We start from the raw sequence: 57348 nt of genomic DNA, 5'->3' as shown, positions 1-57348 counted from the left end.
GCCTCCCGCAGACCGTCGGCGCCGGTCACCGCGAGGTCTCGCAGCAGGCCGGCGGTGGCGTGCAGCCGGGCCCGGGCCCGGGCGGGCACCGAGCGGTCCCACGCGGCGGCCGCGCGGTCCCAGACGCCGTCCGCCGCCCCGGCCGGCTCGGCCGCGGAGCCGGTGGTGCCGCTGAGTACGCGGGCTTCGGTGCGTGCCAGGGCGGCTCCGGTGTCCGGTCCGTATGCGCTGGTGAGGGCCTGGCGGGCATGCCGCAGGGTCTCCAAGGCCTCGCCGTGACGGCCGGACCGGTCCAGAGCGGTCGCCAGCAGCACCCACCCGTCCTCCCGCCCCGGGTGCGCGGCGACGTGGGCCCGCAGATCGACGACGGCGTTCCGGGCCGCGCCGGTGGCCAGGAGGGCGTCGGCGCGGCGCTCGACCGCGTCGAGGCGGAGCGCCTCCAGCCGGGCCTGTTCGGCGGCGGCCCACGCGGCGGCGGGGAAGTCGGCCAGGACCGGCCCGCGCCATTGGGCGAGCGCCTGGTCCCACAGGGCGACCGCCGCGTGCGGCGGCGCCCCGGCGGCCCGCGCGGCCGCGTCCTCGAACCTCCAGGCGTCCACCGCCTCGCGTCCGGCGCGCAGAACGTATCCGGGGCCGTCGGTGACCAGCAGCCGCGACGGCTGCCGGGAAGGGCGCCCGGGTTCCAGCACCCGGCGCAGCGCAGCGACGAAGGTGCGGAGCGCGCCGATCGCGCCGGCCGGGGGTCCGTCCTCCCACAGGTCGGCCACGAGCCGACCGACCGGGACCACCCGGTTGCGGGCGATCAGCAGCCGTCCGAGCACCTCCCGGTGGCGGGGCGCGCCGAGCGGCAGGGACGTGCCGCCGGAGTCCCAGGCGGCGACCGGTCCCAGCAGTCCGAACTCCACACCCACGGCACGGTCCCTTCGAGGGCGGCGCCGTCCCCGGGGGTGCCGCGTGTCCACTCATCGATCGCTGATCCGGAGCCCGCAGCCTGGGCGACGTCCCCGGACGACCCGGGCCGCCGGGCCCGGAACGTCCACTCTGCCACGAGCCACAGGAGTCGCTGTGACACACCCGGGCATCCCCGGATTCACCGAGCACCGCGTGCCGGTCGACGACGGCCTCACGCTGAACGCCGCCGTCGGCGGCAGCGGTGCTCCGGTCGTACTGCTGCACGGTTTTCCGCAGACCCACCTGATGTGGCGGCATGTCGCCGCCGATCTCGCCGCCGACCACACCGTCATCTGCCCGGACCTGCGCGGTTACGGCGCCAGCGACAAGCCCGCCGAAAGCGGCCCTGACGTCTACTCCAAGCGCACCATGGCCCGGGACGTGGTGCGTCTCGCCGCCGAGCTGGGTCACGACCGCTTCACTCTGGCCGGCCACGACCGCGGCGCCCTCGTTGCCTTCCGCGCCGCGATGGACCACCCGGGCACCGTGTCCCGGGCGCTCTTCCTCGACGTTCTGCCGACCCTCGACATGTGGCACGCCCTGCACGGCGTGTCCGGCGCGATCGGCTTCCACCTGTACCTGATGGCCCAGGCGCCGGGCCTGCCGGAACAGATGATCCAGGCGTCCGCCGACGCCTTCTTCGGCTACTTCCTCGACGCCTGGACCAACGCCCCGGACGCGATCCCCGCCGACGTCCGCGACCACTACCTCGCGGCGTCCGCGGCGTCCGTGCCCTCCATCGTCGCCGACTACCGCGCCTCGGCCGGCGTGGACGTGGACCACGACACCGCCGACCGGGAGGCGGCCAACCGGCTGGCCATGCCGGTCACCGTCCTGCAGCAGGACTGGGGTGCGGCACTCGGCTACCACGCCCAGGGGCTGTGGAGCGCCTGGGCCGGGGACCTGCGGCACCGCACGGTCTCCTGCGGCCACTTCATGGCCGAGGAGGACCCCGTGTCGGTCGCCGACGAGATCCGGGCCCTGGACGACCGCTGACGACCGCCGCCCCGTTCCCTCCCCCGGCCGGGACGGCGGGATCGGACCGGGCCGGGTGAGCGGCGCCGCGTACCACCGCCGGTCGGGGCGGGGCCGGCGCGCCGGTCACCTGACGACGGGGCCCCCGGTCCCCGCCGTCCGCCTGCCGGGACGTGGTGACGATCGCGTCGAAGAGCACCGCCTCGATCGGGAACCGTCCGGAGCGGAAGGGGTCCAAGGGATCCACTTGCTGACCGAGCGGACCGGCCCGGCCCTCCCCATCGGCGTTTCCTCCGCGAGCACCCGTGGCTAGGGACCGCCCAGGGGCAGCAGTTCGGGCCGTCCGGCCGGGCCGAACCGGCCGGCGACCAGATCGTCCATGGGCAGGCTGGTCAGCCGGGTGCGCTCGTCGGCACCGATGTCGTCCCAGCGCTGGTACATCCCGTCCGGGAAGGTGATCCAACGCCAACGGTCCTCGGTGTTCAGAATGTCCCCGGCCGGCACCTCGCGGATGAAAGCCCGGTGGTAGGGATGGATGTTGTTGGTGAACGGTGTGGGGAGCCCGGAGAAGACGAACGTACGCAGTTCCTCGTAGTGCGGCGGAATGATCGTTTTCTGCTCGTTCTCGAGCAGATCCCGGTTTCCTTCGGCGACCAGGCCTGTGGTGATTTTCCTCCAGGCCGCTCCGTAGGAGCGGGTGGGGAACCCGGGGACGAATGTCGGCAGGCCCGCCACGTAGGTGGTGTACTCGTTGAACCGGTCGTGCAGATGACCAAGCTTGACGGCCTCGCTCGGGTGGTCCAAGAAGGCCTCGTGCAGCCATGCGAGGTCGAAGAAGATGTCCCGGCCGATCCGCACCATGATGGACTGCTCGATGAAAGCGGGGTCGCTGTCCAGCCCGCCGACGACCGCGCCCCCGGCCATGCGCCCGAGACCGGCCCAGAGGAATTCCGTCGGTGCGGTCAGGGACAGGTCGCGGTAGTAGCCGTACAAGTCGACGACCCGCGCTCGATTCGCGGTCCACCCCGCCTCCGGCAGCCACTCGACGTGCTCGGCGTCGCGGGCCTTGGCGAGTGCGCGGTTGCTGTAGAACGAGTGCCTGTCCGAGTAGTGCATCCGCAGCTCGTCGAGGCTCGGCAGGGGCTCGGTGTCGAGCCGGTTCATCGTCTGCGGACCGACCTTGCCGTCGCTGGGCGAGATACCGCGGGACTGCTTGTACGCGCTGACGGCCGCGGCCGTCTCGTCGCCGAAGTCGCCGTCCGCACCGAACATCGGCAGATCGAACTCCAGGTCCAGCAGCGCCCATTGAACGCGCCGCACCGGCACCCCCTCCTCCCCCGGTCCCATGACGTGTGCGCCGGCTGCGCACGCCTCCAACACGGAGTCGCCGGAGAATCGCGGACTGCTCAGGCTCATCGCATCGAACCTCCGACGAGACCGGCCCTGGCGGCCCTGTACCTGCTGTTGATCAGCGGCAACGGCATTCGGACTCTCCTCACGGTCGTGTTCCGGTTTCATGGTTGGCGACCACCGGAACGTGCGCACCCACCATGGGCCGGACGAGTGCCGACGTCATGCAGGACCCGGTTGCCGCACCGACCGGGCCGGCGCCGTACGAGCGGCGGAGACGGCGTCCGCGTACGGGTACCCAGTGGCGCAATTCGATCAGCCGCCCGGATGACAGTCGAAGCAGGCCTTCGACCCCGACAGGCTCACGTTCGAGCAGGGGGTGAGCGGCCTTCCGCCGTATGTACCGCACAAGGGCACATCGGGCACGCGGGTCACGAGGGGCCGCGTCGAGACCATCACCGGCCGTGTGGCGGAGGTTGTCGCGTCCACCTCCGGACCGTACGCCCGGGGCCGTTCCGAGGACGGGCAGCGCGACCGGTCGTGGTGACGGCCGCGGCGGCCCGTCAGGCGCGGTTCCCCGTCGGCTTCGGCCCGGAGGGAAGGGCTCCCTCACGACGGCGGAGCAGCAGCGGGGTCACCAGCAGGAGCACGCCGGCCAGGCCGATGGCCGTACGCGGGCCGAGCAGGCTGCCCAGCACGCCCCACAGGGCCGTCAGGAGCGCGGTCGTGGCCTTGACCGTCACCGCCCAGGCGGTCAGTGTGCGGGAGACCCGGTCGGTCACGGTGCGCTGGAGGCGGTAGGTGGCGTGGACGGGGTTGAAGACCCCGCAGCAGAAGATGAGCCCGAACTCGACCCCGATCACCAGCAGCAGCCCGCCGGTGCCCGGCCCCGGGAAGGCCAGACCGATGGGCCAGATCGCGCGCAGCGATCCGGCCACGACCAGGACCCGGTGCTGCCCGAACCGGGTGACGAGCGGCCGGGCCAGCCACGATCCGAGCAGCCCGCCGATCGAGGGCGCGGCGAAGGCCAGGCCGTACTGCCACGGTGCGAACCCGAGCCGCCCGAGCATCAGGACGGCCAGCAGCGGTTGGGCGGCCATCACCAGGCCGTTGAACAGGGCGGTGTTGAGGAACAGCGGACGCAGGGCCGCATCGGAGAGGATGTACCGCCAACCGTCGAGCAGGTCCCCGGCACGCGTGCGCGCGGCCTCCCGACGCTCGAGCCGTGGCTCGTGCCCGCCCGCCGCGCGGATGCCCAGAGCCGAGAGCAGGTGACTGACCGCGTCGGCCACCACCGTCGCCACCGGACCGAGCAGCCCGATCACCGCGCCGCCCAGCGGCGGTCCGACGATCGTGATCGTCCAGGCCGTGGACTCGAACCGGGCGTTGGCGACGAGCAGGTCCTCGGCCGGCAGCAGGTTCTTCAGGTACGCGCCGGAGGCGGCGCGGAAGGTGATGTCGGACGCCGCGACGACAACCGAGACCAGAAGGAGCTGAAGGAAGGTGAGCGCGCCGAGCGCGAACGCGGCGGGGACCGTCAGCAGCGCCGCGAACCGCATCAGGTCCATCGCGATCAGCACCTGCCGCTTGCGGCGGAACTCCACCCACGGGCCGAGCGGCACAGCCGCAGCCGCGCCCACCGCAGCCCCCGCCGAGGACAGCGCGGCAACCTCGGCCGGTCCGGCGTGCAGCACCTGGACGGCGATCAGCGGGAACGCTCCGAAGGCGAGCCAGGTGCCGAGCGCGCTGGTCCCGTACGCTGCCCAGAACCACCCGAACTGCCGCCCCGGCCGGTGCCCGTTCTTCATGCACGACACCCCTCGCCCTTCACCCGCACAACCGATCCGCGATCGGAAGTATCCAAGCGAGCGCCACGGCCCGGGATCAAACAACCGTAGGACCACGAGCCACAATCATCGGTTGTGACACTAGGGTGTCGGCGTGGACCTCGACGCCGTACGGACCTTCGTCGCCGCCGCAGACGCGGGACAGTTCCAGGAGGCTGCCGCCGAGCTGGCGATCACCCAGCAGGCCGTCTCCAAGCGCATCGCCACGCTGGAACGCGACCTCGGTGTACGGCTGTTCACCCGCACCGCCCGCGGCGCCCGGCTCAGCATCGACGGACAGGCGTTCCTGCCCCACGCACGCGAACTGCTGCGCGTCGCCGAGCGCGCGGAAGCATCCGTGCGCCCCGGCCGCCGTCCGCTGCGCGTCGACGTGATCGCCTCGCGTGTCGCGCCGTCGGGCCTGATGCGCGCCTTCCACCGCGCCCACCCCGAGATCGACCTCGACGTGGTGATGCTGTTCGACGTCGAGACGGCCGTCGCCGCCCTCCGGTCCGGAACGATCGACGCGTCCTTCCGCGCCGTCGCCATGCCCGGCCGGCCCCTTCCCGAAGACATCGAGTCGGTCCGGGTGCTCGACGAGCCGCTCCAGCTCCTCACCGGCCCCGCCCATGCACTGGCGGGCGCCCGCTCGGTGACCGTCGCACAGCTCACCGGGCACCGGATCTGGATGCCCGGCATCGTCCCCGGAACGGAGTGGGCCGCCTACTACGACGACCTCGTCGCCGAGTTCGGCCTCACCATCGAAGCCACCGGCCCCAACTTCGGCTCCGACGCGCTCCTCGACACCGTCGCCGACACCCCCGCCCTGGCCACCCTCATGAGCGAGCAGACCCGCCTCGTCTGGCCCACCGGCCACGATCTGCGCCGCATCCCGGTCACCGACCCGACCCCCGTCTACCCGCACTCGCTCCTGTGGCACCGCGACAACCCGCACCCGGCACTGGCCGTGCTCCGCGCCCACCTCGCCGCCGCCTCGGCAGGCCACGACACCGCCGGGACCTGGGCACCCGGCTGGGTGACATCGCGCTGAACGCCGTCGCCCCAGCAGCGGGACATGGGACGCCGCTGCTCCCCCAGGCCGTGGAAGCCCGTCGTGAGCCGCTCCTCCACCGGTCGGCCGAGGCAGTCCGTACGCCCCTCGTCCTCGAGTTCGGACGGGCCCTGCGGGGTGACGCAGAACTCGTTGCCCTCGGGATCCGCCGTCGCCAGGAACCCGCCGTCGGCGTACTGCTCCACCCTGCGTCCGTCAGGCGCCTCGGCCTGCTGCCGCCCGGCGGCGGAAACGTACGGGCTCGCGCCCCCTTCGGGTCCCGGACAGCACCGGCGCGCCTTCGTACAGGTGGTAAACGGTTGTCCTGCGAGGGCCCGGTTCCACGATCATGGACCGGACACGTACCCACCACGGATGAGGAAGCCCTGCCCCCATGCCTGTGCCTGCCGACCCGACGATTCTTCATCCGATGCCCGAGCAGCCCCGGGTGGTACTGCTCAAACCGCTGGTGAAGTCCCCGCTGATCGAGGTCGGGGAGTACTCCTACTACGACGATCCGGACGATCCGACAGCCTTCGAGACGCGCAACGTGCTCTACCACTACGGGCCGGAGAAGCTGGTCATCGGCAAGTTCTGCGCCCTGGGCACGGGCGTGCGGTTCATCATGAACGGCGCCAACCACCGCATGGACGGCCCCTCGACCTTCCCCTTCCCCACCATGGGAGGCTCGTGGTCCGAGCACTTCGACCTCCTCACCGGCCTGCCCGGCCGAGGAGACACCGTCGTCGGGAACGACGTCTGGTTCGGCCACGGCACAACGGTGATGCCCGGCGTGCGGATCGGGCACGGCGCGATCATCGCCACAGGCGCCGTGGTCACCAGCGACGTGCCCGACTACGGCATCGTCGGCGGCAACCCGGCCCGTCTCCTCCGCACCCGTCACAACGACCACGACATCGCCAAACTGCTGGCGGTGGCCTGGTGGGACTGGCCCGCGGAACACATCACCCACCACGTGCGGACGATCATGTCAGGCAGCATCGCCGACCTGGAAGCCGCCGCCCCGAAGGCTCCGCACCCGTGACACCCGCGCCGGCCCTCGCGCGCTCACGAGCACGGGGCAGCCCTCGGCGGGCTCCTGGTTCGAGGGGTGCAAACGGGACGCGCGACGTGAGGCGGGCGCGGCGGTCGGGGTGAGCGGCCGTTTGGGCACTCCGCTCAGGGGGAGGTGGCGGCCTTGACCCCGAACCCGATCAGGACGACAGCTGTGACGCGGTCCGTGGTGCGTCGCACGGCAGGCTTCTCGAAGAAGCGCGGGCCTTGGCCGGCACCAGCACGTAGCCGCCGAGCCGGACGAGCGTCAGGGCCGTGTGGATGAGGACCAGCAGGGTCGTCCCCGGATGCGGCGAGAAGCCGGACTGCGCGAGCGTGGGCAGGAGGCCGGTGCAGAAGACCGCGGTCCTCGGGTCGAGGACGTTGCCGACCGGTCCGGTGCCCCACGGGTCGCCGGACGGGGTCGCGGAGCCGGCCGGCGGCGCCACCGGACGACCGCTCCGACTCTGCGGCAGGGCCCGGGAAGCCGAGGCAGACGGCCCCGACCGTGTAGGCCATGGCAGACGCCGCCAGGACGGCCGTCGGACCGGCCACCGTGAGCACACCCATCGCCGTGAGGAGCTGGACGAACACGGGTTCAGTCCCGTACCCGGGATCACCTCGCGGTTTTCGAGGGACAGCCTCGTGGAACGATCGAGCCGTGCCCCGTGTCCCCGGCGAAGGTGGCAGCGATGCATCACCGTGCTTACCGCTTCCGCCGGTCGGCCACCCCGCAACGGGCGGCATCTCGGCGGCCGTCGGAAACGACGCTGTTCAGCGGCGTCTACGGACTGGTCCTGGCCAGTGCGCTGGCGGCCGCGCTCGATTCTCCCGGTGAGGCGGACGACCCCGGCTCCGATGCGCTGTGGGTCCTGCTCACCGCCCTCGCCTCAGCGGCCGCCCACGGCTATGCCCATGTCGTCGCGCACAGGATGTCGGCGGACGGCAACGGTGCCCGGGGCGGGCTGCGCGCCATGCTCGCCGAGTGGCCCGTCGTCGTGGCGGCTGTCCCCACCGTCGTGCTGCTGCTGACCGCGGTGCCCTCCTGGTGGACGGAGACCCAGGCGGTGAACACCGCCCTGGTGGTCAATACCCTGCTGCTCGCCGGCTGGGGCGCGTGGACGGCCCGCCGCGCGGGCCGTGGATGGACGGCTTCGTTCCGGGCCGGGCTCGCCGACATGCTGATCGGCCTGGTGATCATCGCGGCGAACGCCCTGATCAAGTAGTGGTCACGGCTGTCGGCGCCCAGCTCCGTCGGCGCCGCCGTGTTCGCGCTCCGGCTCCCCGATGAGCCGTGTTTCCAGGCGGTAGTCGACGGTGACATCAGCATAGTCCTGGCCCGGCACGACCCTCTCGGGAAGGTGGTCACGATCACTGTGGCTCGTCGACTCCCGCTCCCCGGTGCCCGGGAAGCGGACGGCTGTCCGGGGTTCCTCCGCGAAGCGGAGGCGCTCGCTGTGGACCGTCGACCGGAACGAGATGTCCCGCACCGCATTCCCCACCGCCGTTCAGGGCGGCTCTTCCCGTTCGTCGGCGGTGCGGCGGCGGCCGGGCCGCGTGGGCAGCTTCCCGTCCTCGGCGCGCACTCGGCGCTTGCGGGTGCCGCTCCCACTCCGGGCGGTCCGGTCCCGGTGCCCGTCCCCCGGCCCGCGCGCACTCCGTGCGTCCGACCCGGTTCGGCGTACGGTGCCGCCCGTCGTGTCCGAGGCGGCACGGCCGCCGCCCTTCCGGGCGGCTTCGTCCGTCGCCGGCCTCCTCGCCTGCCGTGCCGACAGCCGCCCGGCCCGCTTCACCACCGACGTCCTCCACCGCGCGTCCGACGTCCCGGCCCACGTCCTGAACGGCCGTGCCGGCTCCTCGGCCGACGTCCTCCGCCACCGAGCCGACACCATGGCCCACGTCCCGGACGGCAGCCCCGGCGCCCCGGCCGACGTCCTGAACGGCCCGTCCGGCACCCGTACCCACCTCGCCCACGGCTTGACGGGCTCCCCCACCGACGTCCTGTACGGCGGATCCGACCCCCCGCGCCAGGTCACGCAGGATTTCCGGATGGCGATCGAGCGTGGTGAGCACCCGATTGATGATCATGGCGACATTGTCGAGACGCACCCTGAGCTGGGCCTGTGCCTCCACACCCGAAATACCCAGGTGCACGCGGCCAAGGGTGACGTCGGCACCCACACTCAGCCTCAGCAGATCCAGTACCTCGGTCTGCAGGGAGACGTGCGCTCGCAGGTCCTCGACGTCCAGGTCGATCTCGTCGACCTTCAGCACGGGAACGTCCAGGAAGACATCGGGGTCCGCGTCGGCGGCCACGGTGCCTCCACGGGTGGCGGCCACGTCCTCCGCCTCGTAGGAGCCCGGCTCCTCGTCGTACGGCTCCGGCTGGGTGTACTCCTCGAGGTCCTCGGCGTTGTCGTCCATCACCGCACCTTCCCGGTTCGCCGTTCCTTTCGTTCCATCTTGCTGCGCCATGAGGATCAACGCGCGGTCAGCGCCGCCCGGCGGACCAGGACCGCGGGGCGGACAGAGCAGTGGGGACGCGCGGCCATCCGCCGCCGGCCCAGGTGACCGATGCCGGTACGGTCTCGCGGTCGACACCGGGCGTCTCCCCGGGCCCGCCGGGTCCCACCCGGGAGCCTTGGGTCCACGGGGTTCCGGCATGCCCTGCCGGTGCGGCGGTGTCCGTCCAAGAGGCCCCGCTCGTCCCCGTGGTGGTTGCCCGGGGCCTCGCCGTGGTGCGGTTCGGCATGGTGAGCACGGCGAGGCGGCCGACGACCAGGGCGCTGCCGGCCCACCCCGGCAGGGGCAGGCGTTCGCCGACGACGCGCTCGATCAGGGCCGAGACGAGCGGGGCCGAGCCGATCGGCACCACGGTGCCGGCGGCGACCCCGGCCAGGTGCGTGGAGGAGTAGAGGCCAGAGGGCAGGCCCCGACGGACAGCAGGCCGATCAGCACCACACCCTTGTGCGCGCGACCGCGGGGCTTCCCGACGGATACGCGGAGCGGCGACCAGAGCCCGGATCAGTCCGCCCAGGCCCATGGCGACGGCCCCGATCGCGAGCGGTCCCACCGCGGGGGCGAAGGTCGCGGCGGTGCCCGTGGTGTCCCACAGCACCGACGCCACCAGCACGCACACCACCCCCGCACCCGTCGTGCCGTCGTGTGTCCGGCGCCGGGTCACAACCGGTCCAGCAGGTCGACCGCCATCGTCCGGGCGTGCTCCAGGCGCGTACCCGCGCCCTCCGGGCCGGCGCGGGCCATCGCACCCTCCAGCAGGAACGCCAGGTGCTCTGCCGCCGCGCGCGCTTCCTCGGGTCGCCCGGGCAGCAGTTCCTCCAGATGGCCGGCGAGCAGGGACTCGACCTCCTCCTTGTTCCGGCGCACCACGGCCCGGCCCTCGTCCCCGACGGGCAGCTCGGCGGCCGCGTTGAGCAGACCGCAGCCCCTGAAACCGTGCTCGTGGGCATAGGAGGCGTACGCGTCGAAGACGGCCAGCACTCCCCCGCGACCGTCCCGGCCCTGCTCCAGCCGGCGCCGGTACAGGACCAGCCACTCCTCGTGCACTCCGCACACTGCCGCTCGCGATCCGGTCCTTGGGATCACAGCACATCGAGCCGCCGACGTCCTGAACACCGAGCGCACCCAGGACTTCCGGCGTCGATCTCCTCGCCCCGTCCCCGCCACGCGAACCGGTGCCCTGGTCGGGTGCGCCCGCGTACCGCCGAAGGGACAGCTGCTCGGCCGCTCGGTCCAGGACCTCACCACCGTCGTCCCCGACCTGCGCGAGCGCGGTGCCGGCTTCACCTCGCCGCACGAGGCGCCGCTACGACGTCCTTTGCCGGACGTCGTAGCGGCCCCATCGGGCGGCCGGCAGCGGACCGGTGCTACTTCCGTTCAGGACTGCGGTCGCTTCCCGTGGTTCGCCGCGTGGTTGCGGCGCGCCTTCTTCTTGCGGCGCCTCTTCGAGGACATGCGCGTCTCCCTGGTGACATACAGCCGTGAGACCACGTCTCACCCGGCGGTTCCTGGACCGGCCGACGGCGACGGCCCGTTCGGCCAGTGTTCCTCGGGGCGCGGGGCGCCGCCACTCGCACGCCGGCCGACCAGGGCCGGGTCCGGCGCGATCACACGTGCACAGGGCCACCCTCGTCGACATGGTTGTCGCCCCGCGCGCCCCGCGCGACGATGTCCCCCAGCGCATCGCCCTGCGGGAGGCCATGGTGACCGATCCCTGGGTGGCCCTGGAGCCAGGAGCCGACCCTGCCGAGCGCGTACGCGTGCTGCACCGGGCGCACGAGGCCTTCACCGAGGCCGGTACGGTGCCGCGCCCGGTGCGCGGTGTGGTCGCCGAGTCGTGGCGGCGCTCGGCACGCGCCGGGGTGCACCCGGACGGCACCGCCGACATCGAACTGGCGGGCAGTGATCTCGGGGCCTGCCGGGCCGAGCACCCGCTGGCGCGTGTGATGCCGCTGTTCCGGGAGTTGCTGGGCACGTTCGCCTCCGACGGCCGGCACCTGCTGGCGGTGTGCGACGCGCGCGGCAGGCTGCTGTGGGTCGAGGGGCACGCGTCGACGCTGCGACAGGCACGGCGGATGAACTTCGTGCCCGGCGCGCGGTGGTCGGAGAACGCGGTCGGGACGAACGCGCCGGGCACGGCGGTCGCCGTGGGCCGTCCGGTCCAGGTGTTCGCGGCCGAGCACTTCGTACGTCGCGTGCAACCGTGGACGTGCGCGGCGGCCCCGGTCCACGACCCCCGCACGGGGCAGCTGCTCGGTGCCGTGGACATCACCGGCGGGGACGGCCTCGCGCATCCGCACAGCCTGGGGTTCGTGCAGGCCGTGGCACGTGCGGCGGAGTCCCAGCTGGCGCTGCTCACCCCCGGACGCCGGGCTGTCGGCGGGCCCGAACTGGCGGCGCTGGGCCGCGACCGGGCGGTGCTGACGACGGGGGGCCGCAGGATCCGGCTCAGCCGCCGGCACAGCGAGATCCTCGTCCTTCTGACCGGCCACCCCGACGGCCTGACCGGTGACGAACTGCTGTGCGCCCTGTACGAGGACGAGTCGGTGACACCGGTGACACTGCGCGCGGAGCTCGCCCGGCTGCGCCAGGTGCTCGGGCCGGGGCTGCTCACGTCGCGGCCCTACCGGCTCACGGTGTCCTTGGAGTCGGACGTCGCCGTCGTCGAACGCCGGATGGCGGCCGGCGCGGTCACCACCGCTCTGGCCGCCTATCCGGGCCCGCTGCTGCCCGCTTCCCGGGCCCCGGCGGTCGTACGGCTCAGGCGCCGCCTGGCCGACGGCCTGCGCGCCGCGCTGATCGCCCGCTCGGACCCCGACCTGCTGGCCGACTGGGTCCACGCGCCGTGGGGCGAGGAGGATGTGGAGGTGTGGCGGGCGCTGGCCGCGGCCCGGCCGACGGCCATGAACCGGGTCCGTCTGGCCGCGCTCGAATCGGAGCTGAGTGCCCCGGGCGGCTGGGCCCGCTTCGAGGACCGGTGACGCCGCCGCTCTCCCGCAACGTGGTTGCAACGTCCGCCTCCTTACGCTCCGGCGCAGAGCTGCCCAACGGCGGGCAGCGCTGCTGAAGGAGGCCGGTTCCACATGACCCGTTACGCGGCGCCCGGGAGCGAGGGCGCGATCGTCTCCTACCAGCCCCGCTACGACCACTTCATCGGCGGGGAGTACGTGCCTCCGGTCAAGGGGCAGTACTTCGAGAACCCGAGTCCGGTGAACGGGCAGCCGTTCACCGAGGTGGCACGCGGTACGGCGGAGGACGTCGAGGCGGCGCTCGACGCGGCGCACGCGGCCGCGCCCGGCTGGGGACGCAGGCCGGCGACCGAGCGGTCCGACATCCTGCTGAAGATCGCCGACCGCATGGAGGCCGATCTGGAATCACTCGCGGTGGCGGAGAGCTGGGAGAACGGCAAGCCCGTACGGGAGACCCTGGCGGCCGACATCCCGCTGGCCATCGACCACTTCCGCTACTTCGCCGGTGCCGTGCGCGCCCAGGAGGGCTCGCTCAGCGAGGTCGACGACGACACGGTCGCCTACCACTTCCACGAGCCGCTGGGCGTCGTCGCCCAGATCATCCCGTGGAACTTCCCCATTCTGATGGCGACGTGGAAGCTCGCGCCCGCCCTTGCCGCGGGCAACACGATCGTTCTCAAGCCCGCCGAGCAGACACCGGTCTCCATCCACTACTGGCTGAGCCTCGTCTCCGACCTGCTGCCGCCGGGCGTGCTGAACATCGTCAACGGCTTCGGCCCGGAGGCCGGAAAGCCGCTCGCGTCGAGTCCGCGGGTGGCGAAGGTGGCTTTCACCGGCGAGACGTCCACGGGGCGGCTGATCATGCAGTACGCGGCCGAGAACCTGAAACCGGTCACGCTGGAGCTGGGCGGCAAGTCTCCGAACATCTTCTTCGACGACGTGTGGGAGAAGGACGACGAGCTGCGCGACAAGGCCCTCGAAGGGTTCACGATGTTCGCGCTGAACCAGGGCGAGGTCTGCACGTGCCCCTCCCGGGGGCTGATCCAGCGCGGCAACTACCCCGACTTCCTGGCCGCGGCCGTCGCCCGCACCGAGCTGATCAGGCCCGGGCACCCGCTCGACACCGACACGATGATCGGCGCGCAGGCCTCCAGCGAGCAGCTGACCAAGATCCTGTCCTACATCGACATCGGCCGGCAGGAGGGCGCCAAGGTCCTCACGGGCGGCGAACGCGCCGAGTACGACGGTGACTTGAAGGGCGGCTACTACGTGCAGCCGACCATCTTCGAGGGCGACAACCGGATGCGTGTCTTCCAGGAGGAGATCTTCGGTCCCGTCGTCTCGGTGGCCTCGTTCGACGGCTTCGACGACGCGATCAGGATCGCCAACGACACGTCGTACGGCCTCGGCGCGGGTGTGTGGACCCGCGACATCAACACGGCCTACCGCGCCGGGCGCGCGATCCAGGCGGGCCGTGTCTGGACGAACTGCTACCACGCCTACCCCGCGCACGCGGCGTTCGGCGGCTACAAGCAGTCCGGGATCGGCCGGGAGACGCACAAGATGATGCTGGACCACTACCAGCAGACGAAGAACATTCTTTGTTCTTACAGCCCTCGGAAGCTCGGCTTCTTCTAGAGCCTGAAGTCGGGTTGCCCGGAGGCAATCTTGCGCTCCGGGCAACCAAGCTTGCAGGCACCAAATGCAATCAACTGAACTTGTCGAGATCGAAGAGCTTCAGGCCGCACAGCTCACGTCGCACGGCATCCCAGCTCTTTCACCGTCCCTGCGATGCGGAGTCGCCCGTGCTCGCGCCGTCGCGGCCGGACCACCGACGCCGTCGGCCGTCGCACCTCGTCCACCTGACGTGCCCGTGGCGGGAGCAGCGCCCGCCTGGCGGACGTCGGTCGGCGCCCTGGTCGGTCCGGGCGCCGGTCTGGCACTGGAATCGCTCCTGCGCGGCGACGCCGAGGGTGCTGACCACACGTCCGGACCGCCCGTTCAGGTCACCGGGCCCGGGGTGGGCGGTGCCGGATCGTAGTCGGCCTTTTCGGTGAGGTCGCGCAGGCGCGTTGCGGCGGTGAGCATGTCCCGGTGGCTGGTGTAGAGGGCGTTGACGCCGAAGCGGAGCAGGTCGGGCGCGCGCATGTCCGCGATGACCCCGACCTCCGCGAGGGCGACGGCCAGACCGCGGGCGTGGGCGTGGCGGAGGGTGACCTGACTGCCGCGGCGGCCGGGTTCGGCCGGGGTGACGGGGGTGAAGCCCAGAGGGGTCAGGAGTTCGTCCGCGCAGCGCAGGAAGAAGCCTGTCAGCGACAGGCTCTTGGTACGGAGCCGGGCCAGGTCGACGCCGTCGAAGGCGGTGAGGGCCGCTTCCAGGGCGAGCAGGGAGAGGATCGGCGGGGTGCCGATGCGGGCGCGGGCGATGCCGGGGGCAGGCGTGTAGGAGTCGGCCAGGGCGAAAGGATCGGCGTGGCCGGTCCAGCCCGGCAACGGGGTTTCCAGCGTGGCGTGGTGGCGTCGGGCGACGTAGAGGAAGGCGGGAGCGCCGGGGCCGCCGGAGAGGAACTTGTAGCCGCAGCCGACCGCCAGGTCCACGCCCAGACCGTCGACGTCCAGGGGCAGGGCGCCGGCGGCGTGGCACAGATCCCACAGCGCCAGGGCCCCGGCGTCGTGCGCGGCCCGGGTCAGCGTCCGCATGTCGTACAGCTCGCCGGTGCGGTAGTCGACGGGCGAGTAGCTGACGACGGCGACCCGTTCGCCCTCGGCGGCGAGGAGGTCCGGAAGGTCCCCCGGGCGCACGTGCCGTACCTCAAGGTCGCGGCGGCGGGCGACCGCGTCGGCGAGGTAGCGGTCGGTCGGGAAGTGCCCGGGGTCGGTGACCAGCAGCGGGCGGTCCGGGCGGAGGGCGGCGGCGGCGTCGAGGGCGGTGAAGAGCTGCACGCTGGTGGAGTCGCCCGCGATCGTCTGCCCCGGCGCCGCCCCGATGAGCCTCCCGACGGCATCGCCGACGCGCAGCGGCGCCTCCCACCAGCCGGCCGCGTTCCAGGAGCCGATGAGTCCGGTCGCCCACTGGCGCCGTACGACGTCGTCCAGGGCCGCCGGCACGGCGGCGGGCAGTGGGCCCAGGGAGTTGCCGTCGAGGTACACGACGTCCGGCGGGAGCAGGAAGCGTGCCCGGAGGTCGGCCAGGGTGTCGTCGGCGTCCAGCCGTGCGGCCTGCTCGTGCAGGGTGTCGGTTGCGGAGAGTGCGGTGGTCATCGGTGTGTGGCCTCCTCGTCCGCGCGGCCGGCGTCCGCCGGGAAGTGGGCGGCCGCCATGTCCCGGAGGGTGTCGGCGACCGCGCGGGCGCCGGGTGCCCCGGGTTCGATGAGGGTGTAGTGGCCGGTGCCGGGCAGGACGACCGTCCTGAGGTCCTGGTGCACGGCCGCGTAATCGCTGAACTGCGTGAGGGGGACCTCCTCGTCCGCGGCGCCGTGCAGGAGCACGGTGGCCACGCCCGTGACCCCTGTGCCGCGCAGCAGGGTGAGGGGGTCGACCTCGGGCAGGCGGGCCGTGAAGTGCTCCTCGCCGCCGAGGAGTTGCAAGGCGGCGTCATCGCTGAGGCGGTCGCGGCGGGTGGCGGTGAGGTCGGTGATCGGGGCGAGGGCGAGCACACTCGTCGGCAGGGTGCGGGTGTACCAGCGGGAGGCGGGCGGCAGCAGGCCCCGGGCGGCGCACCACAGGGCCAGGTGGCCGCCGGAGCAGTGGCCTGCCAGGACGTAGGGGCGGCCTGCGGGCAGCGTGTCGACGATGCGGGCGATGTCGTCGAAGGTCTCGGGGTAGCCGCCCGCACCGCCGGACCGTCTGAAGCCCGGGAGCAGCACATTGAACCCCTGCGTGGACAGCCAGTCGGCGAAGGGGGTCAGGTGCATCCGGTCGTAGCGCCAGTAGCCGCCGTGCAGGAGGATCACCAGCGGGGCGTCCGGGTCCTCGGACGGCCAGGCGTCGTAGGACTGGTGGGGGTGGTCGCCGTAGCGGCCGTGCACCGGGGCCAGGACCGGCTTCAGGCTCAGGACCCGTCGCTCCTCCTCGGCCGCGAAGGCGGAGATCGGCCTAGACGTCACCGCGCACCTCCCACAGTTCGGGGAAGACCGGCCGGGCCGCGCGCTGTTCGAGCCAGGCGAGCCCGGCGGATCCGGCGCTGCCCGGTTTGGCTCCCATGGCGCGGCGGACCACCAGGACGTGGTCGAACCGCCAGCGGGTGACGAGTTCGGCGATGTCCGTGAGCAGTTCGCCCAGGGCGAGGTGGGGGTGGTGCTGCGGACCGGCGTAGACGTGCCTCCACGCCTCCACCACGCCGGGGTCTCCGTCGTAGGGGCGGATCACGTCCCGTTCGCGGACATGGGCCGGGACCGGCAGGCCCTGGCGGTGGAGGTAGGCCAGCACGTCGTCGTACAGGGACGGTTCGCGGTAGGTCTCGGCGAGCGCCTCGTGGACGGCCGGGTCGCCGCGGTGGGCGCGCAGCAGTCCGGCGGACTTGTCGCCGAGGAGGAACTCCATATGCCGGTACATCGCCGACTGGAAACCCGAGGCCCGGCCGAACGCGGCCCTGAAGCCGTTGAACTGGGCAGGCGTCAGGGCGGCGATGGGCTCCCAGGCGCCGCTCAGAGCGGTCAGCGCGCGGCGGCTGCGCACCAGCGCGTCCATGGCGGCGGGCAGGTCGTCCTTGGCGAAGGCGACCTTGGCGGTGCGCCACTCGTGCACGATCAGGGTGAACCACAGCTCCATCACCTGGGTGGTGACGAGGAAGCCCATCTCGTCCGGGGCCTCGGTGAGCGGGTGCTGCAGCGTGTTGAGGACCGAGGCGTGCACATACGTGTCGTAGGGGCTGGCGCCCTCGAAGGGGCAGGTCAGGGTGTCGTCGGTGGCCGGTGCGTCGAGGGTGGTCGTGCGGTCGTTCATCACATCTCCCAGGAGTGCGTAGGGGTCACACACCGAGGTGGGCGCCGCCGGAGGCGTCGATCCACTGACCGGTCACCCAGCGGGCGTCGTCGCTCGCGACGAAGGAGACGACGTCCGCGATGTCCACCGGGTCGCCGAGCCGGCCGAACGTGGAGGCCTCGGAGTAGCGGCGGCGGATCTCCGGGACGGCGAGGGTGGGGTTGATCTCCGTCTCGGTGTAACCGGGTGCGACGGCGTTGACGGTGATGCCCCGCGGGCCGAGCTCCTGGGCCAGGGAGAGGGTGAGGTAGTCGAGGGCGGCCTTGGTCATGGTGTAGGAGACGATCGCCGGGAAGGCGACGCGGGTCGCGACGGAGGAGATGTTGACGATCCTGCCGCCGTCCCGCAGGCGGTCCAATCCGCGCTGGATGATGAAGAACGGCGCCTTGGCGTTGATGGCGAAGACGCGGTCGTAGTCGGCCTCCGTCACCTGGGCGATGGGGCGGGGTACGGTGATGCCCGCGTTGTTGACGAGGATGTCCAGGTCCGCCGGGGCGTCCTGCTGCGCCAGGGCGTCGTCGAAGGCGGACCACAGGGTGTCGGCGTCGCCGGGGACGCCGAGTTCGGCGTGGACGGGGAAGGCGCGGCCGCCGTCGGCCTGGATCTCCTTGACGGTCCGCTCGGCTGCCGTCGGGTCGTGGCCGTAGTGGACCGCGACGAGGGCGCCTTCGCGGGCGAGGCGGTGACTGATGGCTCTGCCGATGCCCCGGCTGCCTCCGGTGACCAGGGCGGTCTTCCCCGTGTGGCGGGCGGTGGCGGTCATCGTGGGTCTCCTTCGCTGAGGGGAGGCGCTGACGGATCAGGCGTCGAAGTCGAACGTGCTCGGGATGGCCGATCAGGCGTCGAAGTCGAGGGTGATCTCGGGAGTGCGGGGCCTGGCGCGGCAGACGAGCGTGTAGCCGGCGGCACGGTCGCGTACGTCCAGGGCGTGCTGGCCGTCCGCCGTCACCTGTCCGGACACGACCTTCGCGCGGCAGCTGCCGCAGACGCCCTCCCGGCAGGCGTAGGGCACGTCGGGGTGGCTGCGCAGCAGTGCGTCGAGCAGGACCGGGTCGTCCGGCAGGACGGCGGCGGCACGGCGGCGCCCGTCGAGCAGGGCCGTGACCCGGTACTCCCCCGCCCTCGGCGCCTGCCCGAGCGGCTCCGGCTCTGGTGGCTGCCTGTCCTCGGCGGTGAACAGCTCCCAGCGGACGAGCGAGGGATCCGCGCCGAGGCCTGCCAGCACGTGCCGGGCGGTGGTGACGAGGCCGGGCGGTCCGCACAGGGCGAACGTGGTGTCCGGGCCCGGCCGGGCGTCCACGGCGGCCAGCAGCCGGCGCACTCCGGACGCGTCCAGCCGCCGTGCGAGCGGACCGCCCCCGCTCCCCCGGTCCTCCCGCGTCAGCACGTACAGGACGGTGAAACGGTCGACGAACTCGTCCTTGACCTGCGCCAGTTCATCGGCCAGCACGGCGTCGGCGGAGGTGCGCACCGAGTGGACCAGACTGACGCGGCAGGTCGGGTCCCGGCGCAGCGCGTGGGCGGCCATCGGGGCCAGGGGGGTGATGCCGGTGCCGCCCGCGAGGAGCACATGATGGGCGCCCGGCAGCCGCGGCAGGGCGAAGGCGCCGGTGGGCGCGGAGAGTTCCAGACGCGCGCCGGGTACGAGCCGGGTGGTGGCGTACTCGCCGAAGCCGCCCGGGCCGGAGCGTTTTATCACCAGGCGGAGCGCCGAGGGGGCGTGCGGTGGTGGGCAGAGCGAGTAACTGCGGCGCAGTTCGGTGCCGGCGGCCTGCCGGTGCCGGACGACGACGTGCCGGCCGGGGTGGTGGGCGAAGACATCGCGCAGGTTGGTGGGCACGTGCAGGGTGACGGCGACCGTGTCGGCGCTCAGGTGACGGACCTCGCGGACGTCCAGCGGGTGCCAGCCGGAGCGGCGGGGCGGGCCGGCCGGTGCCTCGTCGAGGAGGGCGGGCGGGGCGGTGTTCACGGTGTGCCTCACAACGCGGTCAGGTGGGGGAAGGGCTCGCGGCACGCGGTGCACCACAGCACCGACTGACAGCGGGCCGGGCCGAAGGCGCTGTGCGGCCGGGTGGCCCTTGATCCGCAGTGCGGGCAGGGCACGGCGCCCAGCGCGACGGGGACCGGGCTGTCGGGTGCCGGGGTCACGGGTGGCGCGATGCCGTGCGCGGCGAGCGCGCGCCGCCCCTCGGGGGTGATGCGGTCCGTCGTCCAGGGGGGCGTCAGGACGTGCCGGACGCGGCCGTCCGGGTGGCCGCAGGAGGTCAGGACCTCCCGCACGGCGGCGGTGATCTCGGGCAGCGCGGGGCAGCCGAGGTAGGTGGGCGTGATCTCCACCTCCAGCACGCCGTCGGCGCCGGGGGCGACACGGCCCACCACGCCGAGGTCGCCGAGGCCGATCACCGGCAGTTCCGGGTCCGGGAGCGCGGCCACCCGCTCGCGCACCTCCTGGGCGGAGCGGCGGGCTGTGACCGCAGCGGGCGTGGGTGCGTTCACCAGGTACCGCCGGGGAACTGCCTGCGCACGGACTGCAGTTCGGCGATCAGTGGCCCGAACTCCTCGGTGTGCAGGCCCGCGCGGCCGCCGGTGGCCGACCAGGTGGGAGCGGGCACGGCGAGGCCCGCCTCGGTGACGACGCCGGTGACCCGCCCGAGCCATGTGTCACGCAGGGGTGCCGGGGAGGGCACGGTGCCGGACGCGGCCAGGCGGCGCAGGAGGTCGTCCTCCTCGAAGAGTTCGCCGGTGTAGGGCCACACCCGCTCCAGGGCGTGTCGCATGCGGCGCGCGCTCTCGGCGGTGCCGCGTCCCAGGGTCTCCGTCCAGCGGTCGGCGTGCAGCCGGTGGAAGGCGACCTCCTTGGCGGCCCGGGCCCCGAACGCGGCGAGCTCGGGGTCGACGCAGTGCGCGAGGTTCTCGTAGTGGAGGACGGCGTAGTGGGTGTAGGCGAGTTGCCGGGCCACCGTCACGGCGAAGTCGCCGTTGGGCAGCTCGGTCAGCAGGGCGTTGGTGAACTCGCGCTCCGAGCGGGTGTAGGCGAAGTCGTCCTCGGTGCGGCCGGTTCCGTCGAGGCGGCCGGCGCGGGTGAGCAGCGCGCGGGCGTGGCCGATCAGGTCGAGGGCGATGTTGGACAGGGCCAGGTCCTCGTCGATGGTCGGCGCACGGGTGATCCACTGGCACAGCCGCTGTCCGAGGATGAGCGCGTCGTCGCCGAGGCGCGTCGCGTACCGGGCCAGATCGGGGTGGGCGGCGGACGGCGGCACGTCCGGCAGGGTGCCGGGGCGCACTGCCACAACGTCACTCGTCGTGCTCACCTTCGGGGCCCTTCTCGGTCAGCGGTGCGTAGTGCTCGGGGTAGCGGTACGGCTTGTGGCGGGCGCCCGCGAAGTACGGGTCGCGTTCGTCCGGGGAGGCCGTGTGCACGGCGTCGGAGCGGACCACCCACAGCGACAGGGGTTCGCCCCGGCGCGTGTACAGGTCGCGGGCGGCGGCCAGTGCCGCGTCCGGGCCGGCGGCACGCACCGACCCCACGTGCTGGTGCGCCAGGCCCCTGCGGGCGCGCAGGAACACCTCCCAGGACGCCGGCGCGCCCTGTCGTGCCGCGCTCATGCGGCCGCTCCCCGCGGCTCGTCCGTCCTCGCGGCGTACGCGACGGCGGCCTCCCTGACCCAGGCGCCGTCCTCGTGCGCGGCCAGGCGGCTCGCGATGCGCTGCCGCGCCCAGTGGGTGTCGTCGCCCAGGGCCGTGCGGTAGGTGTCCCAGTCGACGGGCGTGAAGTCGTAGTGCCCGCGCTCCTCGTTCCAGCGGATCGCCGGGTCGGGCAGCGTCAGGCCGAGGCGCTCGGCCTGCGGGACGCAGGTGTCGACGAAACGCTGGCGCAGCTCGTCGTTGGGGTGGCGCTTGATACCCCAGGCCATCGCGCGGCGGGAGACCGCGGCCCCCAGCGCAGCGGTCCGCGCGTCGGCGCCGCCCGCCTCCGTGTCGGGCGGTCCGAACATCAGCGCCACCGCCGGCAGCCACCAGCGGTTCACCGCGTCCTGCGCCATCTCCTTCTGCTCCGGGGTCCCCTCGCACAGGGTGCGCATCAGGTCGTAGCCCTGACGCACGTGGAAGGCCTCCTCCTGGCAGACGCGGCGCATCGCCCGGGCATAGGGCCCGTAGGACGTACGGCACAGGGGTGCCTGGTTGATGACGGCGGCGCCGTCCGTCAACCAGGCGATGGCGCCGGTGTCCGCCCAGGTCAGCGCGGGATGGTTGAAGGTGGCCGAGGCGCGCTGCCGGCCGTGGTGCAGGGCGTCCAGCAGGTCGGCGCGGTCCACGCCGAGTGTCTCGGCCGCGGAGTACAGGTACAGGCCGTGGCCCGCCTCGTCCTGCACCTTGGCGAGCAGGACCGATTTGCGATGCAGGGACGGGGCTCGGGTGAGCCAGGCGCCCTCGGGCTGCATGCCGATGATCTCGGAGTGGGCGTGCTGGGCGATTTGACGGACCAGCATGCGGCGGTAGCCGTCGGGCATCCAGTCGCGCGGTTCGATCGTCTCGCCGTCGGCGATGAGCGCGTCGAAGTGGGCGAGCAGGTCGGCCTCGTCCGCGGTGGCGGAGGCCGTGGTGGTGGCGGTGGTCGACGCGGTCACCGGACACCGCCCGGACGTGCGGCGACCGTAGCGGCGGTGCCGTGCTGCGGGCACCGTCGCGGGGACCGGACCCGTACCGGCTGCCTGGGCACGCACATCACTCCTTCGGTTCGACGACCGCCCGCGCGGGGTGCCGGGCGGAGCGGGTTGCTTCGTTGCGATAAGAGGCCGGGCGTGCGGCCCGGCTATCCCCGCACCGCGAGGTTCGGGTGCGTGACAAAGCTCACGGGGCGGTCCGGGGAGTGCGGCCGGGCCGCGGCGGCCTCTTGAGGAGGTGACAGTCGTGGACCGCGGCGGCCGGCACGCCGAGGCGAAAGGGGAAACCATGAGCACCATCAGGGAGTTGCTGGTCGAACTCACCGGCACCGTCGAGTACGCCGACCGGATCGGCGACGACGCCGACCTGGCCGCCAGCGGCATCGACTCCGGGGACCTGGTGCGCCTGGTCCTGCTGGTCGAGCAGCGGCTCGGGGTCGAAATCACCGCCGAGGACATGGAGGAGCTGCGCACGATCGGTGACTACGAGCGTTTCGTGGCCGAGCGCGCGGGCGCCGGCGCGAGCGGCGGTGCGTGATGTGGCTGACGCAGCTGCTGGAGCGCAACCGCCAGTGCCGGCCCGGCCGGATCGCGCTGGTGGACGACGAACGCAGCGTCACCTGGGCCGAGCTGCACGACCGTACGCGGCAACTGGCCCACGGCCTCGCGGAATTGGGTATCGGGCGGGGTGACCGGGTGGCCGTGCTCTCCAAGGACCGGATCGAGGTCCTGGAGAGCTACTTCGCGCTGGCCCGCCTCGGCGCGCTGTTCGTGCCGCTCAATCACAGCCTGACCGAGCTCGAGGTCGCCGGGATCGTCGAGCGCGTCGGCGCGGTGGCCGTCCTCGGCGAGTCCGAACTGCTCGACCGCCACGCCGAACTGCCGAAGTCGGTGCGCCTCCGGGTCGCCTTCGACAAGCCCGCCTTCGCGGCGCTGGGCACCCTGGCCGAAGAGCGGGAGCTGCCGGACGTCGCCGACACCGACCCCATCGCCGTACTGCACACCTCGGCGACCACCGGGCAGGCCAAGGGCGTGACGGTCGACAGCGCGTCCTTCCGCGCGATCGCCCTCGGCTGGCTCGTGATGGCCCGCCACACCGACGACATCGTCATGGTCAACTGCTGCCCTCTGTACCACGGCAGCATGGTCGTCTCCCTCACCTACCTGGCGGCCGGAGCGACGATCGTGCTGATGCCCGGATTCACTCCGCAGCGGGCGCTGTCGGCGGTGGAGCGGCACCGCGCCACGCACATGTGGCTGGTGCCTCAGATGCTGCGCTTCATGCTCCAGGCGAAGGCGTCCGGGCACACCGACCTGTCCTCCCTGCGGGAGGTGCTGTACGGGGCCGCCCCCATGCCGCTCGACGTCTACGCCGACGCGGTCGAACGGCTCGGGTGCGGCTTCCGGCAGGTGTACGGCATGACCGAGGTGGGGGGCCCGTTCGTCACGCTCGGTCCCGACGAGCACCCCGCGCCCGGGGACGTGACCGCCCGCATCCCGTGCGGACGGGTCGTGCCGGGCATGTCCGCCCGCGCTGTCGACGAGGCAGGCCGGGAACTGCCGGCCGGCGAGATCGGCGAGATCGTGGTGCGGGGGCCGGGCGTCATGCAGGGCTACTGGAACGACCCGGAGGCCACCCGCGAGATCACCCGCGACGGCTGGATCAGGACAGGTGACCTCGGCTTCATGGACGACGAGGGCCGCATCAGCCTGGTGGACCGCACCAAGGACGTGATCATCCGCGCGGGTCAGAACGTCTACCCCTCCGAGATCGAGCGCGCCCTGATGACCCACCCGGCGGTCCGGGATGCGGCGGTCGTCGGCATGCCCGACGAGGACTACGGCGAGGTGCCGCTGGCCTACGTGACCCTGGAGGCGGGCGCGGAGCCGAGCACCGCGGAGTTGCTCGCACACGTGACGGGGCTGCTCGCGCCGTACAAGCGGCCGCGGCGGGTGGAGTTCGTCGAACAGGTGCCGCGCAATCCCGCCGGCAAGATCATCAAGAAGCTGCTGCGGGTATGAGGGCGCGCGAGGGCGGACGGCGATGAGTGAACGCCCGACACGCCCCGGGCCGGCCACGACGCGGACGCCGTGGCCGGCCCGAGCCGGTGCGGAGCTTGTGCCGGCGGTTCGGGGCTGCGGGAGACCCCTGTGGTGGGGCCGGGCTGAAGAGGGGCCGCACCGTGGCGAGCCGTTGCCGTGGGTGCGCGATGACCTGGCCGCGCTGCGTCCGCTCCTTCTCGCCGCCGGACTCGGGCTCGGTGTCGCGGCCGCATCCGAACCGGGTGCGGAACCGGCCGGGCCCGCCGAGGCGGCTGCCGCGGCGTCGATGCCGGAGCAGCGGCGGCGGGAGTTCCTGGCCGGCCGGCGGGCCGCCCGCCGGGCCCTGTGGGCGGTGGGGCTGGACTGCGGTGAGATCCCCCGGTCGGGGCGCCTGCCGGTGTTCCCGCCGGGCCGGGCCGCGTCCATCTCGCACAGTGCGGGGATCGCCGTCGCCGTGACGCGCGGTGCCGACGGGGAATTGCCTCTCGGCTGTGACCTGGAGCTGCGGCCCCTCCCCCGCGAGGCGGCCCGTCTGGTGCTGCGTGCGGACGAGGAGCCGCTGCTCGTGGTCTGGTCGGTGACCGCGTTGTTCTCTGCCAAGGAATCTGCGTGGAAGGCCCTCGCCGTGGCGGACGGGGGCCTGCGGGACCTGCGGGCCTCGTCCTGCGGGGACGAACTGCGTGTCTGCCTTCGCGTGGATCCCGCGCGTGCCGTGCGGGTGCGGGTCGTACACGCCGGGCCGGCGGGAGTCTTCAGCTACGTGACCGGCTGGGATGCCATTCCCGGCTGACAGAAGCCGCCCGCCCCCGGGTGCGCCGGGGGACGGGCGGGGCGACGGGTCAGCGCTCCGGCGTCGTGCCGCCGTCCCGGTAGGAACGCCGCACCGCGTCGGCCGCCTTGTCGGTCCGGGCGTCGTACTTGTTGCCCGTGCGCTCGTCGACCATGCGCTCGGCGCCCGAGACGCCCTTGTCCGCCTGGTCGGGGTGGCCCTTGGCCATCTCCTTGGCCTTGTTCATCATGTCGCCCAGCTTGCCCATGGGGGTACCTCCAAGAGGTGCGCGTGCGTCGTACCCCGTCGCAGGTACCCCTCGGGCCGCGGGCGAATCACCCCAGGTCGCCCACCCGGGCCGCCATGTTGCCCGCCGGGTGCCGGTTGTCGTGGATGAGCTGGTGGGCGAGGCCGATCTCGTCGAAGTCGAAGGTCTGGGACAGGCACGGATCGATGATCCCCTGGTCGATCAGCCGGGTGACCTCACGTGCTTCTCGTGCCGTGGCGACGTGCGAGCCCTGCAGCCGCTTCTGCCGCATCCACAGGAACCGCAGGTCGACGTCGCCGTTGTAGCCGGTGGTGCCGCCGCACAACACGACCATGCCGCCGTTGTCGCACAGGTACAGGGAGGTGGGGATGGTGTCGGCGCCGGAGTGTTCCAGCACGATGCGCGGGCTGCGGCGCTCGCCCAGCACCTCCCAGAAGGCCCGTCCGAAGGCTCTGGCTCCCGACAGCCAGCGTGCCATCGCCGCTTCGTCGGAGGTGTCCGGGAGCCTCCCCCAGTGGTCGAACCTCCGCCGGTCGATGAAGCCCTCGGCGCCCAGCCTGAGGCAGAACTCGCCCCGTTCCTCGCTGGAGACGACCGCGACGGGGATGCCGCCGACGTGCCGGACGAGCTGGATGGCGATGCAGCCCAGTCCGCCCGCGCCACCCCAGATCAGTACCGGGTCGCCGGGGCGGACCGTGTGCGGCGGCCAGCCGAAGAGCTGGCGGTAGGCGGTGGCGGCGGTCGCCATGTAGCAGGCGGCCTCCGCCCAGGGCAGCCGTGCGGGCTTGGGGTGGCACATGTAGTCGTCGACGACGGCGAACTGGGCGAACGAGCCGTAGTTCTCCTCGTAGCCCCACACCCGCTGGGTGGCGGACCACGTGGGGTCGCCGCCGAGACGGATGTCCTCGGCCTTCTCGTCCCAGCGGTTGGCGAGGACGACGACCTCGTCGCCGAGCTCCACCCCGCGTACGTCCTCGCCGACCGCCCACACGATCCCGGACAGGTCGGAGCCGCCGATGTGGAAGTCCTCGGTGGCGCCCGCCTTCTGCCGTGCGGCGATCACGTCGAGCGGCGAACCGAGCGCCGCCCAGACGTTGTTGTAGTTGATGCCGGCCGCCATCACCTTCACCAGGACCTGGCCGCGCCCCACGGGCGGCACGTCGACCACCTCGGTACGGAAGGCGTCGACGGGCTGTCCGTAGCGCTCACGGCGGATGAGCGAGGCGTACATCTTCTTCGGGGCGGTGCCCATCTCGGGGGCGTCACCGAGTTCGTAGAGGTCCTGGGTCGCTTGCACGCTGGTTCTCCTCGTCGCGGGTCTCACGGGGAAGGGGTGTACAGGCGCGGTCGCCGAGGGCGCGCAGTGCCTTCGTCACCGTTTCGCCGATGCGGGCGATGGGTTCGGGTTCGGTCATCTCGTAGTGGCCACAGGGCACGCGGTGGTCGTGGAGGGTTCCGTCGACGTGCGGCCGCCAGCTGTCGGCCTTGCCGGGCAGCACCGCCAAATCCGCCGGGTGTTCGGTGTGCTGCTCCTCGGCGGCGCTGAAGAACAGCACGTCACCGCGGTAGGTGCCAGGGGTGAATTGGGGCGCGATGCGCAGGTTGTTGCGCATGACGGCGGCGATGGCGGCGGCCTCGGCGCCGCTGACGGGGACGCTCGCCGGGTCGGCCGCGACGCGGGCGTCGATCTGGTCCAGGACCGCCTCCACGGAGGCCTGTGCGTCGACGGGGAGGCCGGCCACCCTGGACAGCAGGGCGGCGACCTGACGTTCTGTGGCGTCGGCGTCGTGTGCCGTGCCGTGCGGCTGGGGCGCGTCGAGCATGGCGAGGAGTTCGACCTGCTCGCCGTCGCGTTGCAGAGCGCAGGCCATGGCGTGGGCGACGAATCCGCCGTAGGACCAGCCGAGCAGCCGGTAGGGGCCGCGGGGTTGCACCCGGCGTACCTGGTCGAGGTAGTGGGCGACCATGGCGGCGGCGTCCGGGGCGGGCGGCCGGGTGCCGTCGAGGCCGGCGGCCTGGATGCCGTAGACGGGCTGGTCGCCGCCGAGGTGGGGCAGCAGACCCGTGTAGCGCCAGGCGACGCCCGCGCCGGGGTGGACGCAGAACAGGGGGGCGGCGCTGCCCTCGGCACGCAGCGGCAGCAGCGGGCCGAGCGCGGAAGAGGTGATCTCCGGGGCCGGCCCGTCCGGCCGGCCGGCCGCGGCGAGGACTCCGGCCACGGTGGGCGCGGCCAGCAGGGTCGCCGCCGGGACGTGGAGGACGCCGGTCTGGCGCAGCCGTCCCGCCAGCAGCACGGCGCGCATCGAGTCGCCACCGAGGTCGAAGAAGTTGTCGTGCACCCCGATGCCGCCGATGCCGAGGGTCTCCTCCCAGAGCCGGGTGACCTCCCGTTCGCGGTCGTCGCGGGGCGGTACGTGTTCGGTCGTCAGCCGGGGCCGGGGGGCGAGGCCGGGGCCTGCCGCTGTCGTGGTGCCGTCGGAGGGGGCGGGCTCCGTCCGGGCGCCGGGCGCGTCGATCCAGTGACGGTGGCGCTCGAAGGCGTATGGGGGCAGCGGCACCCGCCGGGGCGCGCCCGGCACCGGGGGCAGCGCGCGGTCCACGCCCGCGCTCCACAGCCGTCCCAGCGCTTCGGCGAGGACGAAACCGTCGGACGCCTCGGCCTTGGCGTGGCGCATGGTGGCCACCGTCACCGGTGTCCGGTCGGTGAGGCGGCCGGCGGCGAGCTTGCTCAGGGTGTCGCCCGGCCCGATCTCCACGAGGACGGGGTGCAGCCGGTCCCACAGGGCGGTGATGCCGTCGGCGAACCGCACGGTGTCGCGGGTGTGGGCGAGCCAGTGCTGGACGGAGGTGGCCTGGGCGTCGGTGACCCAGGTGCCGGTGACGTTGGTGACGTACGGGATGCGCGGCGGGCGCAGGGTGACCTGGCGCAGTCGGGTCTCGTAGGCCGGCAGGATCGGGTCCAGGACCTGCGAGTGGGCCGCGACGGGGATGCGCAGGCGGCGGAACGGGATGCCGCGCCGGGTGAGTCCGGCCTCGAAGCGGGTGACGGCGCCGAGGTGTCCGGCGACCGTGCAGGCGGTGGGGCCATTGACAGCGGCGAGGGACAGGTCGGCGTCGAGCAGCGGCCGGATCCGTTCGGCCGGAGCGGCGACGCCGACGGTGGCTCCGCCGGCGGAGCTGATGAGCCGGATGCGTTCGGTGACCAGGGGCAGCATGTCGGCGAGGTCGATGACGCCGGCCAGGCAGGCGGCCGTGTACTCGCCGAGCGAGTGGCCGATCAGCGCGTCGGGGCGCACGCCCGACTCGATGAGCGTACGGGCCAGGGCGTACTCGGTGACGACGAGCCCGAGGAAGGCGGAGGTGTCGTCGGGCCGTTGCTCCTCGAAGAGGGCGGTGCGCAGGTCGGCGTCGAGGACGGGCCGCAGGATGCGGGCGCACTCGTCGACGGTGTCGCGGTAGACGGCCTGGTCGCGGTACAGCTCCTTGCCCATGCCCGGGTACTGGGTGCCGCCGCCGGGCAGCAGGAACGCCACGCGGGCCGGGTCGTCGGCGAGCGGAGGGATGGCCGGGGTCGCGGAGCGCAGTGCGTCCAGGGCCTCCTCGCGGGTGGCCGCCGTGACGGTGAGCCGGTGGCGCAGTGCGGGCCGGTCGGTGCGCAGGGAGTGGGCCACGTCGTCCAGGCGCAGGTCGGGCCGGCGTTCGAGGTGCCGGGCGAGTGCGGTGGCCTGGCCGCGCAGGGCGCCGGCGGTGCGCGCCGACAGGGGCAGCACCAGGCGGCGGCCGTCGTGGGGCGGGCGGGGCGGGGCGGGGGGCGTGCGGGGGGCTTCCTCCAGGACGACGTGGGCGTTGGTGCCGCCGATACCGAAGGCGCTGACGGCCGCCCGGCGGGGGTGGTCGCCCTCGGGCCACTCCTCCAGCGCGGTCGGCACGCGGAAGGGGCTCGCGTCGAAGTCGATGAGCGGGTTGGGCCGGTCGAAGTGCAGGCTCGGCGGGATCTGCCGGTGCTCCAGGGCCAGGACCGCCTTGATGAGTCCGGCGATGCCGGCGGCGGCTCCGAGGTGGCCGATGTTGGTCTTGACCGAGCCGAGCGCGCAGAACCCGGTGCGGTCCGTGCTGTGCCGGAAGGCTTCCGTCAGGGCGGACACCTCGATGGGGTCGCCGAGTTTGGTGGCGGTGCCGTGCGCCTCGATCAGGCCGATGGTGGCGGCGTCGACCTCGGCCTGGGCCTGCGCGGCGAGGATGACCTCGGTCTGTCCGGCGGCGCTGGGCGCGCTGAAGCCCACCTTGCGCCGTCCGTCGTTGTTGACGGCGCTGCCGCGGATGACGGCGCGGATGCGGTCGCCGTCGGCGAGGGCGTCCTCGAGCCGCTTGAGTACGACGGCGCCCACACCGTCGCCGGAGGAGGTGCCGGCGGCGTCCGCGGCGAAGGCGCGGCAGTGCCCGTCGGGCGAGAAGGGCCCGTCGGGTACGTGGCGGTAGCCCAGTACTGCGGAGGGGTTGAGGGAGACGGCGGCGGCGAGCGCGGTGTCGCAGCGGTGGTCGAGCAGGTCCTGGCAGGCGGTGTGCACGGCGACCAGCGCGGTGGAGCAGGCGGTCTGCAGGGACACGCTGGGCCCGGTGAGGCCCAGTTCGTAGGAGACTCGGGTGGCGAGCGTGCCGAGGGAGTTGGCGGTGGCGGCGTGGACGAGCGCCACCGAGCCGGGCTGTCCGGCGTAGCGGGGGTGGACGTGGGCGGGGTAGTAGCGGCTGTCGCCGGCCCCCGCGTACACGCCGAACGCCTCCCCCGCACGGTCGCCGCCGAGGCAGCCGGCGTCCTCCAGGGCGTGGTAGGCCGTCTCCAGCAGCAGCCGCTGCTGGGGGTCGACGACGGCGGCCTCGGCGGGGCTGTAGCCGAAGAAGCCGGAGTCGAAGCGGTCGATGCCCTCGACCACCGACGCCATGCGGATCAGGGCCGGGTCGTCGAGGTCTCGCGGGTCGCCGCCGGCGGCGAGGAACTCCTCGTCGGTGACGGGCCGTACGGACTCCCGGCCGGCCGCGAGGTTGTCCCAGAAGGCGTCGAGATCGCCGGCGCCGGGGAAGCGGCCCGCCAGGCCGATGACGGCGACGGCGGGCAGGTCGTGGTCGTGGGGTGCGGTGGTGTTGTGCACGGCCTGTGCCTCGTCCTCTCCCGGTTCGGTGGTGTGCGCAGTGCGGTCGGTCCGCTCAGACATGGCCGCGGTCCTTGCCCTGGCGGGCGGAGCGGCGGGCGCGGGCCGCGCGTTGCCGGCGGGCCTGTTCCCTGGCGCGGTCCAGGCCGTCGCCGCTCTCCGGCCGGGAGGCCGCCTCGACGTCGGCCACCGGGCCCGCACTGGTGGCCGACAGGTGGCGGGCCAGGTCCCGGACTGTGGGGTGCGCGAAGAGGTCGACGACGGACAGCTCGCTGCCGATGGCGCGGTTGACGGCGCTCTGCGCGGTGACCAGGAGCAGCGAGTTGCCGCCCAGGTCGAAGAAGTTGTCGTCCAGGCCCACCCGGTCGCGGTCCAGGACCTCGCGCCACACCTGGGCGAGCCGGCCCTCCAGGCGCCGCAGGTCTTCTTCCGTCCCGGGCTCGTTCGGGCGGGCGCCGGTGCCCGCCGAGGCAAGCCTCCACGCGTCGTCGGACAGGCCGGCCGCCTGGGCGCCGGCTGCCGCGGCGCGGTACAGGGCTCCCAGGTCGGTGCCGTCCTCCAGGCCGACGCGGGCGGCCAGACGCCGGGTCTGGCGCACGGGTGCCACGACGTGGCTGCCCACCCAGGGGGCGGTGCGGTCGGCGCCGATCAGCAGGTGCGGTTCGTCCAGGGTGCGGGCGAAGTCGAACGAGCGCAGCGCGGCGGGCGGGTCGAGCAGCCGGTAGCCCCGGGCCTCGGTGAGGGCGGTGAGACCGTAGCCGCGGCTCAGGCCGCGGTTGCGCCACATGCTCCAGGCCAGCGACTGCGCGGGCAGGTCGAGGCTGCGGCGGTACTCGGCGAGGGCGTCCAGGTAGGCGTTGGCGGCGGCGTAGGCGGCGTTCATGGCGCCGCCGAAGAAGCCGTTGACCGTGGAGAAGGTGACGAACGAGACGTGCGGGTGGTCGGCGGTGAGCCGGTGCAGCGTCCACGCGCCGCGCACCTTCGCCTCCAGCGCCCGGCGCCAGGTGGTGGTGTCCAGGTCGCCCACGGGGCGTTCCACGAGCGTGCCCGCCAGATGCAGCACTGACGTCAAGGGCACGCCCCAGGTCTCGGCGGCGGCCTCGACGGCGGCCCGCACCTGGTGTTCGTCGGTGACGTCGGCGCGGGCGTAGCGGACCTCTCCCCGCTCACGCAGCCCCGGCAGGGCGCGGGCCTCGTCTTCGGGGGTGCGGCCGAGGACGAGCAGCCGGGTGCCGGGGGTACGCAGCAGGTGGGCGGCGATCTCGGCCCCGACACCACCGAGGCCGCCGGTGATCAGGGTGAAGCCACCGTGCGCGGGGGGTTCGGCGCGGGCGGGGGTTTCGGGCAGGGGGGCGAGGCGGCGTACGTAGCGGTGTCCGTCGCGGTGGGCGACGTCCGCGCCGTCGTCGGTGTGCGCCGCTTCGGCCGCGAGGACGGTCAACGGGTCCGCGGTGTCGTCGGCGGGCAGGTCGAGGTGGCGGGCCCGCAGCGCGGCGGACTCCTCGGCCAGCGACTTCAGCAGGGCCGCGGCCATGGCGTGCGCCGGTGAGGGCCGGTCACCGGGGCGCACGGCCTGGGCGCCCGCCGAGACGTACACCAGGTCCACGGGACGCTGCGGGCCGGGCCGGCCGGCGAGGGCCCGGGCAACCGCCAGCAGCCGCTCCACGCCCGTCGTGTCGTCCGGCGCCACCGGCGGCTCTCCCGTGCCGCGGAGCCCGTCGAGGTACAGGACGGCGTCGACGGGCCGCTCGTCGTCCGCCAACCGGCCCAGCAATGCGGCGTAGTCGTCGGTCTCCAAGGGCCGGACCCGGTAGTGGGCGGCGTCCACCCGCTCGTACGCGGCCGCCTCCTCGACCACCGTGCACAGGCCGCCCGCCGAGCGCAGCGCGTCGGCGAGCCGCTTGGCGAGTGCGCCGACCCGAGGGTCGCCGCCCGCCAGGACGAGGGTGTGCCGGCCCGGCGCCACGGCGGGGGCGTCGGGGCGCTGCGTCCGCTGCCACACCGGGCGCAGGAACCAGTCGGGGACGGTGGCCGCGGTGCCCAGCAGCACCTGGGTGCGGCGCACCTCGTCGTCGAAGTCGCCCGCCTCGAAGCTCTTGCGCAGCTTGGTGCGCTGGATCTTGCCGATCTCCGTCTTGGGGACGGCGTCCCGCGCCACCGGGATGAGGAAGGCCGGGCTGATGCCGATCTCCCGGGTGACCTTGCCGGCGATCTCACGCAGGGCGCGGGCCGGGTCGGCGCCGGCCTCGGGGGTGAGGTGCAGGAACAGGGCGAGTTCGTCGGTGGGCGAGGCGGGGTCGGTGCGTACCGCGACCGCGGCGGTGAAGCTCCGCTCCGCGTAAGGGAGTTCCTCCACGCAGGCTTCGATCTCGTGGCTGTAGTGGTTGACGCCGTTGACGATGATGACGTCCTTGGCGCGGCCGGTGATGTAGAGCTCTCCGTCACGCAGGAACGCCAGGTCGCCGGTGTCGAACCAGCCGTCGTCGGTGAACGCCTCCGCGGTGGCGGCCGGATTGTCGTGGTAGCCGCCGGTCACCGAGGTGCCGCGGACCTGGAAGCGGCCCGCCTCGCCCTCGGGCAGGACAGCGCCCTGTTCGTCGACGACCCGCATGGCGAAGCCCGGGTAGGGGCGGCCGCAGCTCACGAACGTGCCCTCGCCCGGGACCGGTTCGGCGGGCAGGACGGCGTCGGTGACCACCGAGCAGGTCTCGGACATGCCCCAGCCGGGGTGCATCACGTCCTGCGGCAGGCCGAAGGGCCTCAGCGCGTGCAGGAAGCCCCGGGCCGCGGACGCGACGACGACCTCGCCTGCGTTCATCACCAGCCGCATCGGCGACAGGTCCCAGTCACGGCCGGTGAAGCGGTGGGACTGTTCGGCCAGGAGCCCGAAGGCGAAGTTGGGCGCCCAGGTGACGGTGACCCTATGCCGGTCGGCGAGGTCCATCCAGCGCAGCGGGTCCTGCAGGATCCAGGGGGTGGGGGCGTGGATCTGGCGGCAGCCCAGGTACACGTCGCGCAGGTGGAACATGACGACGCCGGTGACGTGGTCGAGCGGGATCCAGTTCAGGGAGACGTCGTCGGCGCCGAGGCCGTTGAGCTGCTCGGTGGCCGCCGAGCGGGTCAGCACGTTGCGGTGGGTGAGCCGTACCGCCTTGGGCAGGCCGGTGCTGCCGGACGTCATCAGCATCAGCATCAGGTCGTCGGACCGGGCGGGGTACCAGTCGTGGTCCTCGGGCGCGGCGCGCAGGGCGTCGGCCGTGGTGACGCGCGGCCCGGGCCCGTCCTGCCGGGCGGCGACCGCACGCAGCCCGGCCTCGCGCCCGGCGGAGCAGACGATCCAGGGCCGGCCGAGCATCCGCCAGATGCCCTCCAGCTTGGTCAGCGCCGCGGAGGGGCTCTCGTAGGAGGCGGGGACGGTCAGCGGGACGGCGACGAAGCCGCCGAGGACGCAGCCCCACAGAACGGCGAGGAAGTCCTCGGTGACGTCGCACTGGAGGATGACCCGGTCGCCCGGGCGCAGGCCGGCCCGGCGCAGCCCGGCCAGGACGCGGGATGCCTCGGGGATCAGGGATGCGTAGGTGCGCCGGTGCTCGCCGCCGTCGTCGTGGACGTGGACGATGTCGCCCTTCTCGCGTGCGGCGGCGCGGCGCAGGGCCTCGGCCCAGCTCGGCACGGACGGTTCGGTCAGGGCGGGGCCCTCGCTGACGGCGGGGACGGCGCGGGCCGGCTCGGGGCGGGTGGTGGGGGCGGCCTGGGCGGGGCGGTCGGGCAGGCCGGTGTGGCGGCGTTCCAGTTCCTCGGGGGCGTTCTCCACCGCCACGTCGACGGCTGTGACGCCTGGCAGCTCGGCCAGCCGCTGCCGCCAGGTCCTGGCCGCGGTCGTGTCGACGGCGGGCAGGGCCCGCAGCGCCGCGCTGTCGACGCCGCCGTCCTCGGTCCGGGGCAGGGCGTTCACCGCCGTGACACGGACCGTGCCGTTGCCCGCGCGGGCCAGGACCTCCTCGACGCGTTCGGCGGCGTCGGACCGCCCGGCCACCACGTACAGGCGGGCGGGGGCGTCGCCGTGGCCGGGCAGCACGTGGGCCTCGCGGATGCCGGGCACGGACCGGGCCGCGTCCGCGAGCTCGGCCGTGTCGACCGTGGCCGGGACGGCGGTGCGCTCGGGAAGCGCGGGCAGCTGCCCGAGGCGGACGGCGGGGTCGGTGCTCACCGTGCGCAGGACGTCGTGCAGGGCGCGGGCGAACGCCTCGGCGGTCCGGGCGTCGTAGAGGTCGGTGGCGTACTCGACTTGCAGGGTCAGGCCGTCGGGGGCGCCCGCGGCATCGTGGCGCTGAAGGACGTCGACGAACAGGTCGAACTTGGCGGTGCCGGTGGCGGTGGGCCGCAACCGGGTGCGGGTGCCGTCGAGTTCGAGGACGGCGGGTGCGTTGTTCTGCAGGGCCAGCATCACCTGGAACAGGGGGTGCCGGCCGGGCGTGCGGGGCGGGTTGAGGTCCTCCACCAGCCGGTCGAAGGGCAGGTCCTGGTGGTCCAGGGCGGCCAGGTCGGCGGTGCGCAGCCGGGCGAGGAGGTCGAGGAAGGCGGGGTCGCCGGAGGTGTCGGCGCGCAGTACGAGGGTGTTGGTGATCAGGCCGATCAGGGGGTCGAGGCCGGGTTCGGTGCGACCGGCGACGGGGGTGCCGAGGACGATGTCCTCGCCGGCGCCGCAGCGGGTGAGCAGGGCACTGACGGCGGCGTGCAGCACCATGAACAGGCTGGCGCCCTCGCGGTCGGCCAGACGCAGCAGCGCACGGTGCAGGTCGGCGTCGACGGCGACTTCGACGTGCGCGCCCGCGCCCCGCGGTGCGGTGGGCCGGGGCCGGTCGCCGGGCAGGGTGCACTCCTCGGGCAGACCGTCCAGCGCGCCGCGCCAGTGGGTGGTGAGCCGCTCCAGGCGGCCGGGGCTGTCTGGAGCGGGCGCGAGCAGGGCGCGCTGCCACAGCGCGTAGTCGGCGTACTGCACCGTCAGCGGGGGCCACTCCGGTGCCCGGCCCGCCCGGCGGGCGGCGTAGGCGACGGACAGGTCGGCGGCGAAGGGGGCGAGCGACCAGCCATCGGCGGCGCTGTGGTGCAGTACGAACAGCAGGACCCGGTCGCTGCCGGTGCCCAACAGCCAGGCCGCCAGGGGGCTTTCCGCGGTCAGGTCGAAGGGGCGGCGCGAGGCGGCCTGGACGTGGGCGGCGATCTCCGCGGCGGGGCAGTCGACGCGCCGCAGCACCGTGCGCAGCTCTCCGGGCGCCAGGATGCGCTGGGAGGCCGTCCCGTCCTGTTCGGCGATCACCGTGCGCAGGCTCTCGTGCCGGTCGGCCAGGTCCCCGAGCGCGGCCTGGAGCGCCCCGGTGTCCAGGCCGGATCCGACGGGAACCAGGAGCGGGATGTGGTAGGTGGCCGCGCCCTCGTCGAGCCGGTTCAGGAACCACATGCGTTCCTGGGCGAAGGACAGCGGCACCCGCTGCGGGCGAACGACGGCGCCGAGGACGGGCCGGGTCGGGGCGCCCTGCGTGCCCGCGGCGAGCCGTTCGGCGAGCGCCGCCGGGGTCGGCTCCTCGAACAGGGCGGTGATGGGGATCTCCGCACCGGTCCGCTGCCGCAGCCGGGCCAGCAGCCGGGTGGCGAGCAGGGAGTCGCCGCCCAGGTCGAAGAAGCGGGCGTCCACGTCCACGGACTCGCGTGGCAGGTCCAGCACGTCCTCGAACAGGGCGCACACCAGGCGCTGGTGCGCAGTCGCCGGCCGGGTGCCGGAAGCGGCGGCGGTGAAGTCGGGATCGGGCAGGGTCTGCACGTCGAGTTTGCCGTTCGCGGTCAGCGGCAGGGCGTCCACGGGGACGCAGGCGGCCGGGACCATGTGCTCGGGCAGGTGCGTGGCCGCGTGGGTGCGCAGGGCGGCGGAGTCCGCAGGGGTGTCACCGGAGGGGACGGTGTAGGCGATGAGGTGCAGGGCGCCGTTGCCGGTGCGGCGGGGCACGACGGCGGCGCGGGCGACGCCCGGGTGGGCGGTGAGGACGGCCTCGATCTCGCCGGGCTCGACGCGGAAGCCGCGCAGCTGTATCTGGGCGTCGGCGCGGCCGATGTAGTCGAGGGTGCCGTCGGGACGGCGCCGGGCCAGGTCGCCCGAGCGGTACATGCGGGTGCCGGGCGGGCCGTAGGGGTCGTCGAGGAAACGTTCCGCGGTCTGCTCGGGGCGGTTGAGGTAGCCGGGGGCGACGCCGGCACCGGAGACGTACATCTCCCCTGTCGCGCCGGGCGGTACCGGCCGTCCCTCGGGGTCCAGCAGGTACACCCGCAGGTCGGCGAGCGGTCGGCCGATGACGCTGACGCGGCGCGGGTCGTCCAGGTCGGCTTCGGTGAGGCGGTGGTGGGTGACGTGCACGGTGGTCTCGGTGATGCCGTACATGTTCACCAGCGCCGGTCGGTCGAGGCCGTGCCGGTCGGCCCAGGGGCGCAGCCGCGCCGGGCGCAGGGCCTCCCCGCCGAAGATGACATAGCGCAACGCCCCACTGCCGCGGCCGTGTTCGAGGTCGGCGTCGATGAGCTGCTCGAACGCGGACGGTGTCTGGTTGAGGACGGTCACGCCCTCGCGGTGCAGCAGGTCGAGGAAGTCGCGCGGCGAGCGGCTGACGGCGTAGGGCACGACGACGATCCGGCCGCCGTGCAGCAGGGCGCCCCAGATCTCCCACACGGAGAAGTCGAAGGCGTAGGAGTGGAACAGCGTCCACACGTCGTCGGCCCGGAAGTCGAAGTGCTCGGCCGCGGCGGCGAAGAGGCGGACGACGTTGGCGTGCGGCACGGGTACGCCCTTGGGGCGGCCGGTGGAGCCGGAGGTGTGGATGATGTACGCGGTGTCGGACGGGCTGAGCGGGCCGTGCCGTTCGGTGTCGGTCAGGTCGGTGCCGGAGCGGCGGGCGAGATCTGCGGCCACCTGGGGGTCGTCCAGCAGCAGGGTGGGGACGGCGTCCTGGGCGAGGGGGGCGTGGACGTGTTCGGTGACGAGGACGACGGGGGCCGCGTCCTCGACGACCAGCCGCAGCCGCCCGGCCGGCTGACCCGGGTCCAGGGGCAGGTAGGCGGCGCCGGTCTTCAGGACGGCCAGCAGGGCGGGCAGCAGCCGGATGCCGCGCTCAAGGGCGAGCGCCACGACCCGGCCGGGGCCCGCGCCGTGCTCGGTCAGCAGCCGGGCGATCCGGTTTGCCTCGGCGTTGAGACCGGCGTAGGTGAGCCGCTCGTCCCCGTGGCTGACGGCCGTGCGCTCGGGCCCGGCCGCGGCCCGCTCCTCGAACAGTTGCGTCAGGGTCCGCCCGACCGGATACGTGTGCGCGGGTGTGTCGCGGGGGTGTTCGCCCGGCAGCAGGATGTCCAGATCACCCAGCGGCGTCGCCGGGCCGGCCTCGGCCAGCAGGCGCAGCAGCGTGCAGAACCGGTCGCGGTGCAACGCGAGTTCGTCCTCGCCGTACAGGGCGGGGTTGGCGTCGAGGGCCAGCCACAGTCCGCCGCCGCGCTGTCCGGGACGCACCGAGATCTGCAAGTCGTCGACGGCTCCGCCGGACAGGTGGTGCCAGGTGGTGGGGTGACCGCCGAAGACCGGGGACTCGTCGAACGGGACGATGTTCAGCACCGGCCCGTACAGTCGACGTCCGGTGCCCAGCAGGCCCAGGTCGCGGCGGAGGAACTCGCCGCGGTAGCGCTGGTGGCGGCGCAGGGCCTGCAGTTCGCCGGCGACGGCCCGGGCGAGTTCCGCGACGCTCGTCGCGGGGGCGGCGGCCACGCGCAGCGGCAGGACGTCCGAGGCGGTGCCGGGGGTGCGCAGGGCGGCGCTGCCCAGCCGGCTCATCGTGGCCATGCCCAGCACCAGGTCGTGGGCGCCGGTCATCCGGTGCAGGTAGACGGCGGTCGCGGCGGTCAGCAGGTCGGTGCGCCGGACACCGAGGCGGGCGGCCGCGGTGTCCAGGGCATCGGTCTCGGCGGGCGTCAGTTCGGCGGTGCGGCGCAGGAAGGGCGCGGTGGGCGGCGCCGTGCGGGCAGTGAGCCGGGCGGGTTCGGGCAGGCCGGCCAGACGCTGCGCCCAGTGGTCACGGTCGCGGGCAAAGCGCTCGGAGGCGAGGTAGACCGCCTCCTCCTCCTGGAGCCGGCGCACCGGCGCGAAGGCGCACGGCTCCGGTTCGCGGTCCTCGGCCAGCGCGTTGTACATCTCGGCCAGGCGGCTCCCGAGGAGCTTGTAGCTGTAGCCGTCCAGGAGCAGGTGATGGGCCCTCAGCAGCCACAGGTGCCGGTCCTCGGCGAGGGTGAGCAGGGTGTGCGCGAACAGGGGGCCCTTCTCCGGGTCCACCGGGGTCGCGAGGTCGGCGCGGACGTACTCCCATGCGGTGGCCTCCGGATCGGCGGCGCCGCTGACGTCGGCCCGGTTCAGACTCCAGTCGTCCGCGTCCGGAGCAGGGTGGCAGCGCGGACCCTCGTCGGTGTCGGCGAACCGCAGGGCGAAGGTGTCGGCCTCGGCCACGACGCGCCGCAACGCGGTCTCGAACAGGGTGCTGTCGAGGGGTCCGTGGATCTCCACGGCCTCCGCGGTGTTGTACGCGGCGCTGTCCGGTGCGAGCCGTCCGGCGTACCAGAGGCCCTCCTGGGCTCCGGACAGCGGTCGACGTGCGTCGTCCTGGAGTGACATAGCGCAAACCTCACGTGGCAAACCGAAGATGTCCCGGACGGCGAGGCCCGGCCGGATCGGACGGGTGCGGCCACCCCCGTGCCGCCCACGCGCGGCGTACGGCCGCACACCGGGCGCGGCCCACAGGGGGATGCAAAGGCCGCAACACCCGGGGTCAGGGCGATCACGCCGTCTGCCCCGGTTTCACGTCACAGCACGTTGAGGCACCCGCACAGGCCGGGTCAAGGCGAACCGGCCCGCCGGCCGGCGATTCAGGGATTTCCCTGAAATCCGCCGGGCCAGGGAGTGCGGACCGCTGCTCAACTTCTAGGGAAATCACGCGAGTTCCCCGCCCGGGGGCCTCTGGGCTGGATTCCGCCGTGCACCGCCGTGCACCCTCGAAAAGCCCCCTACCTCCCCGCGGACCACCGCGGTGGCAGACCCGTCCCGGGGCCGTGGACTTCCGGAACGAACGACGGAAAGAAGGCTGACGGCATGCACCGTGCGCTGTGTCCGGTCGAGACGCTCTACGTGGGCCAGAGAAGCAGGGCCGTGCTGTCCTGCACCCTGCGTGGACCGGTGGACGTCGCGGCACTGTCGGCCGCGTTCGACGCCACGGCCGAGGCGAACCCGCCACTGCGCTCCCGCATCGGACAGGACGGGGCGGGGTACCTGTTGCGCGTCCTCGATGCCGACGAGCGGCCCCGGCTGATCACCCGGACCGGCGACGAGGCCGAGGCCTACGCGGCGGAGCTGAACAGGCCACTGCCGCTCGGAGGTCCCCTCAGCCGCGCCGTCCTGGTCAGCGCACCGGGCGGGGACCGCCACCTCTTCGTGCTGGTGATCGACCACACCATCACCGACGGCCACAGCAGCATCGCGCTGCACAACGCCCTGTGGGACCGCTACCGGCAGTTGGTCGAGGGGGGCACCGGCGAGAGCGCCGATCCGGAGGGCCCCCGCTGGCCGGAGCCGGTGAGCCGGCTGCTGCCTGCCGTCGACGACGCCGACACGGCGAAGTACCTGGACGGCCGCCTGGAGGAGATACGGCGCCACCCGGTCGAACTGGTCCCCTACGACGCCGCCCTCGGCGAGGGGACCGACGCCGGCGGGCACATCGAGGTCCGCAGGATGACCCTGGACGCGGACCTCACCTCACGGCTGCGCCGGACGGCGCGCGCCTCGGGCGTCTCGGTGCACGCTCTGATCTCCGCGACCCTTCTGGTGACGGCGAGACGGCGGCTGCCGGGGGACGACGGAGCCCGCACGCTCGGCTGTCTCTCCCCCGTCGACCTGCGCTCGCGGCTGTCCCCGCCGCTGCCCGCCTCCGCCCCGGTCCCCGCGGTCACCACCCACCTGCAGACCCTTCAGGTGCCCGCGAGCTCCGAGCCGTTGGAGGTGGCCCGTGCCGTGCACGCCCGTCTCAGCGACTTCCTCTCCCGAGGCGACCACGTGCACGAGATGCGCATCACGCCGGAGATCCGCCGCAACCCCGCCCTGCAACTGGCCACGGTGATCGCCACCAACATGGGCGTGGTCCCGGGCCCGCGCCTGCCCGGCGGGCTGCGGGCCGTCGACGTACGGCTGGTCCCGGGCCGCGAGCACTACTTCCCGCAGGCCGGTCGCAGCCCCGTCATGGCCTGCGTCGTCTCCTTCGAGGGCCGGCTCAGTATCGAGTTCCCGCACTCCACCGCCTGCTACAGCCCTGACTTCATGAGGGCGTTCCGCGACGACGTGCGCGCCGGACTCCTGGCGTTCACGGATGCGTCCGAGCCCGGGCACGCCCTGGCCGCCACCGGCTGAGTATGTCCGCGCGTTCGCCCCTTCCGACCTCGCCCGCCCGGCCGTAAGGAACCTCTGTCCGTCATGAAGACCGTCAGCGAACTCCCCTCCCCCCTCACGCTGCTCCCCCGGGCCCAGTCGGGCGACGAGCACGCGATGAACCACCTGCTGACCGCCATCACGCCCTTTGTGGCGCGTATCTGCCGGTCCATCACCCATGACGACGGCGCCGACGCCACGCAGGAGGCACTGCTCGCCGTCTACCGCGGCCTGGGATCCCTGCGCGAACCGGCGGCGTTCTACGGCTGGGTGCGCTCCGTGTCGGTCCGGGAGGCCGTCCGCACCGCCAAGCGCTACGGCACGGAGAGCTGGTGCTCCGAGGTGGAAGCTCAGCAGGAGACCAATCCCATGGACGCGGTGTACATCAGCGACGTGCTGGAACGCCTGTCGCAGGCGCACCGGCAGGTCCTCACCCTGCGTGCCTACGGGCTCAACGAGGAGGAGATGGCCGAGGTGCTCGCCCTGCCCGTGGGCACCGTCCGTTCCCGTCTCTTCCGTGCCCGCCGCCGGTTCCAGGAAGCCTGGCAGCCCTCGGCAGCGTGAGGCCGGTCCGGCCACTGCGGGGGCCGGACCGTTACGACGGCGGCCGTGGCGGTGTTTCCGCCACGGCCGCCGCGCGGGGCCCGGCAGGCCCCGTTCCGCACTACCGCACGCATTCCGGGAGGACACGCGGGGGCCACTGCCCCGCGGCGAACATCCCGAGGGCGTGTGCCCGCGCCACGAGGGCGGGCCGGTTGGGCACGTCGAAACGACGCAGCATCTGTCCGACGCGGTACTCGATGCCCTGGCGGCTCAGATACAGACGGGAGGCCAACTGCACCGTGGAATCGCCACTCGCCACACCCTCCAGCACCTGCGCGTCGAGGGCGCTGAGCACGGGCCCGCCGGTGACCGCTTCCGCCGTCCGGCGCAGGAGGACGACGACACCCACCATCTCACCAGAGGGCTGCCTGACGGCGATGGCGGTGATATCGGCATGGAAACTACGGCCGTCGCCGTCCCGGCCCGTCACCTTCTGCTTGAATCTCCGGCTACGCCCCGAGGAAAGCGCGGCACATTGTTCCCGCAAATGGCCCGGGGTCGGGGAACGGAGCAGTTCGAGGAGTCCGCGTCCGCAGATCTCTTCGGCACTCAGGCCGAATTGGCGGGCGAATTCGGGTTCCGCGGCCGTGACCGCGAGGTCCCGCGGGGAGAGGTGGGCCGTACAGGTGGCCGCCGGGGTCGCGTGGTCCTGCGCGGCGATCAGGTCGCGGCGGGCGGGAACAGCTGTGACTGCGGTCTTCTTCTTGCTGGGCGAGGCGTCGGGGAAACTCGTGGTGGCCACGGACGTACCGTCCTTCTTCCTGCACGTGGGGGGCTGGGAAGGGTGTCACGGACGCGGAGCGGACCGATGCGCCGTACCTGGGTGTCGACGAGCGCCCGGTGACGGCACGCGCCACCTCGTCGGTGGCCGGGGCCGGAGTTCCGCGTCCTTCCCGGCCGGCGGCGGGCCGTGGAGCCGGGATCGGGTCAGGTGAGGGGAGGGAGCGGCGCCGAGGCGACCGTCATCCGGGTCTGCTGGGCAACGTTGTCATCACTGCTGTTCGAGCCCGGGGTGCGGTCCCGTCGACGGGCCGCCCAAGGGCCGGGCTGGCGACACGTAAGCCCTGCCGAGACGAGAAGCGCGTTCGGCCATGGGGAGCACGAGAACCTCCACGAGACGAAGAGGGGATCGCTTGGGGGAAGCCTCCTTCGAGATTAAGGGGAGACAACCGTTGAGACAAGAGTTTGCCAGGTGACCTGGGCAACGCGTCAACTCTTCTGCGAATGGGCCGAATTCGGGCCCCGCGAACCCCCCTCACCAACAATCCCGCCGGCCCGGGACGCTGCCCACTGGAATGCGCTTACCCGCCACGCCAAACGGCTTGTCGCCCCTTGCCGCGCTCCTTAAAGTGCTGACAACTCACCTGCCCGATCGGGCAAGCGGAACCACGAATACCGCGCCGACCGGGCCACCTGACCCGAGGAGGGAGATGCTCGACCAGCCGCAGTTCGGCCGTCGGCTCAAGAGACTCCGGACCGCACGCGGCCTGAGCCAGGCCGACGTCGTCGGCGACGGCATGTCGACGGGACACCTGTCACGTCTGGAGTCCGGCGACCGGCGACCCACCGAGCGCACCGTGGCCTACCTCGCCCAGCGACTCGGCGTCGACGCTTCGGCCCTGACCGGCCCGCAGGACGACAGGTCCCTGAGCAAAGTGCTGGCCGCCGTGGCCTCGGCGCCGCCCGGGACGGACAGCACCGCGGCGCTCAGCCGCGCGGTCGAGGACGACCCCGGCGAGGACCCCGCCGCCCGCTGGCAGGCCCTGTGGCTGCTCAGCCAAGCCGCCGATCGCGACGGCGATCACCAATTGGAGCGCACACGCCTGCTGGAACTCCTGGCGCTGAGCCGCTCGTTGGGCGCCCCCGACCTCCACACCCGCTCGCTCGTCCGCTACGCGCGCTGCACACGGGCCATCGGCGACCTGGACACGGCGGAATCGGCGGCGACGGAGGCGCTCTCCCTCGCCCGCACCGCGCACCTGTGCGTGCCCGACACCCTGGCCGCCCTGCTGGAGCTGATCAACAGTGAGACGGAACTCGGCCGGTGGGAGGCGGCCTCGCAGCACGTCGACGAGTTGGACCGCGATCTGCTGCCCCGGGCCTCTGCCGTACAGGCAGCCGAGGCCCTGTGGACGGCCGCCGTGGTCAGCAGCCGCAAGGGCGACGACTCGGCCGCCATGGCCCGGCTGAACAAGGCCCTGGGTCTGCTCAAGGGCGGACGGGAGGACCTGACCGCGTGGGCCCGGCTGCGGACCGCCGCCGCCGCTGCGGCCCTGCAGATGTCACCGCCTCGGGTGGCCGCCGCGGAGGAGTGGCTGACAGAGGCCGCCTCCGTCCTCGATCTGACCGGCACGCCTGCGCAGTTCCAGGAACTGCACGCCCTCCAGGCTCATCTCGCCTTCGCACAGGGCCGGTTGGAGGACGCCGCCCTGCTCAGTCGGACCGTGCTGTCCGAGGAGGACCTGCGTCTCCCCTACCGTGACCGGGTACGGCTGTCGGCCCTCGATGGCCGGCTGGCGATCCACGCGGGCCGGGTCGAGGAGGGCGTCGCCGCGCTCCAACAGCTCGCACGACAGGCCACGCAGTCCAGGTACGTCGGCCTCGCCGCCGACGTATGGCAAGCGCTGGCCACCGCTCTGGCTGCCCGCATCCACCCCTCCGGGGCGGCCCCCTGCCAAACTCGCCCCGGCCGGTCGGGCGGACCGCGGTCCGTCCACCGGCCGGGCACTCGCGCCGGCGGGGCGGACGGCCTCGCAGAGAGCAGGGGGAAGCCGTGACGACGGCGCGATGGCCCACCGGCGCGACCTGACGGCCGGCAGCGGCATCACGCCCGTGGTGGGCATGCTGCGCGACATCGAGTTCGACGACGTCGTCATGGTCCACTGCGCGCCACAGCCGCAAGACGTGCTGGGCGGACGGCCACCGCCCGCGGCCGGGTCGTCGCTCTTTCTGCACACGGTGCTCCTTGCCGCCCGGGACGACGGTCGGACGGAGACGAACAGACACTTCCGAGTCGCTGGAACGGGTCGCCGTCGGTGATCACGAAGGGCCGACGGTCCCTCTTCACGAGAGGTGCGGGATCGAACGGTCAGCCGTCAGGAGGAAACGGGAGTCAGGAGTGGTTCGAGGAGCGGTGGGTCAGGGCGTCCGCGGTGGCCACCATCGCGGCTCCCACACCGGTGAGTGCGGCGCCCGGGCCCATGACCAGGGTCGTGAGGTGCCATGCCTGGTAGGCGGACATCAGCGAGGCGCGCAGGGACTGGCCCATGAACGCGGTCCGGCGCAGCTTGGCGAGCTTCTCGTCCTCGCCTCCGGTCGCATGCAGCTCCGCCGTGATCTCGGCGTAGGTGCGGCCGCCGGTGGCCTTGGCGAGGTTGCCCTTGGTGAACTCGGCGTAGGCGTGCGCCTCGGGGCCGGTCTCCACCCGGCGGCCGGTGTGGGTGGCGAGTTCGGCGGGCAGCCCGCGCTCGGGGAAAGTGATCTCCTGGGCGGCCAGCTCCCTGCGGATCTCCTTCCTGCCGCTGCGCCCGCGCCACAGCATGACCGGCCCGGCGACCACCAGGGCCGTACCGACCGTCCCGAGCAGGGTGCCGGCCCGACGGTGCGATCCGCCCATGACGTGTTGTCCTTCCTTGCCTGCGGGTGTGGCGGTGCGTGGACATCGGCTGAAGCGAGGGGCACGTACCGCCGCGGGGTTGGATGGCGTCGGTCAGCGGTGGCTGAGCCGCAGGCGCCAGGCTTCGGGGCCGCGTTCCAGGTACTCCGCCGAGAACACCCCCGGGTCGCGCTGCTCGATCTGCGCGAGCAGCGGCAACGGGTCGTGAGGGGCGATCAGCACCATCGCGGTACCCGCCGGGACGGCGTCGAGCGCGCCGAAGACCGTGGCGTGACGAATGGCGTGCGGGACGTCCCTGACGTCCAGTTCGGCCAGTGCGTCGTACTTGTGGGCGCCGAGTTTGTGGAACGGCAGGACGTCCACCCGGTCGACGTTGCCCAGGCCGGCGAGGAAGCCTCCGAGGCCGTCGACGGCGGTCGGGGCGTCGGTCCAGCCGGGCACCAGGACGTAGCGGATCCACGCCGGGACGCCGAGCCGGCCCAGGCGGGTGGCGAAGTTCAGCGTCGGGGCGAGGTCGTCGCCGGTCAGTTTCCGGTAGGCCCGGACACCGAGGTTGTAGAGGGTCCGGAGGAAGCGGAAGGACGTGCGGGTGACCAGCGGGCGGCCATCGGCGCCACGATCACTGCTTGGACCGCTGTGCGGGTCGACTGATGTGCACGGGCGGACGCGGGCAGGGATCGCTGTCGCTGGAGCCGGGCTCAGCCGCCGCGCCGCACCCGGGCCGCCCTGCGGGCCTCCGCCAGCTTGCGGGCCTCGCTGCTCTTGCGGGACGGCCTGCCACCGGAGCCGCTCTTCACGTCCTTGGCACTGCCCAGGCCGCGGAACGGGGCGTTGTGGTTCTTGGGACGCGGTACGGCCGGCCCGCCGTCGAGAGGCTCTCCGGAGGGGGCCTTGGCGCCGGTGATCCGGCTCAGCTCCGCCTCGCCGGACCGCACTTTGATGACCTTGGGAGCGACCTGGGCCTCCGCCATGACCTGGCTCGTCTCGCGGCGCTGTCCCGACAGGACGAGTGTCACGACGGTGCCGGAGCGCCCGGCCCGAGCCGTGCGGCCCGCGCGGTGCAGATAGTCCTTCGGGTCGGTGGCCGGGTCGACGTTGACCACGAGGTCGAGGTCGTCGACGTGCAGGCCGCGTGCGGCGACGTTCGTCGCCACCAGCGAGGTGACCTGCCCGTTCTTGAACTGGGCCAGGGTCCGGGTGCGCTGCGGCTGGGACTTCCCGCTGTGCAGGGCGGCGGCGGCCACGCCGCTGGCCCGCAGATGCCGCGTGAGCTGGTCGACACCGTGCTTGGTGTCCAGGAACAGCAGGACGCGGCCGTCCCGGGCGGCGATCTCCGTGGTCACGGCGTACCGGTCCGGGCCGTGCACGACGAAGACGTGGTGCTCGATCCCGGAAACCGCGCTGGAGGAGGGGTCCACGGAGTGGACGGCGGGGTCACGCAGGTATCGCTGAACCAGCTGGTCGACGTCGCGGTCGAGGGTGGCGGAGAACAGCATCCGCTGCCCGTCGGAACGCACCTGGTCCAGGATCTCGGTGACCTGCGGCAGGAACCCCATGTCACACATCTGGTCGGCCTCGTCCAGGACCACGGTGCGCACCCGTCCCAGTCGGCAGCCCTTGCGCTCGACGAGGTCGTGCAGCCGGCCGGGCGTGGCGACGACGATCTCGGCGCCGTCCCGCAGCACGGCGGTCTGCCGTCCGATGGACACTCCCCCCACCACGGTCGCGAGCCGCAGCCGCAGCGCCTCGGCGTACGGGGTGAGCGCCTCTCCGACCTGTTGCGCCAGCTCCCTGGTGGGCACCAGAACGAGCGCCAGCGGCTCTTTGGGCTGCGCGCGCTGCCCGGCCGTCCGGGCGAGCATCCCCAGGCCGAAGGCGAGCGTCTTGCCGGATCCTGTGCGGCCCCGGCCCAGGACGTCCCGTCCCGCGAGCGCGTTCGGCAGTGCCGCCGCCTGGATGGGAAAGGGCACGGTCACACCGTGATCGTCCAGCGCCCGCAGAATCTCGGCCGGCAGCCCCAGCTGCGCGAAGGACGCCGCCGCGGGCAGCGCCGGAGCAGCCCCCGGCGCCTCGGACGCATGGTCCTGCCGCCGGGCATCGCCACGTACTGATTCGCTCACAGAAAGCCTTCCTCCGAAGGGGACCGTACCGAGGAAGGCGCGGCGGGGACGCGGTCGCCGGCCGGGGACACCGAACGGAACACCGACACAGCGACGCTGCAAACAGCCAACGCTAGCACGCATCGACACCCGGCGCGGCCCCGCCCACCAACGGCCGACCGGGGCCGGCGGCCCGACCGGGCGGTTCTCGGCCCCGGCAAGCTCCGCTCCGGACCGCACACCGACCGCCGTCGCCCGGAGCGCGGCCGGTCCGGTCGCTAGTGGGGGAAGGTGCGGGGCGGGCGGGTCACCGTGGATTCGCGGAACTCGGCGATTCGGGAGTGGACCTGACGCATCAGATGGGTGTCCTCGATCCGGTCCAGGTAGAGGCACCGGGCAGCCAGGCCCGGCAGGTCGAAGGCGAAGTACAGGGACATCAGCGGGTTCACGAACAGCTCGCTGCCCCGGGTGCGGTCGGTGAACCGGACGTCGCCGAACGAGCCGCGCACGGCCGCCGCGATCGAGCCGTTCACGATGCTGGGGTGCTCGGGGGTGTGGTGCTGGGCGTGTGCCACCGCGTCCAGGTACAGGGCGCCTTCACGGGTGGCGCGCGGTATCGAGAACGCGCCGAGGTACGCGCCGTCGCGCTCCAGTGCGGCGATGTTCTCCAGGACCTGTACGTGGTTCACGCCGTGGTGGGCGTCCACGCCGAAACCGACCGACACCACGACCCGGGTCGGTATGCCGTCCAGCGCGGCGAGCGCCGCCACGCTGGTCAGGTCCTCCTCCGGTGTGCCGAGGCCTGCTTCGTCACCGCGCAACAGGATGTCGGTGCCGCCGTCGACCAGCACCACGGCGTCGATGCCGTGCAGTTCGATCAGTGCCCGGTAAGCGGCGCGCAGCGGGCGGACGCCGGTTTGCGGGAAGGCGTACACGGTGGGCGGGTAGCCGTTCCGGCGCAGCCACTGGGCGAGGGTCCGCTCCGGGAAGTAGCTCTGGTGCGGGGCGGAGTCAGGAGTGACGACGGCGAGGTCTTCGGCAGCCCAGTTGCCGGGAGGAAGACCGGCGAGCGCGCTGAAGGAGAGGTTCGCGAGGTGCACCTCCTTTCCCTGGTGCAGGAGGGCGAGGGCCACCGGCAGGCCGGAGTAGACGTCGAAACCGCCGCCCGCGCCCGCGACGAGGATCCGTTGGGAACCGGCGAGCCGGGTGAAGAGCGGGTTGGTGGAAAGGGAGGTCACGACGATCATTGTCCTCCGGCGCCCTCCGGTCGTGCTGCCCTGTGCGGGGCACAGGTGCGCAGAGGTGTCGCGGGAAGCCCGCGGCCCGGTGGCGGAAGGGCCGGCCGGGGCCCGAGCACCTGCCGCGAACCGGCAACAGGTCCTCGGGCAGCGGGCGTCGCCTCATATTCCGGGAGGCACGCGGACCGGGCGTGCGACCATGCCGTTCCATGACCCCACGCGACCCGAAGGCCGAGATACGGGAACTCCTCCACGAACTCTGCGTCGATCTCGGCTTCTGCCTCCCGCCCCACGAACAGCAGCGTCTGCAGGAGGCACCACCCGCCGACGCGGACAGCTTCACCGACGCCGTGTTCGCCGCCGAGGGAATGAACCCCCGCCTTCACACGCGACTGTGGCACCAGGTACGGGAAAGGATCGACCGGCGCATGCACGGATGAGGAAACCCCGGGGCGGACGGACCGGGCCGGCGGGGCCGTCTGCCCGGACGGCTCTCCGGCCGGGCAGGTGGCGGACACTCGAAGGGACTCCGGAGGCCCTGCGCGACCACGGATGCCGTGCGAGGAACGTCCTTTCAGCGCGAGGTCATGGCGGACTCCTGGGTGTCGGGCCGGAGTTCGGGTGCGGGACGGCAAAAGCCCCTGGTGATGACGGCGAGGTAGACGACGCCGATGGCGAGCCAGAGAAGTCCCAGTCGGGTCGTGGTGGAGCCGAGCTGGGTGATCAGGCAGACGTCGACGGCCGCGCCGGCCAGGGGGAGGACCAGGAAGCCGAGCGGTGAGGGGCGGTTTCCGGAGCGCCATTGCCGTACGGCGTGGGCGATGACGCAGATGTTGACCAGGGTGAAGCCGAGGAACGCGCCGAAGTTGATGAACGAGGTGGCGTCGGCCAGGGACAGGTTCATCGCCAGCAGCGCGACCGCGGCCACGACGAGGACGTTCGGCACCGGGGTGAGCAGCTTGGCGTGCAGGCGTCCGAAGACGGGGCGGGGAAGGACGTTGTCACGGCCCATGACGAACATCAGGCGGCTGGTGCCGGCCTGGATGGCGACGCAGGAGGCGAAGCCGCCGAGCATGGTGATGGTGTCCGCCACGTCGGCGAAGCCCTTGCCGCCGACGAGGGTGGAGACGGCGTAGCCGGCCGAGGACTCGTCGGCGAAGGTGCCTCCGGGGTGGGCCCACCGCATCACGAAGGAGAGCGCCACGGAGATCACGCCTCCTGTCAGCACGGTGAGGACGATGCCGCGCGGGATGGTCCGCCGGGGATCCTGTGCCTCCTCGCTGAGGGTGCTGACGGCGTCGAAGCCGAGGAAGGCGTAGGCGGCGACGGCCGCGGCCGCGGTGATCGCCGAGATGCTGGTGGTGCTGTTCCAGAGCGCGTGTCCGGCCGCCGCGGTCCCACCGTGGTCGAAGCCGTGGCGGACGCAGAGCACGGCCAGGACCAGCAGGCATCCGGTGACGGCGATCAGCAGCGTCTTGTTGACCTTGTCGGCCACCTTGAGGCCGATGATGTTGACGGCGGTGGCCGACACGATGTTGATCCCCGGCCCGCTCCGGCCCGCCCGGTGAGGCGGCACACGAGCGAGGCACCGTACAGGCCCACGGCCGTCGTGCCGACCACGGCGTGCACCAGCCCCGCCCTCGTCCGCTGACGGTGGAGTTCCACCCGGTCGACCGCGCCCGCCGAGGCGGCGGGGCCGGCCGCCATCAGCCCGACGCCGGGCCGCAGGTCGAGTACCGCGGCGGACATCCAGGTGCCGGTCGGCACCTGCACCGTCGAGGGGTGCAACGGATGGCCGGGCCGTCTGCCGTGCAGCACGTCCCGGGCGGGGCCGAACGGCAGCACCCGCGCCCCCTGCCGAGCACCTCGATCAGCCACAGCACTCGGTTCCGCCGCATGCGGCGGCGACCTGGCTTCTGCTCATGAGCGCAGGGTGCCGCCCCCAAGGACCGGGGCAAACAGCGGCTTTGGTGGCCCTGTCGGCAGACAGCGGGCAAGGGCACCGCGCCTCACCCCGCTCCGCCGCGGCCCCGGTGCCGGCCCGAGGACCGGCACCGTCCACGGCACCGAAATCCGCGTCCGTCGTCCGTCGTCCGGCCGCCGGACGCAGGACGGGGGCGGCCGACGCCGGCCGGGGTTCTGCTGCTCAGCTCTGCTGGAGGGCCTTGTCCGTCATGTCGGCCACCTGCCCGGCCGGCGGGGCCTCGGCGTCGACCTCGGTGCCGAAGTCCGAGAACTCCATCACGGTGCTCATCTTGAGCTGTTGCGGCGCCGCGCCGGTGTCCGGCTTCGCGGAGGCGGAAGCCGCGGTCCTGACGGTCATGTCCATCTGCTGACGACGGAGCCGGCCCTCGTCGTCGAGCCAGACCTGCATCGGCAGCGTCGGGCCGAGCTGTTCGCGCATCCGGTCACCGCCCGGCAGCCTGGTCACGTCCACCGAGACCCGGTAATGGGTGGTGTTCACGCCGTCGATCTTCTCGGTGCCGACCTCTGTGACGTCCTTGTCGGTGATCGCCTTGGCATAGGCCGCGGTCCGGGCCGGGTCACCGATCCGCTGGTTGTTCACGCCCTCCTGGGCGGCGACCTTCCGCAGGTCGATCTTGGCCCAGGGCTTGCCGCCCGGAGCGTCCCGGCCCGGGGTCTTCTGGTACAGGACCTCGTCGACCACGCGTTGCTCGAGGCTCTCGCCCTGCGCGGTGATGGTCATGACGCTGTCGCCCTCGGCCAGATCGAGGACGCCCTTGCCGTCCGACGTGACCGTCTCGCCCTCCGCGGCGAGCTTCATCCTGACCGTCATCCGTGCCGACTCGGCTTCGGCCGTCTTGTCGTAGGCCGCTCGCACCGCCGTCGTGTCCCGGTCCTCGTCGTTCCTGCTCGCGCTCGGCGACCCGCCGTCCTTCGCGCCCGTCGGCTCATTGCCGTCCCCACACCCCGTCAGGACACTCCCCATGACCGCAGCGACCGTGATCGCGCCGGCCTTCATCACCCTGCTACGCATATGAATCCCCTGTCTCCTCGAAACTTATCGCCCGTCCCTTGCACGACAGCGATCCGGCGGCCCGTGTGCCCCTCGTAGCAGTGCGAAAACGCCCTCTTTCAGCGGGGGTTGGGGCGCGGGGCTTGATTCGGACGAGTCGCACCGACGGCATGGAACGGCGCTGCCCCACCGACAGAGCACCGCCATGAGGTCGCCCATACCGACCGCACACGAGTGAGTTAGGAGAAGCGATCCGGGGACACACGTACGACGAACCGACTGCAAGGAGAGTCTGAGATGGGCATCATCGCGTGGATAGTCATCGGCCTGCTCGCCGGAGCCATTGCCAAGGCGCTCATGCCGGGCAAGGACCCGGGCGGAATCATCATCACCATGCTCATCGGCATTGCCGGAGGGCTCCTCGGAGGGTTCCTCGGCAAGGTGATCTTCGGGGTCGACTCGATCGACGGTTTCTTCGACCTGTCCACCTGGATCGCGGCCATCGTCGGATCCGTCGTTCTGCTGGCGCTGTACCGGGTGTTCACCGGCCGCGGGCACGGGCGCGGCCATCGCCGCGGGCACGTCCACGCATAACGGCCCGACGGTCGACGCGACCTGGCCCAGGACAAACCGACATGCCGTACGTGGGGCCCCGTCTTCGGACGGGGCCCCACGTACGGCATGTCATGATCCGCCGGACGCCTTCGCCACCGACGCCGGCCTCGTCGCGCGGTTCGGCGTGCTCAGGCGCGCTGGACCCAGTTCCGGTCCAGGCGGTCGGCCAGGCCGGCAGCCGTGAAGGCGGCTTCCAGGTCGTCGCGGCCCTCGGTGAAGTGGGCCCAACTGTCGTGGTGGACGGGGACGACGTGGCGGGCGCCGAGGATCCGGGTGGCTTCCGCTGCCTGGGCGCTGTCGAGAACGAGCAGTCCGCCGTCGAAGAGCATGGCGAAGCGGGGAGCCCCGGCGAAGAGGACGGCGGTGTCCAACGGGGCGAAACGCTCGGCGATTTCCTTGACCGCGTCGAGTGAGGCGTTGTCGCCGCTGACGTAGACCGTGGGCAGGCCGTCTCCGGTGAGTACGAAGCCGACGACCTGGCCGGTGATCGGCTCGACCTCTTCGCGGGGGCCCGGGCCGTGGACGGCGGGGACACCGGTGACGGTGACCGTGCCTCCGTCGGGCCGGTTCAGGTCGATCGACTCCCAGTCGGCCAGACCTCTGGCCGTGCCTCCCAGCCGCTGTCCGCCGCCGGGAGTGGTGAGGGTGAGTGGGACGTCGGCGAGCATGGCGCGTCCGGACGTGTCGAGGTTGTCGGCGTGCTCGTCGTGCGAGAGCAGGACCACGTCGACGGGGCCGAGTCCGGCGGGGGTGGCGGCGGAGGCCGTGGTCTTGGTCAGGGTCGGACCCGGCGAGGGGTGGTCGCCGGGTCCGTCGAAGGTCGGGTCGGTCAGAAAACGCAGGCCGCCGTACTCGAAGAGGGCGGTGGGACCACCCAGCGTGCGGACCTGGATCTGCTCGGCGTCGCGTTGGGGCATGCGGATCACTCCCGGCTTGTCACGGATGCAAGTCTCTTTTTCCGTGACTCACGATAGGGAGGTGTCACGGAAAAACGCAAGCGTTACCATGAACGCGTGGAAGAGATCGTGGTCGCCGACACTGCACCCACCGTGCTGCCCCCGGCTCCGGGCGCCGACCGGTACCGCTCGCTCGACTTCGCCGACACCACCGCGGCCCTCCCCGCCGGCCAGGGTTACGACCTGCTCGTCGCCCCCGGATCCGCCATGCGTTGGCTCGCCGCCCACGACCTGACCGCCCCGGACGTCAGGCTGTACGAGGTCTGCGCGCAGCGGATGCGCACGCTGCGCGGTCATGTGCGGGCCCTGTTCGGCGCCCGCGTCGACGGCACCGCCCCGCCCGAGCAGTCCCTGCGGGCCGTCAACGAGGCGCTCACGGCCGTGCCCACCGCTCCCCTGCTCGCCTGGGACGGAGTACGGGGACCGCGCCGCGTCCAGGCGCACCCCACCGACCAGGCCGTCAGCCACGCTCTGGCCACCCTCGCCGCCGACGCCGCCGACCTGCTCACCGGCCGGGACGCCGGCCTGCTCGCCGCCTGCGGCTCCGCACCCTGTGACCGCTTCCTCCTGCGCACCCACGGTCGGCGCCACTGGTGCTCCACCCGCTGCGGCGACCGCGCCCGCGCCGCCCGCGCCCGGCGCACCGGCACCCCGGAGTAAGGACGGCGGTGTCGGCCCGTCCGCGCCGTGGGCCCTGTTGCCGGCATACTCCCAAGTCGAGGCCGTCACCGTCGGTTTCCCGTCCGGTCCATCGTCCGATCCCCGGGTCGACCGGGCGACCATCGGTTCCCGGCGGGAGTCACACGCCCGGCACCATGACCCGCAGCAAGGACTTCCGCACCCGTTGGGGCGCCCACGACGTCCGACGCCACGGCACCGGCACCGGCACCGGCACCGGCACCGGCACCGGCACCGGCACCGGCACCGGCACTGAACGGTTCCGCTCCCGGCCGTCGGAGACCTCACCCTCGGAAGAGGGACTGCGCCTGCCCGCCTCTCCGGCCGCCACCGAAGACGTCAGCCCGGCAGGTCGGCACCCCACCGCCTGAAACCGATGTGCCGACAGTGGCGGAAACCTACCAGGCCGGGTCCACGTCGGTGTGCAGCATGTGGTGGTCCGAGTACGGGGTGGGTTCCACGCGATGCCCGAGCGGGGTGATGCCCCGCAGGAAGACGTAGTCGAACTTGCTGTGCCAGTCGGTGGTCGGTTCGCAGGCGCCGGCGTGCGAGGGACGACACCGGGGATCCGTGTCCTCGGCCAGCGCCCGGATCCGGGCCAGTTCGGGGGCGTCCGGCACGGCGTTGAAGTCTCCGAGAACGATCGCGCGGTCGTGCCGGGCGATGGCCGCGGCGAGCACGCCGGTCTGCTCCGCCCTTACCGCTTCCTGACGTCGTTCGGCGAGGTGCGTGTTGAAGACCCGTACGGACCGGCCGCCCACCATGGTGGTGACCACCATGTACCCGCGGTCCTCGGATCCTCCGTCGGGGTATTCCACGTTGACGCGGTCCGTCATCGGCGCCGCCGAGAGGATCGCCTGGCCGTAGCCTCCCGGGCTCCACGGCACTCCCCCGCAACGGCCCCAGTTCCGCAGAACCGTCCCGTACTCGACGTGGTAGACCAGCCCGTAGAGGCGCTCCAGATAGTCCCGGATCCTCTCGACGTCCCGCACGCACGCTTCCTGCATGCCGATGACCTGGGGCGCGTACGTGGCGATCTCCGCTGCCCGGTCGACGTTGCCCGTCTCGCAGGGGTTGCAGATGTTCCACGTCATGACCCGGTTCGGCACGACGTCCTTGACGGCATCGACCGGCAGTGGCCTGGCGAAGGGGGCTCCGCTCGGCGCACTGGGTCCGAGGAGCATCATGCAGGCCACGACCACGGCACCCGCGAGCAACCCCGCGCTCCTTCCGAGCACTGTCACCTCCTCGATGTGCGTGCGCCTGGGTGCACGAGCTTATGGGACGGCGTTGTCGGCGACGACGAGTGGCAGATCGCTCCGGGCCTGCTGGGGGGAACCCGGTGCCGGACATCCGCCGCCCTCGTCCGGAACCGGCCGACGGATCAGCGTGCACGAGGACCGGACGGTGGCCGGCACGGCAGTCGTGGTGGAAGTCCGCCTCCTCCCGCCGAACCCTCAGCCGGTGTGGAGGATCCGAAGGCGATCGGGTTCCGCCGGATCCCGATCAACGACCTGGACGGGCGGCCAGACCCATTGCCACACGCCGGTGTCCGGCGGGCGGGAGAACCGGATCCGCCCGCGAGTGCCTTCGACTGCGACGTGCGGCCAGGACTCGGCCGTGCGTGCCCGGTCCCCGCCGTGGGAACGCAGCACATCGGCGAGGACGAGGACCGTGTCGTAGCCCTCGAAGGCGACGAAGGAGGGTGCTTCGCCCAGCCGCTCGCGGAGGGCCTTCTCGACTCGTGCGCCAAGTGGGCCGAGGCGCTCGGGCAGGTAGCGCAGGAACGGGACCGCGGCGCTGTCGTTCCCCAGCAGGGTCGCCCATCGGGCGAACTCCGGTTGTCCGGCCGGAGCACCGATCATGATCTCGGCGAGGCGCCGGTCGTGGCGGACTGACCTGACGATCGACACTGCCGGCTCCGGGTGGCCGACCAGCAGCAGGAGGGCTGTCGCGCGGTGGTCGACGAGTGCGTCGCACACGGCCGTGGGGGTGAGCGCGCGCATGTCGAGTTCGATGACGGTGCCGCCGCGTGGCGCGAGGTGGTCCCGCAGGATGCGGGCTCCGGACGTCCAGTAGACACTCGGCTCGGCGGCTACGGCGATGCGACTGTGGCCCGCGCCGAGAAGGAAGTCCGCGTAGATCCGCCAGCCGTGGGACTGCGCCGGGGCGAGGCGCGCGACCCATTGCGTCGGCTGTGCGGTGAGCGCGTCGAGCACCGCCGACGAACAGAGGAACGGCAGTCCGAGGGCGTCGGCCCGGGCGGCGGCGGCGCGAGCGACGACGCTGTGATACTCCCCCGCCAAGGCAGCCACACCCAGGCGGGCCAATTCGTCCACGGCCGCCTCCGCTTTCCGTGGATCAGCCGCGGTGTCCCGGACCACCAGCTCGATCGGCCGTCCGGCGATCCCACCGGCGTCGTTGGCCTCGCGCACGGCCAGCTCGAGCCCGGCGAGCAAGTGCCGGCCCGCCTCGACCCAGGCGGGCCGGGTCAGTGGAACGAGAGCGCCGATCCGGACGGACGCCCCGGCAGCCCGTTCGGCTTCGGACGGCGGTGCTGATGGCGCACTCATGCGTCGGCGCCTTCCGTGTGACGATTCGGATCGCAGAGCGGTAAGGGGCGCGCTTGGGTTGTCATGCCGGACATTGCATCCACCACCATCGCCGGCGGGCAACCGATTATGTGTGGTGAGCTGCGCCCTCCCCCGCCGCCCGCCTGCTCGCTCCGCCGCGTGGGCCCTGCGCACGCGGCCGTCTCCCGGCGTCTCGTCCAGGAATAGCCGCGGGTTCGCGTCGCGTTGCCGCGAGCATGACGACGAATGCGCCGCGGCCCGAGGTACTGCGATACACCGCCTTCTCCAGCAGTCCCGACGGCGGAAACCCCGCCGGTGTCGTTCTGGACGCCACCGCTCTGGACGACGGGGAGATGCTGGCCATCGCCGCCGGCCTCGGATACTCGGAGTCCGCGTTCCTCACCGCACCCCCGGAGGGCCTCGGCGGTCCGCAGGGACGGGCGTACAGCATCCGTTACTTCAGCCCCAAGGCCGAGGTGCCGTTCTGCGGGCACGCCACCGTCGCGACCGCCGTCGCGCTCGCCGAGCGGACAGGTCCCGGGGAGCTGGTGTTCGCGACGCGGGCCGGCACCGTGCCGGTGGAGGTGACCGAGGAGGACGGGACGGTCAGGGCCACGCTCACCAGCGTGGAGCCGCACGTCGCGGAGATCGCCGACGCCGACCTCGCGGAGGCACTCGCCGCGCTGGGCTGGCCGGCCGGCGATCTCGATCCGGCCTTCCCGCCCCGTATCGCGTTCGCCGGCGCCCGTCATCTCGTTCTCGCGGCGGCCACGCGCGCCCGCCTCGCGGATCTCTCGTACGACTTCGCGCGCCTCGAAGCCCTCATGCACCGCCTGGACCTGACCACCGTCCAGTTGGTGTGGCGGGAGTCGGCCACCGTCTTCCACGTCCGTGACCCGTTCCCCGTCGGCGGCGTCGTCGAGGAC

Annotated in this window: 45 protein-coding genes and 3 pseudogenes (2 of these 48 running past the window's edge); 18 read left to right on the top strand and 30 right to left on the bottom strand. The window is 73.0% G+C overall.

All coding sequences use genetic code 11. The features are described from left to right. A protein-coding gene (locus ACH4VX_RS09355; RefSeq protein ID WP_398366757.1) for a BTAD domain-containing putative transcriptional regulator crosses the window boundary here: on the bottom strand, positions 1 to 911 show its beginning. 1195 nt of this gene lie to the left of the window's left edge; the window shows 911 of its 2106 coding nt (coding positions 1-911); its start codon is at positions 909 to 911; the stop codon falls past the left edge of the window. A gap of 154 nt (positions 912 to 1065) precedes the next feature. On the opposite strand from ACH4VX_RS09355, the gene ACH4VX_RS09350 reads away from it, so the two are divergent. Continuing rightward, on the top strand, positions 1066 to 1947 hold the full coding sequence (locus ACH4VX_RS09350) for an alpha/beta hydrolase (protein WP_398366756.1): 882 nt from the start codon (positions 1066 to 1068) through the stop codon (positions 1945 to 1947). Positions 1948 to 2235: 288 nt separating this feature from the next. Here ACH4VX_RS09350 and ACH4VX_RS09345 read toward each other — a convergent pair whose 3' ends face one another. After that, entirely contained in the window at positions 2236 to 3246 is a 1011-nt protein-coding gene (locus ACH4VX_RS09345; protein ID WP_398366755.1) for a peptidoglycan-binding protein, read from the bottom strand. Between the two features lie 593 nt (positions 3247 to 3839). Next, on the bottom strand, positions 3840 to 5084 hold the full coding sequence (locus ACH4VX_RS09340; RefSeq protein ID WP_398366754.1) for an MFS transporter: 1245 nt from the start codon (positions 5082 to 5084) through the stop codon (positions 3840 to 3842). Positions 5085 to 5217: 133 nt separating this feature from the next. Between ACH4VX_RS09340 and ACH4VX_RS09335 the strand changes: the two genes are divergently transcribed. Together ACH4VX_RS09335 and ACH4VX_RS09330 are read left to right on the top strand one after the other, a co-directional pair. Further along, positions 5218 to 6153 carry a LysR family transcriptional regulator gene (locus ACH4VX_RS09335; protein WP_398366753.1) on the top strand — a complete coding sequence of 312 codons (936 nt, stop codon included), beginning with the start codon at positions 5218 to 5220 and terminating at the stop codon, positions 6151 to 6153. Between the two features lie 394 nt (positions 6154 to 6547). Beyond that, positions 6548 to 7198, top strand: a complete 651-nt coding sequence (locus ACH4VX_RS09330) for a CatB-related O-acetyltransferase (protein WP_398366752.1) — start codon at positions 6548 to 6550, stop codon at positions 7196 to 7198. A 169-nt stretch (positions 7199 to 7367) separates the two neighbouring features. On the opposite strand, the gene ACH4VX_RS09325 is transcribed toward ACH4VX_RS09330, so the two are convergent. Beyond that, positions 7368 to 7655: a hypothetical protein gene (locus ACH4VX_RS09325; protein WP_398366751.1), complete on the bottom strand. Its 288-nt coding sequence runs from the start codon at positions 7653 to 7655 to the stop codon at positions 7368 to 7370. Between the two features lie 243 nt (positions 7656 to 7898). Between ACH4VX_RS09325 and ACH4VX_RS09320 the strand changes: the two genes are divergently transcribed. Then, positions 7899 to 8432: a hypothetical protein gene (locus tag ACH4VX_RS09320; protein ID WP_398366750.1), complete on the top strand. Its 534-nt coding sequence runs from the start codon at positions 7899 to 7901 to the stop codon at positions 8430 to 8432. A 145-nt stretch (positions 8433 to 8577) separates the two neighbouring features. On the opposite strand, the gene ACH4VX_RS09315 is transcribed toward ACH4VX_RS09320, so the two are convergent. The 3 genes and pseudogenes from ACH4VX_RS09315 to ACH4VX_RS09305 form a co-directional block, all read right to left on the bottom strand. Next, the gene (locus ACH4VX_RS09315; RefSeq protein ID WP_398366749.1) at positions 8578 to 9630 is read right to left on the bottom strand and encodes a hypothetical protein; all 1053 of its coding nucleotides are present in this window, start codon (positions 9628 to 9630) and stop codon (positions 8578 to 8580) included. Between the two features lie 67 nt (positions 9631 to 9697). Further along, on the bottom strand, positions 9698 to 10339 hold the full coding sequence (locus ACH4VX_RS09310; protein ID WP_398366748.1) for a hypothetical protein: 642 nt from the start codon (positions 10337 to 10339) through the stop codon (positions 9698 to 9700). A gap of 47 nt (positions 10340 to 10386) precedes the next feature. Continuing rightward, positions 10387 to 10773, bottom strand: a pseudogene (locus tag ACH4VX_RS09305) (TetR/AcrR family transcriptional regulator); the annotation flags it as partial. A gap of 656 nt (positions 10774 to 11429) precedes the next feature. Between ACH4VX_RS09305 and ACH4VX_RS09300 the strand changes: the two are divergent. Both ACH4VX_RS09300 and ACH4VX_RS09295 read left to right on the top strand, forming a co-directional pair. Further along, positions 11430 to 12707, top strand: a complete 1278-nt coding sequence (locus tag ACH4VX_RS09300) for a GAF domain-containing protein (protein WP_398366990.1) — start codon at positions 11430 to 11432, stop codon at positions 12705 to 12707. Positions 12708 to 12809: 102 nt separating this feature from the next. Further along, entirely contained in the window at positions 12810 to 14333 is a 1524-nt protein-coding gene (locus ACH4VX_RS09295) for an aldehyde dehydrogenase family protein (protein WP_398366747.1), read from the top strand. Between the two features lie 363 nt (positions 14334 to 14696). On the opposite strand, the gene ACH4VX_RS09290 is transcribed toward ACH4VX_RS09295, so the two are convergent. The 9 genes from ACH4VX_RS09290 to paaA all read right to left on the bottom strand — a co-directional run bounded on the left by ACH4VX_RS09290 (position 14697) and on the right by paaA (position 22306). Further along, on the bottom strand, positions 14697 to 15956 hold the full coding sequence (locus ACH4VX_RS09290) for a kynureninase (protein ID WP_398366746.1): 1260 nt from the start codon (positions 15954 to 15956) through the stop codon (positions 14697 to 14699). Then, positions 15953 to 16801, bottom strand: a complete 849-nt coding sequence (locus ACH4VX_RS09285) for an alpha/beta hydrolase family protein (protein ID WP_398366745.1) — start codon at positions 16799 to 16801, stop codon at positions 15953 to 15955. Before ACH4VX_RS09285 ends, ACH4VX_RS09290 begins: the two co-directional genes overlap by 4 nt. Then, the gene (locus tag ACH4VX_RS09280; protein WP_398366744.1) at positions 16791 to 17639 is read right to left on the bottom strand and encodes a tryptophan 2,3-dioxygenase; all 849 of its coding nucleotides are present in this window, start codon (positions 17637 to 17639) and stop codon (positions 16791 to 16793) included. The genes ACH4VX_RS09285 and ACH4VX_RS09280 overlap by 11 nt, the downstream gene beginning before the upstream one ends. 25 nt (positions 17640 to 17664) lie before the next feature. Then, complete coding sequence (locus ACH4VX_RS09275; protein WP_398366743.1) at positions 17665 to 18441, bottom strand: SDR family oxidoreductase; 777 nt, start codon at positions 18439 to 18441, stop codon at positions 17665 to 17667. A 72-nt stretch (positions 18442 to 18513) separates the two neighbouring features. Beyond that, positions 18514 to 19647, bottom strand: coding sequence for a 2Fe-2S iron-sulfur cluster-binding protein (locus ACH4VX_RS09270; protein ID WP_398366742.1), 1134 nt, complete (start codon positions 19645 to 19647; stop codon positions 18514 to 18516). A gap of 8 nt (positions 19648 to 19655) precedes the next feature. Beyond that, entirely contained in the window at positions 19656 to 20177 is a 522-nt protein-coding gene (paaD, locus tag ACH4VX_RS09265; protein WP_398366989.1) for a 1,2-phenylacetyl-CoA epoxidase subunit PaaD, read from the bottom strand. Further along, positions 20171 to 20962 carry a 1,2-phenylacetyl-CoA epoxidase subunit PaaC gene (paaC, locus tag ACH4VX_RS09260; RefSeq protein ID WP_398366988.1) on the bottom strand — a complete coding sequence of 264 codons (792 nt, stop codon included), beginning with the start codon at positions 20960 to 20962 and terminating at the stop codon, positions 20171 to 20173. The genes paaD and paaC overlap by 7 nt, the downstream gene beginning before the upstream one ends. Before the next feature lie 10 nt (positions 20963 to 20972). Continuing rightward, on the bottom strand, positions 20973 to 21284 hold the full coding sequence (paaB, locus tag ACH4VX_RS09255; RefSeq protein WP_125188764.1) for a 1,2-phenylacetyl-CoA epoxidase subunit PaaB: 312 nt from the start codon (positions 21282 to 21284) through the stop codon (positions 20973 to 20975). Continuing rightward, entirely contained in the window at positions 21281 to 22306 is a 1026-nt protein-coding gene (gene paaA, locus ACH4VX_RS09250; protein WP_398366741.1) for a 1,2-phenylacetyl-CoA epoxidase subunit PaaA, read from the bottom strand. The genes paaB and paaA overlap by 4 nt, the downstream gene beginning before the upstream one ends. Before the next feature lie 325 nt (positions 22307 to 22631). On the opposite strand from paaA, the gene ACH4VX_RS09245 reads away from it, so the two are divergent. From ACH4VX_RS09245 to ACH4VX_RS09235, 3 genes are all read left to right on the top strand, one after another. Continuing rightward, complete coding sequence (locus ACH4VX_RS09245) at positions 22632 to 22880, top strand: acyl carrier protein (protein WP_077799511.1); 249 nt, start codon at positions 22632 to 22634, stop codon at positions 22878 to 22880. Next, entirely contained in the window at positions 22880 to 24364 is a 1485-nt protein-coding gene (locus tag ACH4VX_RS09240; protein ID WP_398366740.1) for a class I adenylate-forming enzyme family protein, read from the top strand. Before ACH4VX_RS09245 ends, ACH4VX_RS09240 begins: the two co-directional genes overlap by 1 nt. 181 nt (positions 24365 to 24545) lie before the next feature. After that, entirely contained in the window at positions 24546 to 25175 is a 630-nt protein-coding gene (locus ACH4VX_RS09235) for an enterobactin synthetase (protein ID WP_398366739.1), read from the top strand. A gap of 49 nt (positions 25176 to 25224) precedes the next feature. Here ACH4VX_RS09235 and ACH4VX_RS09230 read toward each other — a convergent pair whose 3' ends face one another. The 4 genes from ACH4VX_RS09230 to ACH4VX_RS09215 all read right to left on the bottom strand — a co-directional run bounded on the left by ACH4VX_RS09230 (position 25225) and on the right by ACH4VX_RS09215 (position 39267). Beyond that, positions 25225 to 25422 carry an antitoxin gene (locus tag ACH4VX_RS09230; protein WP_352311753.1) on the bottom strand — a complete coding sequence of 66 codons (198 nt, stop codon included), beginning with the start codon at positions 25420 to 25422 and terminating at the stop codon, positions 25225 to 25227. A 67-nt stretch (positions 25423 to 25489) separates the two neighbouring features. Further along, positions 25490 to 26719 carry a crotonyl-CoA carboxylase/reductase gene (ccrA, locus tag ACH4VX_RS09225; RefSeq protein ID WP_398366738.1) on the bottom strand — a complete coding sequence of 410 codons (1230 nt, stop codon included), beginning with the start codon at positions 26717 to 26719 and terminating at the stop codon, positions 25490 to 25492. Then, positions 26685 to 30632, bottom strand: a complete 3948-nt coding sequence (locus ACH4VX_RS09220) for a type I polyketide synthase (RefSeq protein ID WP_398366737.1) — start codon at positions 30630 to 30632, stop codon at positions 26685 to 26687. Before ACH4VX_RS09220 ends, ccrA begins: the two co-directional genes overlap by 35 nt. Further along, on the bottom strand, positions 30625 to 39267 hold the full coding sequence (locus ACH4VX_RS09215) for an amino acid adenylation domain-containing protein (RefSeq protein WP_398366736.1): 8643 nt from the start codon (positions 39265 to 39267) through the stop codon (positions 30625 to 30627). The genes ACH4VX_RS09220 and ACH4VX_RS09215 overlap by 8 nt, the downstream gene beginning before the upstream one ends. 474 nt (positions 39268 to 39741) lie before the next feature. Here ACH4VX_RS09215 and ACH4VX_RS09210 point away from each other — a divergent pair, with 474 nt between their 5' ends. Then, positions 39742 to 41049 (top strand): condensation domain-containing protein, encoded by a 1308-nt coding sequence (locus tag ACH4VX_RS09210; RefSeq protein WP_398366735.1) that lies wholly within the window; start codon positions 39742 to 39744, stop codon positions 41047 to 41049. A gap of 63 nt (positions 41050 to 41112) precedes the next feature. Further along, positions 41113 to 41631, top strand: a complete 519-nt coding sequence (locus ACH4VX_RS09205; RefSeq protein ID WP_398366734.1) for an RNA polymerase sigma factor — start codon at positions 41113 to 41115, stop codon at positions 41629 to 41631. 100 nt (positions 41632 to 41731) lie between these two features. On the opposite strand, the gene ACH4VX_RS09200 is transcribed toward ACH4VX_RS09205, so the two are convergent. Beyond that, positions 41732 to 42412: a PAS domain-containing protein gene (locus tag ACH4VX_RS09200; RefSeq protein ID WP_398366733.1), complete on the bottom strand. Its 681-nt coding sequence runs from the start codon at positions 42410 to 42412 to the stop codon at positions 41732 to 41734. Positions 42413 to 43100: 688 nt separating this feature from the next. On the opposite strand from ACH4VX_RS09200, the gene ACH4VX_RS09195 reads away from it, so the two are divergent. After that, positions 43101 to 44447 (top strand): helix-turn-helix domain-containing protein, encoded by a 1347-nt coding sequence (locus tag ACH4VX_RS09195; protein WP_398366732.1) that lies wholly within the window; start codon positions 43101 to 43103, stop codon positions 44445 to 44447. 28 nt (positions 44448 to 44475) lie between these two features. Beyond that, a pseudogene (locus tag ACH4VX_RS09190) lies at positions 44476 to 44580 on the top strand (ferredoxin reductase); the annotation flags it as partial. Positions 44581 to 44782: 202 nt separating this feature from the next. On the opposite strand, the gene ACH4VX_RS09185 reads toward ACH4VX_RS09190, so the two are convergent. The 4 genes and pseudogenes from ACH4VX_RS09185 to ACH4VX_RS09170 form a co-directional block, all read right to left on the bottom strand. Beyond that, positions 44783 to 45286: a hypothetical protein gene (locus tag ACH4VX_RS09185; protein WP_398366731.1), complete on the bottom strand. Its 504-nt coding sequence runs from the start codon at positions 45284 to 45286 to the stop codon at positions 44783 to 44785. A 93-nt stretch (positions 45287 to 45379) separates the two neighbouring features. Then, positions 45380 to 45832, bottom strand: a pseudogene (locus ACH4VX_RS09180) (DUF2249 domain-containing protein); the annotation flags it as partial. Positions 45833 to 45984: 152 nt separating this feature from the next. Further along, positions 45985 to 47406: a DEAD/DEAH box helicase gene (locus ACH4VX_RS09175; RefSeq protein ID WP_398366730.1), complete on the bottom strand. Its 1422-nt coding sequence runs from the start codon at positions 47404 to 47406 to the stop codon at positions 45985 to 45987. A 257-nt stretch (positions 47407 to 47663) separates the two neighbouring features. Beyond that, positions 47664 to 48632, bottom strand: coding sequence for a DUF1152 domain-containing protein (locus ACH4VX_RS09170; RefSeq protein ID WP_398366729.1), 969 nt, complete (start codon positions 48630 to 48632; stop codon positions 47664 to 47666). Between the two features lie 200 nt (positions 48633 to 48832). Between ACH4VX_RS09170 and ACH4VX_RS09165 the strand changes: the two genes are divergently transcribed. After that, positions 48833 to 49063: a hypothetical protein gene (locus tag ACH4VX_RS09165; RefSeq protein ID WP_398366728.1), complete on the top strand. Its 231-nt coding sequence runs from the start codon at positions 48833 to 48835 to the stop codon at positions 49061 to 49063. A gap of 134 nt (positions 49064 to 49197) precedes the next feature. On the opposite strand, the gene ACH4VX_RS09160 is transcribed toward ACH4VX_RS09165, so the two are convergent. Continuing rightward, positions 49198 to 50154: an APC family permease gene (locus tag ACH4VX_RS09160; RefSeq protein ID WP_398366727.1), complete on the bottom strand. Its 957-nt coding sequence runs from the start codon at positions 50152 to 50154 to the stop codon at positions 49198 to 49200. Between the two features lie 615 nt (positions 50155 to 50769). Next, entirely contained in the window at positions 50770 to 51621 is an 852-nt protein-coding gene (locus ACH4VX_RS09155) for a hypothetical protein (protein ID WP_398366726.1), read from the bottom strand. Positions 51622 to 51897: 276 nt separating this feature from the next. Between ACH4VX_RS09155 and ACH4VX_RS09150 the strand changes: the two genes are divergently transcribed. Next, positions 51898 to 52194, top strand: coding sequence for a GlsB/YeaQ/YmgE family stress response membrane protein (locus ACH4VX_RS09150; RefSeq protein ID WP_398366725.1), 297 nt, complete (start codon positions 51898 to 51900; stop codon positions 52192 to 52194). Positions 52195 to 52343: 149 nt separating this feature from the next. Here the strand turns inward: ACH4VX_RS09150 and ACH4VX_RS09145 are convergent, their stop codons facing one another. Continuing rightward, positions 52344 to 53132 carry an MBL fold metallo-hydrolase gene (locus tag ACH4VX_RS09145; protein WP_398366724.1) on the bottom strand — a complete coding sequence of 263 codons (789 nt, stop codon included), beginning with the start codon at positions 53130 to 53132 and terminating at the stop codon, positions 52344 to 52346. A gap of 96 nt (positions 53133 to 53228) precedes the next feature. Between ACH4VX_RS09145 and ACH4VX_RS09140 the strand changes: the two genes are divergently transcribed. Both ACH4VX_RS09140 and ACH4VX_RS09135 read left to right on the top strand, forming a co-directional pair. Next, a complete protein-coding gene (locus tag ACH4VX_RS09140; protein WP_398366723.1) occupies positions 53229 to 53831 on the top strand; it encodes an ABATE domain-containing protein in 603 nt (200 codons plus the stop codon). Between the two features lie 155 nt (positions 53832 to 53986). Next, positions 53987 to 54220: a hypothetical protein gene (locus ACH4VX_RS09135; RefSeq protein WP_398366722.1), complete on the top strand. Its 234-nt coding sequence runs from the start codon at positions 53987 to 53989 to the stop codon at positions 54218 to 54220. A gap of 27 nt (positions 54221 to 54247) precedes the next feature. Here ACH4VX_RS09135 and ACH4VX_RS09130 read toward each other — a convergent pair whose 3' ends face one another. Further along, the gene (locus ACH4VX_RS09130) at positions 54248 to 55087 is read right to left on the bottom strand and encodes an endonuclease/exonuclease/phosphatase family protein (RefSeq protein WP_398366721.1); all 840 of its coding nucleotides are present in this window, start codon (positions 55085 to 55087) and stop codon (positions 54248 to 54250) included. A 219-nt stretch (positions 55088 to 55306) separates the two neighbouring features. Beyond that, positions 55307 to 56422 (bottom strand): ABC transporter substrate-binding protein, encoded by a 1116-nt coding sequence (locus ACH4VX_RS09125; RefSeq protein WP_398366720.1) that lies wholly within the window; start codon positions 56420 to 56422, stop codon positions 55307 to 55309. A gap of 236 nt (positions 56423 to 56658) precedes the next feature. Here ACH4VX_RS09125 and ACH4VX_RS09120 point away from each other — a divergent pair, with 236 nt between their 5' ends. Next, a protein-coding gene (locus ACH4VX_RS09120) for a PhzF family phenazine biosynthesis isomerase (RefSeq protein ID WP_398366719.1) crosses the window boundary here: on the top strand, positions 56659 to 57348 show its 5' portion. The gene runs 186 nt beyond the window's last position; 690 of the gene's 876 nt are visible here — the first part of the coding sequence; its start codon is at positions 56659 to 56661; its stop codon lies beyond the right edge, outside the window.

The organism is Streptomyces sp. NPDC020731 (genome assembly GCF_044334705.1).
Classification (GTDB): domain Bacteria; phylum Actinomycetota; class Actinomycetes; order Streptomycetales; family Streptomycetaceae; genus Streptomyces.
Note: the sequence above shows the minus strand (reverse complement) of the source record. Positions and strands in the feature narration are given on the sequence as shown.

What these genes read in the sequence shown, in the direction of transcription:
- ACH4VX_RS09340 (WP_398366754.1), bottom strand. Translation starts at nt 5,084, where the DNA reads ATGAAGAACGGGCACCGGCCGGGGCGGCAGTTCGGGTGGTTCTGGGCA.
- ACH4VX_RS09330 (WP_398366752.1), top strand. Translation starts at nt 6,548, where the DNA reads ATGCCTGTGCCTGCCGACCCGACGATTCTTCATCCGATGCCCGAGCAG.
- ACH4VX_RS09320 (WP_398366750.1), top strand. Translation starts at nt 7,899, where the DNA reads ATGCATCACCGTGCTTACCGCTTCCGCCGGTCGGCCACCCCGCAACGG.
- ACH4VX_RS09315 (WP_398366749.1), bottom strand. Translation starts at nt 9,630, where the DNA reads ATGGACGACAACGCCGAGGACCTCGAGGAGTACACCCAGCCGGAGCCG.
- ACH4VX_RS09295 (WP_398366747.1), top strand. Translation starts at nt 12,810, where the DNA reads ATGACCCGTTACGCGGCGCCCGGGAGCGAGGGCGCGATCGTCTCCTAC.
- ACH4VX_RS09290 (WP_398366746.1), bottom strand. Translation starts at nt 15,956, where the DNA reads ATGACCACCGCACTCTCCGCAACCGACACCCTGCACGAGCAGGCCGCA.
- ACH4VX_RS09280 (WP_398366744.1), bottom strand. Translation starts at nt 17,639, where the DNA reads ATGAACGACCGCACGACCACCCTCGACGCACCGGCCACCGACGACACC.
- ACH4VX_RS09275 (WP_398366743.1), bottom strand. Translation starts at nt 18,441, where the DNA reads ATGACCGCCACCGCCCGCCACACGGGGAAGACCGCCCTGGTCACCGGA.
- paaB (WP_125188764.1), bottom strand. Translation starts at nt 21,284, where the DNA reads ATGAGCGCGGCACGACAGGGCGCGCCGGCGTCCTGGGAGGTGTTCCTG.
- ACH4VX_RS09245 (WP_077799511.1), top strand. Translation starts at nt 22,632, where the DNA reads ATGAGCACCATCAGGGAGTTGCTGGTCGAACTCACCGGCACCGTCGAG.
- ACH4VX_RS09240 (WP_398366740.1), top strand. Translation starts at nt 22,880, where the DNA reads ATGTGGCTGACGCAGCTGCTGGAGCGCAACCGCCAGTGCCGGCCCGGC.
- ACH4VX_RS09230 (WP_352311753.1), bottom strand. Translation starts at nt 25,422, where the DNA reads ATGGGCAAGCTGGGCGACATGATGAACAAGGCCAAGGAGATGGCCAAG.
- ACH4VX_RS09220 (WP_398366737.1), bottom strand. Translation starts at nt 30,632, where the DNA reads ATGTCTGAGCGGACCGACCGCACTGCGCACACCACCGAACCGGGAGAG.
- ACH4VX_RS09215 (WP_398366736.1), bottom strand. Translation starts at nt 39,267, where the DNA reads ATGTCACTCCAGGACGACGCACGTCGACCGCTGTCCGGAGCCCAGGAG.
- ACH4VX_RS09210 (WP_398366735.1), top strand. Translation starts at nt 39,742, where the DNA reads ATGCACCGTGCGCTGTGTCCGGTCGAGACGCTCTACGTGGGCCAGAGA.
- ACH4VX_RS09205 (WP_398366734.1), top strand. Translation starts at nt 41,113, where the DNA reads ATGAAGACCGTCAGCGAACTCCCCTCCCCCCTCACGCTGCTCCCCCGG.
- ACH4VX_RS09195 (WP_398366732.1), top strand. Translation starts at nt 43,101, where the DNA reads ATGCTCGACCAGCCGCAGTTCGGCCGTCGGCTCAAGAGACTCCGGACC.
- ACH4VX_RS09185 (WP_398366731.1), bottom strand. Translation starts at nt 45,286, where the DNA reads ATGGGCGGATCGCACCGTCGGGCCGGCACCCTGCTCGGGACGGTCGGT.
- ACH4VX_RS09170 (WP_398366729.1), bottom strand. Translation starts at nt 48,632, where the DNA reads ATGATCGTCGTGACCTCCCTTTCCACCAACCCGCTCTTCACCCGGCTC.
- ACH4VX_RS09165 (WP_398366728.1), top strand. Translation starts at nt 48,833, where the DNA reads ATGACCCCACGCGACCCGAAGGCCGAGATACGGGAACTCCTCCACGAA.
- ACH4VX_RS09155 (WP_398366726.1), bottom strand. Translation starts at nt 51,621, where the DNA reads ATGCGTAGCAGGGTGATGAAGGCCGGCGCGATCACGGTCGCTGCGGTC.
- ACH4VX_RS09150 (WP_398366725.1), top strand. Translation starts at nt 51,898, where the DNA reads ATGGGCATCATCGCGTGGATAGTCATCGGCCTGCTCGCCGGAGCCATT.
- ACH4VX_RS09145 (WP_398366724.1), bottom strand. Translation starts at nt 53,132, where the DNA reads ATGCCCCAACGCGACGCCGAGCAGATCCAGGTCCGCACGCTGGGTGGT.
- ACH4VX_RS09135 (WP_398366722.1), top strand. Translation starts at nt 53,987, where the DNA reads ATGACCCGCAGCAAGGACTTCCGCACCCGTTGGGGCGCCCACGACGTC.
- ACH4VX_RS09125 (WP_398366720.1), bottom strand. Translation starts at nt 56,422, where the DNA reads ATGAGTGCGCCATCAGCACCGCCGTCCGAAGCCGAACGGGCTGCCGGG.